General features: G+C 40.6%; 68 protein-coding genes, 1 pseudogene and 1 other annotated feature (2 of these 70 running past the window's edge). Of the genes and pseudogenes, 8 read left to right on the forward strand and 61 right to left on the reverse strand.

Going from position 1 to position 56,219, the window contains the following annotated elements:
* The 23 genes and pseudogenes from NE638_RS00840 to NE638_RS00950 all read right to left on the reverse strand — a co-directional run.
* A protein-coding gene (locus NE638_RS00840) for a TRAP transporter large permease subunit (RefSeq protein ID WP_173745617.1) crosses the window boundary here: on the reverse strand, positions 1-148 show its start. 3,185 nt of this gene lie to the left of the window's left edge; 148 of the gene's 3,333 nt are visible here — the first part of the coding sequence; the start codon lies at positions 146-148; its stop codon lies beyond the left edge, outside the window.
* Positions 149-652: a TRAP transporter small permease gene (locus NE638_RS00845; protein WP_015525504.1), complete on the reverse strand. Its 504-nt coding sequence runs from the start codon at positions 650-652 to the stop codon at positions 149-151.
* Positions 653-737: 85 nt separating this feature from the next.
* Positions 738-984: a binding site (T-box leader), on the reverse strand.
* Between the two features lie 85 nt (positions 985-1,069).
* Positions 1,070-2,467, reverse strand: coding sequence for an alanine/glycine:cation symporter family protein (locus tag NE638_RS00850; RefSeq protein ID WP_015525503.1), 1,398 nt, complete (start codon positions 2,465-2,467; stop codon positions 1,070-1,072).
* 201 nt (positions 2,468-2,668) lie between these two features.
* Positions 2,669-3,697 carry an alpha/beta fold hydrolase gene (locus NE638_RS00855; protein WP_173745618.1) on the reverse strand — a complete coding sequence of 343 codons (1,029 nt, stop codon included), beginning with the start codon at positions 3,695-3,697 and terminating at the stop codon, positions 2,669-2,671.
* Between the two features lie 212 nt (positions 3,698-3,909).
* Positions 3,910-4,446, reverse strand: coding sequence for a nitroreductase family protein (locus NE638_RS00860; RefSeq protein ID WP_015525501.1), 537 nt, complete (start codon positions 4,444-4,446; stop codon positions 3,910-3,912).
* Between the two features lie 232 nt (positions 4,447-4,678).
* Positions 4,679-5,611, reverse strand: coding sequence for a DMT family transporter (locus NE638_RS00865; protein WP_173745619.1), 933 nt, complete (start codon positions 5,609-5,611; stop codon positions 4,679-4,681).
* A 4-nt stretch (positions 5,612-5,615) separates the two neighbouring features.
* Complete coding sequence (locus tag NE638_RS00870; RefSeq protein ID WP_244094776.1) at positions 5,616-6,707, reverse strand: hypothetical protein; 1,092 nt, start codon at positions 6,705-6,707, stop codon at positions 5,616-5,618.
* Entirely contained in the window at positions 6,688-7,422 is a 735-nt protein-coding gene (locus NE638_RS00875) for a class I SAM-dependent methyltransferase (RefSeq protein WP_173745620.1), read from the reverse strand. The genes NE638_RS00870 and NE638_RS00875 overlap by 20 nt, the downstream gene beginning before the upstream one ends.
* 235 nt (positions 7,423-7,657) lie before the next feature.
* Positions 7,658-7,768, reverse strand: a pseudogene (locus NE638_RS18175) (MarR family transcriptional regulator); the annotation flags it as partial.
* Between the two features lie 7 nt (positions 7,769-7,775).
* Positions 7,776-9,749, reverse strand: a complete 1,974-nt coding sequence (locus tag NE638_RS00885) for a bifunctional metallophosphatase/5'-nucleotidase (RefSeq protein ID WP_173745621.1) — start codon at positions 9,747-9,749, stop codon at positions 7,776-7,778.
* A gap of 37 nt (positions 9,750-9,786) precedes the next feature.
* Complete coding sequence (locus tag NE638_RS00890) at positions 9,787-10,200, reverse strand: EamA family transporter (RefSeq protein ID WP_173745622.1); 414 nt, start codon at positions 10,198-10,200, stop codon at positions 9,787-9,789.
* A gap of 58 nt (positions 10,201-10,258) precedes the next feature.
* A complete protein-coding gene (locus NE638_RS00895) occupies positions 10,259-11,473 on the reverse strand; it encodes an AI-2E family transporter (RefSeq protein ID WP_256137096.1) in 1,215 nt (404 codons plus the stop codon).
* Between the two features lie 2 nt (positions 11,474-11,475).
* On the reverse strand, positions 11,476-14,094 hold the full coding sequence (locus NE638_RS00900) for a cation-translocating P-type ATPase (RefSeq protein WP_173745623.1): 2,619 nt from the start codon (positions 14,092-14,094) through the stop codon (positions 11,476-11,478).
* A gap of 373 nt (positions 14,095-14,467) precedes the next feature.
* Complete coding sequence (locus tag NE638_RS00905) at positions 14,468-16,003, reverse strand: APC family permease (protein ID WP_173745624.1); 1,536 nt, start codon at positions 16,001-16,003, stop codon at positions 14,468-14,470.
* Positions 16,004-16,030: 27 nt separating this feature from the next.
* Positions 16,031-16,366, reverse strand: a complete 336-nt coding sequence (locus NE638_RS00910) for a P-II family nitrogen regulator (protein WP_015525489.1) — start codon at positions 16,364-16,366, stop codon at positions 16,031-16,033.
* A 113-nt stretch (positions 16,367-16,479) separates the two neighbouring features.
* Positions 16,480-17,607 (reverse strand): iron-containing alcohol dehydrogenase family protein, encoded by a 1,128-nt coding sequence (locus NE638_RS00915; protein ID WP_173745625.1) that lies wholly within the window; start codon positions 17,605-17,607, stop codon positions 16,480-16,482.
* An 18-nt stretch (positions 17,608-17,625) separates the two neighbouring features.
* On the reverse strand, positions 17,626-18,963 hold the full coding sequence (locus NE638_RS00920) for an aminotransferase class III-fold pyridoxal phosphate-dependent enzyme (protein ID WP_015525486.1): 1,338 nt from the start codon (positions 18,961-18,963) through the stop codon (positions 17,626-17,628).
* A 241-nt stretch (positions 18,964-19,204) separates the two neighbouring features.
* Positions 19,205-20,398, reverse strand: a complete 1,194-nt coding sequence (locus NE638_RS00925; RefSeq protein ID WP_173745626.1) for a PucR family transcriptional regulator — start codon at positions 20,396-20,398, stop codon at positions 19,205-19,207.
* A gap of 44 nt (positions 20,399-20,442) precedes the next feature.
* On the reverse strand, positions 20,443-21,153 hold the full coding sequence (locus tag NE638_RS00930) for a sulfite exporter TauE/SafE family protein (RefSeq protein ID WP_173745627.1): 711 nt from the start codon (positions 21,151-21,153) through the stop codon (positions 20,443-20,445).
* A 208-nt stretch (positions 21,154-21,361) separates the two neighbouring features.
* Positions 21,362-22,135: a NifB/NifX family molybdenum-iron cluster-binding protein gene (locus tag NE638_RS00935; protein ID WP_173745628.1), complete on the reverse strand. Its 774-nt coding sequence runs from the start codon at positions 22,133-22,135 to the stop codon at positions 21,362-21,364.
* A gap of 243 nt (positions 22,136-22,378) precedes the next feature.
* On the reverse strand, positions 22,379-22,606 hold the full coding sequence (locus NE638_RS00940) for a glycoside hydrolase family 113 (RefSeq protein ID WP_173745629.1): 228 nt from the start codon (positions 22,604-22,606) through the stop codon (positions 22,379-22,381).
* A gap of 214 nt (positions 22,607-22,820) precedes the next feature.
* Positions 22,821-25,589, reverse strand: a complete 2,769-nt coding sequence (locus NE638_RS00945; RefSeq protein WP_173745630.1) for a TrlF family AAA-like ATPase — start codon at positions 25,587-25,589, stop codon at positions 22,821-22,823.
* A gap of 74 nt (positions 25,590-25,663) precedes the next feature.
* Positions 25,664-25,960 (reverse strand): helix-turn-helix domain-containing protein, encoded by a 297-nt coding sequence (locus NE638_RS00950; protein WP_173745631.1) that lies wholly within the window; start codon positions 25,958-25,960, stop codon positions 25,664-25,666.
* Between the two features lie 331 nt (positions 25,961-26,291).
* On the opposite strand from NE638_RS00950, the gene NE638_RS00955 reads away from it, so the two are divergent.
* From NE638_RS00955 to NE638_RS00980, 6 genes are read left to right on the forward strand one after another with little or no spacing between them, the layout of a single operon-like run.
* Positions 26,292-26,996 carry a lantibiotic protection ABC transporter ATP-binding protein gene (locus NE638_RS00955; protein ID WP_025580190.1) on the forward strand — a complete coding sequence of 235 codons (705 nt, stop codon included), beginning with the start codon at positions 26,292-26,294 and terminating at the stop codon, positions 26,994-26,996.
* Positions 26,997-27,743, forward strand: coding sequence for a lantibiotic immunity ABC transporter MutE/EpiE family permease subunit (locus NE638_RS00960; RefSeq protein WP_015527239.1), 747 nt, complete (start codon positions 26,997-26,999; stop codon positions 27,741-27,743).
* 2 nt (positions 27,744-27,745) lie between these two features.
* Positions 27,746-28,489: a lantibiotic immunity ABC transporter MutG family permease subunit gene (locus NE638_RS00965; protein ID WP_025580193.1), complete on the forward strand. Its 744-nt coding sequence runs from the start codon at positions 27,746-27,748 to the stop codon at positions 28,487-28,489.
* A complete protein-coding gene (locus NE638_RS00970; protein WP_242872530.1) occupies positions 28,482-28,859 on the forward strand; it encodes a NisI/SpaI family lantibiotic immunity lipoprotein in 378 nt (125 codons plus the stop codon). The genes NE638_RS00965 and NE638_RS00970 overlap by 8 nt, the downstream gene beginning before the upstream one ends.
* 38 nt (positions 28,860-28,897) lie before the next feature.
* Positions 28,898-29,560, forward strand: a complete 663-nt coding sequence (locus tag NE638_RS00975) for a response regulator transcription factor (protein WP_008705326.1) — start codon at positions 28,898-28,900, stop codon at positions 29,558-29,560.
* Positions 29,551-30,915, forward strand: a complete 1,365-nt coding sequence (locus NE638_RS00980) for a sensor histidine kinase (RefSeq protein WP_118608395.1) — start codon at positions 29,551-29,553, stop codon at positions 30,913-30,915. Before NE638_RS00975 ends, NE638_RS00980 begins: the two co-directional genes overlap by 10 nt.
* A gap of 284 nt (positions 30,916-31,199) precedes the next feature.
* Here the strand turns inward: NE638_RS00980 and NE638_RS00985 are convergent, their stop codons facing one another.
* The 5 genes from NE638_RS00985 to NE638_RS01005 form a co-directional block, all read right to left on the reverse strand.
* Positions 31,200-31,418, reverse strand: coding sequence for a hypothetical protein (locus tag NE638_RS00985; RefSeq protein ID WP_008705328.1), 219 nt, complete (start codon positions 31,416-31,418; stop codon positions 31,200-31,202).
* Positions 31,411-31,638 carry a DNA-binding protein gene (locus tag NE638_RS00990; RefSeq protein WP_173745632.1) on the reverse strand — a complete coding sequence of 76 codons (228 nt, stop codon included), beginning with the start codon at positions 31,636-31,638 and terminating at the stop codon, positions 31,411-31,413. The genes NE638_RS00985 and NE638_RS00990 overlap by 8 nt, the downstream gene beginning before the upstream one ends.
* A gap of 562 nt (positions 31,639-32,200) precedes the next feature.
* Entirely contained in the window at positions 32,201-33,313 is a 1,113-nt protein-coding gene (locus NE638_RS00995; protein ID WP_173745633.1) for an LPO_1073/Vpar_1526 family protein, read from the reverse strand.
* On the reverse strand, positions 33,303-33,602 hold the full coding sequence (locus tag NE638_RS01000) for a hypothetical protein (RefSeq protein ID WP_173745634.1): 300 nt from the start codon (positions 33,600-33,602) through the stop codon (positions 33,303-33,305). The genes NE638_RS00995 and NE638_RS01000 overlap by 11 nt, the downstream gene beginning before the upstream one ends.
* Positions 33,603-33,620: 18 nt before the next feature.
* Positions 33,621-34,784, reverse strand: a complete 1,164-nt coding sequence (locus NE638_RS01005; RefSeq protein WP_173745635.1) for a DUF262 domain-containing protein — start codon at positions 34,782-34,784, stop codon at positions 33,621-33,623.
* A 227-nt stretch (positions 34,785-35,011) separates the two neighbouring features.
* On the opposite strand from NE638_RS01005, the gene NE638_RS01010 reads away from it, so the two are divergent.
* The gene (locus NE638_RS01010) at positions 35,012-35,893 is read left to right on the forward strand and encodes a hypothetical protein (RefSeq protein ID WP_173745636.1); all 882 of its coding nucleotides are present in this window, start codon (positions 35,012-35,014) and stop codon (positions 35,891-35,893) included.
* Here NE638_RS01010 and NE638_RS01015 read toward each other — a convergent pair.
* The 11 genes from NE638_RS01015 to NE638_RS01065 all read right to left on the reverse strand — a co-directional run bounded on the left by NE638_RS01015 (position 35,885) and on the right by NE638_RS01065 (position 42,881).
* Positions 35,885-36,862, reverse strand: coding sequence for a DNA methyltransferase (locus NE638_RS01015; RefSeq protein ID WP_173745637.1), 978 nt, complete (start codon positions 36,860-36,862; stop codon positions 35,885-35,887). The two genes, NE638_RS01010 and NE638_RS01015, sit on opposite strands and share 9 nt — an antisense overlap.
* On the reverse strand, positions 36,863-37,078 hold the full coding sequence (locus tag NE638_RS01020; RefSeq protein WP_173745638.1) for a helix-turn-helix domain-containing protein: 216 nt from the start codon (positions 37,076-37,078) through the stop codon (positions 36,863-36,865). It lies immediately after the preceding gene.
* A gap of 89 nt (positions 37,079-37,167) precedes the next feature.
* On the reverse strand, positions 37,168-37,545 hold the full coding sequence (locus NE638_RS01025; protein WP_173745639.1) for a TnpV protein: 378 nt from the start codon (positions 37,543-37,545) through the stop codon (positions 37,168-37,170).
* Between the two features lie 10 nt (positions 37,546-37,555).
* Positions 37,556-38,188 (reverse strand): hypothetical protein, encoded by a 633-nt coding sequence (locus NE638_RS01030; protein ID WP_244094777.1) that lies wholly within the window; start codon positions 38,186-38,188, stop codon positions 37,556-37,558.
* 48 nt (positions 38,189-38,236) lie between these two features.
* A complete protein-coding gene (locus NE638_RS01035) occupies positions 38,237-39,082 on the reverse strand; it encodes a MobA/MobL family protein (protein WP_256137097.1) in 846 nt (281 codons plus the stop codon).
* A 312-nt stretch (positions 39,083-39,394) separates the two neighbouring features.
* Positions 39,395-39,622: a DUF5348 domain-containing protein gene (locus NE638_RS01040; RefSeq protein ID WP_173745640.1), complete on the reverse strand. Its 228-nt coding sequence runs from the start codon at positions 39,620-39,622 to the stop codon at positions 39,395-39,397.
* A gap of 175 nt (positions 39,623-39,797) precedes the next feature.
* Positions 39,798-40,040: a complexin-2 gene (locus NE638_RS01045; protein WP_173745641.1), complete on the reverse strand. Its 243-nt coding sequence runs from the start codon at positions 40,038-40,040 to the stop codon at positions 39,798-39,800.
* 91 nt (positions 40,041-40,131) lie between these two features.
* Positions 40,132-41,286, reverse strand: coding sequence for an AAA family ATPase (locus NE638_RS01050; protein WP_173745642.1), 1,155 nt, complete (start codon positions 41,284-41,286; stop codon positions 40,132-40,134).
* On the reverse strand, positions 41,283-41,606 hold the full coding sequence (locus NE638_RS01055) for a plasmid mobilization protein (protein ID WP_173745643.1): 324 nt from the start codon (positions 41,604-41,606) through the stop codon (positions 41,283-41,285). The genes NE638_RS01050 and NE638_RS01055 overlap by 4 nt, the downstream gene beginning before the upstream one ends.
* Positions 41,584-42,684: a site-specific integrase gene (locus tag NE638_RS01060; RefSeq protein WP_173745644.1), complete on the reverse strand. Its 1,101-nt coding sequence runs from the start codon at positions 42,682-42,684 to the stop codon at positions 41,584-41,586. The genes NE638_RS01055 and NE638_RS01060 overlap by 23 nt, the downstream gene beginning before the upstream one ends.
* Positions 42,685-42,701: 17 nt before the next feature.
* Positions 42,702-42,881, reverse strand: a complete 180-nt coding sequence (locus NE638_RS01065) for a helix-turn-helix domain-containing protein (RefSeq protein ID WP_202031281.1) — start codon at positions 42,879-42,881, stop codon at positions 42,702-42,704.
* A gap of 236 nt (positions 42,882-43,117) precedes the next feature.
* Here NE638_RS01065 and NE638_RS01070 point away from each other — a divergent pair, with 236 nt between their 5' ends.
* A complete protein-coding gene (locus tag NE638_RS01070; protein WP_117598407.1) occupies positions 43,118-43,642 on the forward strand; it encodes a helix-turn-helix domain-containing protein in 525 nt (174 codons plus the stop codon).
* 450 nt (positions 43,643-44,092) lie between these two features.
* Here the strand turns inward: NE638_RS01070 and NE638_RS01075 are convergent, their stop codons facing one another.
* From NE638_RS01075 to NE638_RS01180, 22 genes are all read right to left on the reverse strand, one after another.
* Entirely contained in the window at positions 44,093-44,431 is a 339-nt protein-coding gene (locus NE638_RS01075; protein WP_117960053.1) for a hypothetical protein, read from the reverse strand.
* A gap of 392 nt (positions 44,432-44,823) precedes the next feature.
* Positions 44,824-45,441 (reverse strand): Type 1 glutamine amidotransferase-like domain-containing protein, encoded by a 618-nt coding sequence (locus NE638_RS01080; RefSeq protein WP_173745646.1) that lies wholly within the window; start codon positions 45,439-45,441, stop codon positions 44,824-44,826.
* Positions 45,442-45,574: 133 nt separating this feature from the next.
* Positions 45,575-45,949, reverse strand: a complete 375-nt coding sequence (locus NE638_RS01085; protein WP_118142542.1) for a TnpV protein — start codon at positions 45,947-45,949, stop codon at positions 45,575-45,577.
* Positions 45,950-45,975: 26 nt separating this feature from the next.
* Positions 45,976-46,638, reverse strand: a complete 663-nt coding sequence (locus NE638_RS01090; RefSeq protein ID WP_244094778.1) for a hypothetical protein — start codon at positions 46,636-46,638, stop codon at positions 45,976-45,978.
* Between the two features lie 8 nt (positions 46,639-46,646).
* A complete protein-coding gene (locus NE638_RS01095) occupies positions 46,647-47,006 on the reverse strand; it encodes a hypothetical protein (RefSeq protein ID WP_244094779.1) in 360 nt (119 codons plus the stop codon).
* A 13-nt stretch (positions 47,007-47,019) separates the two neighbouring features.
* A complete protein-coding gene (locus NE638_RS01100) occupies positions 47,020-47,994 on the reverse strand; it encodes an XkdQ/YqbQ family protein (RefSeq protein ID WP_173745647.1) in 975 nt (324 codons plus the stop codon).
* A 14-nt stretch (positions 47,995-48,008) separates the two neighbouring features.
* Positions 48,009-48,383, reverse strand: a complete 375-nt coding sequence (locus NE638_RS01105; RefSeq protein WP_173745648.1) for a DUF7694 domain-containing protein — start codon at positions 48,381-48,383, stop codon at positions 48,009-48,011.
* Positions 48,349-48,873 (reverse strand): hypothetical protein, encoded by a 525-nt coding sequence (locus tag NE638_RS01110; protein ID WP_173745649.1) that lies wholly within the window; start codon positions 48,871-48,873, stop codon positions 48,349-48,351. Before NE638_RS01110 ends, NE638_RS01105 begins: the two co-directional genes overlap by 35 nt.
* Positions 48,874-48,887: 14 nt before the next feature.
* Positions 48,888-49,454 carry a hypothetical protein gene (locus NE638_RS01115; RefSeq protein ID WP_173745650.1) on the reverse strand — a complete coding sequence of 189 codons (567 nt, stop codon included), beginning with the start codon at positions 49,452-49,454 and terminating at the stop codon, positions 48,888-48,890.
* A 3-nt stretch (positions 49,455-49,457) separates the two neighbouring features.
* A complete protein-coding gene (locus NE638_RS01120) occupies positions 49,458-49,772 on the reverse strand; it encodes a hypothetical protein (protein WP_173745651.1) in 315 nt (104 codons plus the stop codon).
* Positions 49,773-50,010: 238 nt separating this feature from the next.
* The gene (locus tag NE638_RS01125) at positions 50,011-50,415 is read right to left on the reverse strand and encodes a hypothetical protein (RefSeq protein ID WP_173745652.1); all 405 of its coding nucleotides are present in this window, start codon (positions 50,413-50,415) and stop codon (positions 50,011-50,013) included.
* The gene (locus tag NE638_RS01130) at positions 50,408-50,806 is read right to left on the reverse strand and encodes a hypothetical protein (RefSeq protein ID WP_173745653.1); all 399 of its coding nucleotides are present in this window, start codon (positions 50,804-50,806) and stop codon (positions 50,408-50,410) included. The genes NE638_RS01125 and NE638_RS01130 overlap by 8 nt, the downstream gene beginning before the upstream one ends.
* Positions 50,793-51,176 carry a hypothetical protein gene (locus NE638_RS01135; protein ID WP_173745654.1) on the reverse strand — a complete coding sequence of 128 codons (384 nt, stop codon included), beginning with the start codon at positions 51,174-51,176 and terminating at the stop codon, positions 50,793-50,795. Before NE638_RS01135 ends, NE638_RS01130 begins: the two co-directional genes overlap by 14 nt.
* A complete protein-coding gene (locus NE638_RS01140; RefSeq protein ID WP_117628343.1) occupies positions 51,173-51,490 on the reverse strand; it encodes a hypothetical protein in 318 nt (105 codons plus the stop codon). Before NE638_RS01140 ends, NE638_RS01135 begins: the two co-directional genes overlap by 4 nt.
* Positions 51,471-51,698, reverse strand: coding sequence for a hypothetical protein (locus NE638_RS01145; RefSeq protein ID WP_173745655.1), 228 nt, complete (start codon positions 51,696-51,698; stop codon positions 51,471-51,473). Before NE638_RS01145 ends, NE638_RS01140 begins: the two co-directional genes overlap by 20 nt.
* Before the next feature lie 253 nt (positions 51,699-51,951).
* On the reverse strand, positions 51,952-52,158 hold the full coding sequence (locus tag NE638_RS01150; RefSeq protein ID WP_046438144.1) for a hypothetical protein: 207 nt from the start codon (positions 52,156-52,158) through the stop codon (positions 51,952-51,954).
* Complete coding sequence (gene sbcD / locus NE638_RS01155; protein ID WP_173745656.1) at positions 52,145-53,734, reverse strand: exonuclease subunit SbcD; 1,590 nt, start codon at positions 53,732-53,734, stop codon at positions 52,145-52,147. Before sbcD ends, NE638_RS01150 begins: the two co-directional genes overlap by 14 nt.
* Positions 53,731-54,174: a hypothetical protein gene (locus NE638_RS01160; protein WP_118510358.1), complete on the reverse strand. Its 444-nt coding sequence runs from the start codon at positions 54,172-54,174 to the stop codon at positions 53,731-53,733. Before NE638_RS01160 ends, sbcD begins: the two co-directional genes overlap by 4 nt.
* Complete coding sequence (locus NE638_RS01165; RefSeq protein WP_173745657.1) at positions 54,171-55,292, reverse strand: hypothetical protein; 1,122 nt, start codon at positions 55,290-55,292, stop codon at positions 54,171-54,173. Before NE638_RS01165 ends, NE638_RS01160 begins: the two co-directional genes overlap by 4 nt.
* 149 nt (positions 55,293-55,441) lie before the next feature.
* Positions 55,442-55,798: a hypothetical protein gene (locus NE638_RS01170; RefSeq protein WP_173745658.1), complete on the reverse strand. Its 357-nt coding sequence runs from the start codon at positions 55,796-55,798 to the stop codon at positions 55,442-55,444.
* A complete protein-coding gene (locus tag NE638_RS01175) occupies positions 55,795-55,962 on the reverse strand; it encodes a hypothetical protein (RefSeq protein ID WP_021652395.1) in 168 nt (55 codons plus the stop codon). Before NE638_RS01175 ends, NE638_RS01170 begins: the two co-directional genes overlap by 4 nt.
* Before the next feature lie 195 nt (positions 55,963-56,157).
* Positions 56,158-56,219, reverse strand: partial view of a helix-turn-helix domain-containing protein gene (locus NE638_RS01180; RefSeq protein ID WP_055055853.1) — the final stretch only. Its footprint extends 160 nt past the window's final position; the window shows 62 of its 222 coding nt (coding positions 161-222); its start codon lies off the right edge, out of view; the stop codon is at positions 56,158-56,160.

Genomic DNA, 56,219 nt, shown 5'->3' on the forward strand with positions numbered 1-56,219 from the left:
TTCCGGAGTACATATTTGTAGCTACGATCGTCAGAGATGTACCGGAATAAAGGATGGCACATACAGATGACAGACCTAAGCAGATCGCAATGGGAAGTCCCAGGATCAGGAAAACAAAGAAGGAGATAAATAAGATTGCACTGATCATTTATTTGTCCTCCTTTTCATCATCTTTTTTCAGGCAGAAGTCCAGGCAGTACTCAATAAAATGAAGGATCATACAGCCTGCTCCGATCGGCACGAAGGACCAGAAGATCCACTCCGGCCAGTTCAATACGAAAGTTCTCTTGCCGTTTGCCAGCTGTGTAAGAACTTTGTCCATTCCATATTTAAATAAAATTGCGGAAAAAACAATGCTCAGGACCGTGATCAGGATCACAGATGGTTTTTCCAGTTTTTTCGGAAGACGGTCCGTAACCAGTGTCAGACTTACCAGTCCTCCTTTTTCACGGCAGGCAAGTGCTGCTGCCAAAAGTGTGATGAGAACAAACACCGCTACAACAAGCTCTTCTGTAAAAGACCATGAGCGATGGATGACCTTACGGGAAAATACATTTCCCACAGTCAGCACAAGGATCAGCAGTGTGGAAATGACCAGTACAATTTTTTCTACTGCTGCAAGTGCGTTCATGAGTTTTTTGTACACTTTCATACTCTTTCCCCTTTTGTATATTTTTCCGGTTTCAGATCCTTACCGCGTGGTTTAAAATGTTTTGGATAAAAAAAATCCGTCCCCTTTCAGGGACGGATATAAAATTCCGCAACCACCCTGTTTCTCCATTGAAACAAGCACGATTCTGCAACGTACCGGCATACGCGACTTCTGTAACGGGAAGCACCCGTGAAAACCTACTTACTTGTCTGAAACTTTCGGCTTTCCTTCTCAGGGATGATATTCAAGGCAGTTCCGACGCTGCATCACACCAGTCACAGCTCTCTGAAGACGGTTCCTCTGTCTTTACTGATTCCCTTCATGGAATTTACTTCTGTTATGTGTTAACTCTTTAATGAGTTAAACCAATTCTAACTCTGTTTGTTTTGATAGTCAAGCTTTTTTTCAAAAACTCCTTCAGGCGTTCTTTCCTTCTCCGGCGAAGTACTCCTTCACAAGCTTTACAACCACACCGGAAAGCAGGAACACTGCGATCAGGTTAGGGATCGCCATCAGACCGTTGAAGGTCTCTGCGATACTCCAGAGAAGTCCAAGGTCAACAGTTGCGCCGATGATCGCTACCAGAGAGTACAGTACCATAAAAGGTCTGATAGCTTTTTCCTTAAAAAGGAACTCCGCACATCTGGCTCCGTAAAGTCCCCATCCAATGATAGTGGAAAATGCGAAGCAGCACATGGCAACTGCTGTAAAGATGGAAACCCAGTTTCCGTATGTACTGGTAAAACCGCTGATGGTAAGCTCCGCTCCTGCTGCTGCGCCATAACCAACCGGCACCCCGCTGCAGAGGATGACAAGCGCTGTCAGCGTACAGATCACGATCGTGTCCGTGAATACCTCAAAGATCCCGAAAAATCCCTGTTTTACAGGTTTTCTGGTGTCTGCACAGGCATGTGCGATGGAACCGGTACCAAGACCTGCCTCGTTGGAAAAAATACCTCTGGAAACACCTTTTTTCATACTCATGAAAAAGCTTCCTACTACGCCGCCTGTCACAGATGCCGGATTAAATGCCCCTCTGATGATAGCGCTGAAAACACCTGGAACATTTTTCCAATTGATGATAACTACACCGACGGCAAGAATAATATAAAACAATGCCATAAACGGTACCAGCTTTTCTGTAACCTGGCCGATCCTTTTGATTCCGCCAAGCAGGATCATTGCCACAAGAATCGCAAGGATGATCCCCATAACAAGGTTTACCGTAGAAGTATTGTCTGCAGCGATCACATTGTAATTGATCAGTGCAGAATCAATAGCTGTTGTAATGGTATTAACCTGGGTTGCATTTCCGGTTCCGAAAACAGTAAGCACACCGAAAGCGGAAAACAGATACGCCAGCCAGTGCCAGTGTTTCTTAAGACCATTCTTAATGTAATACATTGGTCCTCCAACCAGATCTCCGTTGGCATTGGTTTCGCGGAAATGTACAGCGAGTGTAACCTCGGAAAACTTCGTACACATTCCAAGAAGTGCGGAAATCCACATCCAGAATACGGCTCCCGGTCCTCCGATGGCAATAGCACCTGCCACACCTGCAATATTTCCCGTTCCCACGGTAGCAGCTAACGCCGTACAAACAGCCTGAAACGGTGTCAGACTTCCATCGGAAGCTTCTCTTTTCCGAAGCATACGTCCGATAGTAACCCTGATGGCATAGGGAAATTTCCGAATCTGGAGAAAATTCGTGCGGATACTTAAATAAAGACCTACACCAATAATACAGATCATCGCAGGAACGCCCCAGATAAAATTGTTTACAGCAGCATTCACTGATTCAATAACAGATAACATTCTATAATCCTTCCCTTATTTAATTTTGTCTTTTTGGATTGTACGTTTGTCTGTACAAAAAGACGATTCGTTAGATTATATCACATTTTTTGTCGAATGTATAAGAGAAAAGCTTTATAATTTTACTATGATAAAGAAAGAAAGTGAATAAAAGCTGCCAATCCTGTTGTTAAATATGTGATATACCTGTAGTAAAAATACTTATCTGTGATCAATATCATTTTCCGTATCGTCCAGGAATGTAAATATATATCCCCAGTATTTCTCCAGGATCTTACCTCTGCTTCCATAGATCTCATGCTTTGTTCCGATCATATGGATATAATCACAGCTTGTTTTTCCCTGGCGATTGATCTTTCCGGCAAAATTTTTCAGGGCACGGACAGACACCAGATCTTCAGTCTGGGCCTGAATGAGCAGCATTGGTGCCGTATATTTTTTCCATCCGTAGAGACGCAGATACCAGCTCATTTCCGCAGAAGCCCAGAGCCAGCCGTAGGATGGAGACCAGGTCTGGAGCTCCTTATGTTCTGCGCGGAGATTTTTGTATCGCTCGTATCTTGGTTTTGATGTTGCGGAGCTTGTCTCAAAAGAACCGCTGCCATCGTAAGGCTTTCGGCCAGCTACATATTCCTCCTCTTTTCCGAGAATGCATTTCTCCAGTGCTATGCCGGTGGCTGCCGGCCACGGAACATTATCTGTAAGAGGACGGATCATCGGAGAAGAAAGGATCACCTTGTGAAACCAGTCCGGCTCCCAGGCCGCAGCAATACCACCGATGGCACCACCCATGGAATGTGCATACAAGTTAAGTGACAGATCCGGATGTGCTTTCTTTATGTAGCGGCATGCTTTCAGAAAATCGCGGATATATCTTCTCCATGTATCGATGTGGACCAGAGACGGGTCTGCGGTAAGACGATAGCTGCGGCCATGGCCGCAATGCTCCGGAATATATACATGATAGCCTTCCTTAAGAAAATAATAGGCCACTTCATCATATTTTACTGCTGATTCTGTGAATCCGTGGCTGATGACTACCACACCTTTAGGCATATCAATATCAGACAGATACTGCAGCATATGGATCTTACCTGTGATCCGTTTGCTTTCGTTACGAAACGGATAATCCGCACCCGGTACATAAAGTTCCCTTCTGTGAGACAGAAGATATGGCGTTACGATATTTTTCATGGTTTCTTCGTATTCATTTTCATGTATGATCTGCATATTGGTTAAAAACCTCCCTTGCTTTTACTGTATTGCTTTTTTGCTTCTCCCAAACTCTGCTTTTCAAAACCCTTCCATGTTGTCACAGCTGTTTTCTTACAGGATAACAGAATTCACTCCTCCAGGCAATCCTTTTCAGACCATTTTGCTCTTTAATTTTCATTAAAAAATGCCCGAACATTTTGATATGTACCGGACATTTCTTCTATTATTTAATAAAATCTCACAATATCTTCCACATCTTTACGTTTCGGTCTTGCAGGCTCTTCGGCTGCTTTTCCGATGGCGATCACTGCCATTACCGTTTCTGTTTCCGGAATGGAAAGGATCTCACGGAGCTTGTCTCCGGCACGAAGTCCCATGATCAGGGTTCCATATCCAAGCTCCTTTGCCTTCAGAATCAGATTCTCGTTCTGAAGTCCCAGATCATAGCAGCCCCAGCCGTTTCCAAGCTCATTATCCGGTGTTCCGTCTTTCTGAAATCCAGCATGGTTATGTACAAAGGTTGTAACGATCAGGGAGGCATTCTCTGCTTTTGCCTGGTTCATTTCCGGCAGACATTCTCTGCTGACCTTCTCCACCATCTCTTCGGACATTACACAATAATATCTTCCGGTCTGGGAGTTTTTCCAGCTGGGTGCTTCCTGAGCGGCCCGGATCACTGCAAGAAGATCTTCTTTTGTGATCCTGCTCTCCGGGCTGTATTTACGGATGGTCCTTCTCTCTTCGATCAGTTTCTGAAATTCCATATTTTTCCTCCTTATCTGTCCGGTGCAGGATATGCTTCCGGATCCTGCAGTTATTCCGGCATGGATTTTTATGTTCACACTTTTTATGGAGCTATTTTAACACAATGCCGTATTGAAATCAATTTCAAAACTCCGGCATCGTTACTGTTCATTCTGCGACCGTTACTGTTCACTCCGTTCTCAGCAACACGTTTCAAAAAATATTGCCTGGGAACAATAACTGCAATACCACTTATGAAGATTTTTTTTGATTTACCACATAAATTCCCACACAGACAAGAAACAGTGCGATGAGACTTCCCATATTAAATGCCTGATGTACCTCTCCCAGAACCAGTGCAGACAGGATCACACTGAACAAAGGATTTACAAAACCAAAGATCGCTACCCTGGACACATCATTCCAGGCAAGCAGCACTGACCACAGTGTATAGGCCACCGCAGACACCATTGCCAGATAAAAGATAATCCCGATACCGGCGGCATTTACCACTCCGAAATGTCCTCCCATCCCTTTTCCGATCAGGAACAGAATGATCCCGCCCATGGTAAACTGCGTTCCGCTGAGTACCACCGGAGATACCTTTCTGGAAAAAATATTGATCAGCACCGTGGACATTCCGTAAGAAAACTGCGCGATCAGAATAAATCCTTCTCCTGTAAGCCTAAAACCCGCATCCAGAGAATTTCCCATAAGATTGATCACGACCACGCCGGCAAAACCGAGGATACAGCCGAGCATCTTTCGCCCGGTCATTTTTTCCTTGTGAAAAACAAGGCAGGACAGCAGGATCGCAATAAAATTCCCAAGGCCTGTGATAATAGCGCCTTTTACACCGGAGGTATGTGCCACACCTATATAAAAGAAGAAATACTGACATACCGTCTGAGCCATACATACCGGCGCCGCATATTTCAGAACAGTTCGATCCGGAAGCAGAACCTTGCGCTCACGCAAAGATGCAAAGATCAGTACAAGGATTCCTGCCAGTGCAAAACGCACACCTGCAAAAACGATCTGACTTGCCGTATCTGCAGAATCCATCTGCATCAGACGGTATCCTGTCTTGATCAGCGGGATCGCACTCCCCCAGAGAAGACAGCAGACGCAGGCAAGCGCTGCCACCACCCAGGTTTTTTTTAATATTGTTTTTGTTTGTTCCATTTGTTTATTCTCTCTTTCTCAAAACTTCTTCCATCTGACTGATCACAGCTTTTATTTCATTTATTGCACTGATACTTACGTCCCGGAAATCAAGCTTTTTCACCTTTCCGTATAATTCCGCCTCATAAGCGCTGGCTTTCTCTTCATCTTTATCCTTGTATCGGGCTTTTCCGATCAGCCAGGCACTGGAATCCGCACAGTCCGGATATTCCGTATTTCCCCGGATCAGAAAATCCTCTGAAGCTTCCGTCAATGCTGTTTTCAGTTTTTCTGCTTTATCCAGAAATTCTTCCGTTGTCTGCGGATAATGTTCTTTTATATAGAGGAGATTTTTATGAATACAGGTGGCACTTTTTTCCATTAGTTTCCGTTCTTCCGGATCTTTGAAATTATCATATTCCCCAGGCCGGACTTCCCATCCGCGGATGGATTTGCTTAATTCCATCAGCCAGTATACATGACGGGAAATATCGTCCGGAAACATAAAATACGTAGAAAATTCATGATCGATCATAGGTGCAAGACTTATGATCCCGCCATCTTTATCACAGAGAAATGCTACATTTTCATAATGATAATTCTGGTCTCCCTTCAGGACAGAGATCAGTACCTGCATGGCAAGCTGTTCCGCCATTTCCCGATGCTCCTGCAAAAAATCAGCTTCAAAAATGTCTCTATAATCATAAAACATCTGGCAATAGTTTACATAATTATCTATATCTACCTTTTCATCCGGATATTTCCTGAAAAACTCCAGAAGATTCAAAAGGGATTCCCCTTCTTTATAGGCCATGGGTACTGCCGTTCCGTAGTCAAGATATTTTTCATTTACTGCCTCATACCCTTCACAGATGGCCAGTTCATACCTGGGCGCAGGCATAAAATATTCATTAATGATCGTTGACCAGAACACCTCTGCATAAGCATATAGTGGCGTGGAAAATGGTTTGGATTTCGTCAGTGGCTTGAAAATCATATTTCCAGGAAATATGGGGAAATGTTTTTCCCCGCTTACCACGCCTACAGCTTCGGACTTAAGATTTCCGATTCGATTTTTGTATTGATAGTGTCTGACTTTATAATACATAGCAGTCATATCGTATTGCCTTCCCCTTCAATGTATAAGACGGCTCCCGGCCGGCAAGACATTCACTTTTCAGCGGACGCTTGACGATGATCTTATCCGGATTTGCTCTGATAGCTGCATCAAAAAGATCCTTTTCCCCGGAACACGGTGGTTCCAGCTTCTGGATCAATTGAAGTTTCTTGTTGATCAGGCTGGATTTCTGTCTTGCCGGAAACATGGGATCCAGATAGATCACGTCTACAGGATCAAGAAGCTTTGACATACCTTCTACACTGTTTCCCTCAATCACCTTCATACGACCGGCAATATCTTTCAGATCCATATTTTTCTTGGCACGGCGAATGGCATCTTTAAGAAGGGCTGCGATCACCGGATTCTGCTCATACAGCGTCACCTCATAGCCCTGGGCTGCCAGAAGAAAGGCATCCTCACCCATTCCTGCCGTAGCATCGATGGCCTTCCTTCCCTCCTTATCTGACTTCACCGCCTTCACCAGCATCTCATGCTGAAGTCTGCCTCTGGTAACTCTGTGAAGCATCGTCTCCACAAAATCCCCCTGATAGGTCAGCCCGAAACCGAACAGCGAAACGCCCCTGGAATCAAACCGCACCGTCAGAAAATCTCCCGGCTTATCCTGAAGCTGCGCTCCGGTCCTCCTGCAAAAGGCTTCCGCCATATCTCTCTGTCCGCCCTTTCCAAGACAGACTGCGATTTTATCATTCATTTCCCGATTCTCTCTTTCATGACTCTTTTTCATAAGCTCTTTCATTCTACAATTTTACAAAAAAAATTGCAATTCATCTCAAAAAAAGATGTCCGCAGACGTACCAAAATACGCTACGGACATCCAATGTCTGATCCATAGTCAGGCGGTTACTTAATGCTTGCTGTCCTAAAACAGAAGCTGAAGTCCCATTGCAATGATCCACATATATGCACAGGTCTTTGGGATCATCAGGCTTCTTATTGTCCGCACTCTGGATCCTTTCGATCAGACCTCTGCTCTCCAGATTTTTCAGAGAAGAGGACACGTGGGATTTCGTCGACTTACGGACTTTAACGATCTCAGCCGTATATTTATTTTGAATTTCTCTTTCCTTTTCTGACTTTGATCCTGCGGATCATCCTTCGGATCAGAAATACCACAAGCACAATGATCACGATAAAGATCAGACAAATACCTGCGATCATTGCCGAAAACTTATTCGGCTGCTTCACCAGATCAATGATATTTCTGCTGTCCTCCACAACCTTACGTCCATGTGTCGTCTCATAATATTCCGGCACATTGGCAATTCCGTCGCCGTCTGTATCCGCAAAGGACTGCATATATCTTGCAATCGCATCCCAGGCCTTTAATTCCCTGTCATCCTCCATGATCGCCTGATCTTCCAGATTTTCAATGGGATTCCCATCCCTGTCCTTCGGTTCAAGAGACAACAGTCCATAGGACATTTTCATCACAGAACCAAGCATCTGGCCGGTATACAGATCTGTCACAACATGATACAGCTTGTCATCCTGGATCTCGATCCGCTCTCCGTCTGCCCTGGTGAGATAACAATCTGTCACCTTATTCAGGATCATCCGATGTGGATTGTATGCAAAATTCAATCCACTGCAATATAACCTTGCCGTTGTCATAAAATCCGATACAGAAGCGTCCACCTCCGCTACCAGCTTCAGCTCTTTTCCGGTCAGGTATGCACTGATCAGCGGATATCCGGCAACACCGTCCTTTCCGATCCCCAGTGAAAAGGAATTAAAAACATCCTCTACTGTGATATCGCCCTTTGTGTATGTGTCCCGCACGGTTCCGCTTGGAACAACGGCTACATCAACCGGATCACCATCATAATACTCGGAATTTTCCACTGCATATATGTATGCATCGGACATGATATCACCAAGATTCAACTCTTCGTGCTTCGTGCCCATTTCTTCCAGACTGTTGAATTCAACATCATTTTCAGCAAGAACCTCTTCCCTTGTATAGCCGAAATCGGCAAGATAATTCTTATCCACCGTATCCATCAGGGCATCGATCTGTTCCTGTGTCGCCTGGTCCGGTTTTACATCCTCAGAAACAGGGATCAGCTCATAGGATGTCAGCTCCCACCGTCCGTCCTGTTTCTGTGTCATGGAAAGTGATCCCAGATTTCTTCCGTATTCGCCGCAGGATACGATATATGTGTTCCCATGCTGAATTGCCTCTTTCAGCTCTGTGTGCGTATGTCCGCTGATGATCAAGTCGATATCCGGCACCTCTTTTGCAAGGATCTCATCCTCCGATTTGTTCTCATCCTCCCAGGTTCCTCCATGGGACACACAAGCGATCATATCCACTTTTTCATTTTTTCGGATCTCTTCTACCGTCTGTTTTACGGCCTCAACCGGATCCTTGAACTTTAATTCACAGGTCGGTGCACATTCCAGGGCATCCTTACCGAACACACCGACTACCGCAGCCTTTACATCTCCTTTTTGAACTACTACATAATCCTTCACACCGTAGGCTTCAAATGCCGACCGGATCTGCTTCTGACCATCGCTTAATCCATCCTGCTCCATGCTGTCCCAGTCCACGTTGCACACTACCAATGCCGGCACTGTCTCACCAGAAGTCTTCGCAGCCTCCAGCATATTTGCCAGTCCCTTTGAACGATAATCATATTCATGATTTCCCAGAGTCGTCACATCATACCCCAGATATCCCAGCATCCGAAGCTCTGCCGCCTCCGTTTCGTATACGGTCTGGATCAGGGTTCCCATGGAAAAATCGCCGCCATCCAGCACCAGGGTGTCCGGATTTTCCTGCTTCTTTTCATCGATCAGGGTTTTGATCCTTGCAAATCCGCCAACTTCTTTTTGCTCTCCATCTACGATGGTTGAAAAGCTGTTCAAATGCGAATGTGTATCATGGCTGAACAAAACATCGATCTGTTTTGCCTCGGCTGCTTCCACCGGAACATTCCATGCAAGAGGAAGCAGCAATGCCGCAATAATCATGATCGCCAGCAGCTTTGCTGAAACTTTCTTTCGTGTTTTCATAACACTCTCCTTTTGTATATAGTTTTCTTATGCATTTTTACAAAACCATCAATAATGTTCCCACACCGATCAAAATACATCCCATCATCGATTTTGCTGTGAATTTCTCATGCAAAAAAATAAATGCCAGTACCAGTGTGATCACAACACTCAGCTTGTCTATCGGCACAACCTTGGATGCATCGCCTATCTGCAGGGCACGATAATAGCATAACCACGAAGCACCCGTTGCCAGACCTGAAAGGATCAGAAACAGCCAGCTTTTTTTGCTGATCGCTGCGATCCCGCCCTGGGTATTTGTGAGGAAAACCATTCCCCACGCCATAACCAGCACCACCATCGTTCGAATCGCTGTTGCAAGATTCGAATTAACACCGACAATACCTATCTTGGCCAGTATGGAGGTCAGCGCCGCAAATACAGCAGACAGCAAGGCAAACACAAACCACATAGTAACTCCCCCCTTAAATATAAGATTTTCTTAACTATCCCAATACAACTCCATCATATCATTTCCCCTCTGATATGTCACTATTTACAATTTCCTCCGCCGTATATTCCTCTATTTCTGTCTTTGTCACCTGTTTGATATGCTTTTTTTTCAGGCGCAGATATACGAATTCCCGAAAGATAGTATAGAACACGGAAAGCAGCGGAATGAAAACGAGCATACCTACAATTCCCATAAGGTTTCCGCCGATCGTAACTGCTGCAAGAACCCAGATCGACGGAAGCCCTACGGATTCACCCACAACATGAGGATAGATCAGATTTCCCTCGATCTGCTGCAGCACCAGAAATACTATAATAAATAAAATTGCCTGTTTCGGATTTACCATAAAAATCAAAAAGCTTCCCACCGCACACCCGATGAAGGCCCCGAAAATCGGAATCAATGCGGTAAACGCAATCAAAACTCCGATCAAAAGTGCATATGGCATCCTCAAAATACTCAGTATCACAACAAACATACAGCCGAGGATCACAGCTTCCAGACACTGACCTGCAAGAAAATTTGCAAATGTCCGATAAGTCAGAGAACAGACTTTAAGAAAAGCATCTGCCTTTTTCTTTGGGAGAAAGGCAAAAAATACTTTTCGGATCTGCACATGCAGCTTCTCCTTCTGAAAAAGAACATAGCAGGCAAATGAAAAAGCAATAAAAAAGGTTGCCAATCCACTGACTATGGAACCCACTGCTGACATTGTGGTATTCATCATATTTCCTGCACCGTTTCCAAGAAGGCTTATCCCCCACTTGATCGCCTGATCCGGATTAAACTGTACCTGATCTACCAGCTTCATGATTTCCTGGTTATTATGGGAGAATTCCCGGATCCAGCTTTGCATCTGCGGAATAAAATCAGCGATGCTCATCATCAGAGTTCCCATTGTCCGCGTAAGCTGCGGGATCACCCCGAACATTACCAGGGCGATCACCCCTACTGCCAATATGATCGTAAGAAGCAAACTTATCGGTCTTGCCAGTTTTTCAACTGCCTTATTTTCTTTTTTTACCCTTCCAAAGATTTTCTTTTCCAAAAAGCTCATTGGCACATTAATCATAAAAGCGAGCGCCCCGCCAAGTACAAAAGGAAATGCGATCCCCCATATTGCTTTCAGCACATCGAGCACCACATCAAACTTCCACAGAGCGACCACAAGAAATGCTGTAAACACAATAAGCTCCCTGATTTTTTTTACAGATATTTTACTTATATCCACTATCATTCTCCTCTTTTTCCTAATTTCATGCGTATCCATTTAAGCAGCTGAATGATCGGAAGACTTGCAAACGCATACAGATATACACAGCCAAGCTGCATCAGATCCAGCGTCTCTACTTTAAACAGGAGATGAAATCCCGGAACCGTCAGTACAACGGTAATGAGTACTGCCCCAAGTACAAATGCTCCCTGAAGCCATTTATTATTAAAGAAACGTTTTGTAAAGATAACCGGATGATCCGATTTGCAGTTGAATCCATGGAACAGACGTGCCAAACAAAGTGTTCCGAAGGCATAAGTACTGCCAAGCAGTGCACCATTCTGATGATATCCTGTCAAAAATCCGATCATCGTCATCATACCGATCACCAGTCCTTCCAGACCGATTTTACCAAGAAAATCCTTTGTCAGTATTGACTCGTCTGCTGATCTTGGTTTCTCATTCATCACCTCACTGCTGTGCGGCTCCACGCCTAATGCAATCGCCGGAAGGCTGTCTGTCAAAAGATTGATAAACAGCAGATGTACCGGTGCAAAGGGAACCGGAAGTCCTGCAAGGGATGCACAAAGAACTGCCAGGATCGCACCAAAGTTTCCTGACAGAAGAAACTGGATCGCATACTTGATATTCTGATATAAATTTCGTCCGTTTTCCACTGCTTTTACAATTGTTGCAAAATTATCATCTGTAAGCACCATTGCTGCGGCATCCTTTGCGACCTCGGTTCCGGTCACTCCCATTGCAACACCAATATCTGCCTGCTTCAATGCCGGAGCATCATTCACACCGTCTCCGGTCATTGCCACGATCATCCCCTTCTCCTGCCATGCACGGACAATACGGATCTTGTGCTCCGGTGACACTCTTGCATACACAGAAATATTCGGGACAAACTTCTTCAGCTGCTCATCACTCATATTTTCAATATCAGCACCTTCGCAGGCCTCTGACAGATCATGTAGGATCCCGATCCTTTTTGCGATTGCCGCTGCTGTGATCTTATGATCTCCCGTGATCATGACCGGCCGAATCCCCGCTTTTATACATTCTGCAACTGCAGCCTTTGATTCTTCCCTCGGCGGATCCATCATAGCGATCAGGCCAAGAAATACCAGATGATTCTCATCTTCTGTCGTCAATACATGGTTCTCCGGAATTTCACGATAGGTAAATGCCAGTACCCGTAACCCTTCCATTGAAAATTCCTGATTCTGGCGCCGGATCTTTTCTTTATCTGCTTCTGTGATTTCCCGAACTCCGTCCTTTGTCCAAATCCTGTCTGTCAGCTCCAGAAGCCGGTCAACCGCACCTTTTACGATCATCCGGTTTTCATCATCAATTCTGTGAAGTGTTGACATCATCTTACGGTCACTGTCAAAGGGAAGCTCTCCTTCCCTTGGATAAAGCTTTCTTACACCAGCAGCCTCGATTCCGTACCGGCTGCCCAGATTGATCAATGCCGTTTCCGTCGGATCTCCGATCTCCACTCCATTTTCATTTGTTGAATCATTACATAAAATGCTGTAGTCTAAAAGACATCTCTGCGCCGGATCTGCTACATCAATTGCATCTGCTGTGATTCTTTTTCCATCAATATAATAATCTTCTACTGTCATTTTATTCTGTGTAAGTGTTCCGGTCTTATCCGAACAGATAACAGAAACGCTTCCAAGACCTTCCACAGCCTGGAGCTTACGAATGATCGCGTGCTCCTTTGCCATCTTCTGTGTTCCGAAAGAAAGGACGATCGTCACGATGGAGCTTAAAGCTTCCGGAATCGCTGCGACTGCAAGTGCTACTGCAAACATAAATGCACTGCTGATCTTCTCACCGCGGAATACACTGATCGCAAACAGAATTCCGCAAAATATCAGGATCAGAATGGAAAGCTTCTTTCCAAAATCATCCAGATTCGCCTGAAGTGGCGTCTGTTTTTCCGAAGTCGATTTCAGAAGTCCCGCAATCTTTCCAACCTCTGTCTGCATTCCTACATTCGTTACAACCGCTCTGCCACGCCCATATGTGACAAAGCTTCCGGAAAACAGCATATTTGTCCGATCACCAAGCGATGCTTCCTCCAAAATAATGTCCCTACTCTTTTCAACCGCAAGACTTTCTCCGGTAAGGGCACTTTCATCGACCTTAAGGCTTGCATTTTCAATCAATCTTCCATCGGCCGGGATCATATCACCTGCTTCAAGAAGGATCACATCTCCTACAACCAGTTCTCTTGCCAGGAGCTGTACCGCCACACCATCACGTAATACCTTTGCCTCCGGTCCGGAAAGCTTCTTTAAGCTCTGCAGGGACTGCTCAGCCTTTACTGTCTGCACAGTTCCCAAAATCGCATTGATCGTAATAACGATCACGATAACTGCTGCACTTTCCACATCTCCAAGCATACCGGATATCACTGCCGATGCGATCAGAATTAGCACTAGAAAATCCTTATACTGTTCAAAGAAGATCTGCAAAATACTTTTTTTCTTTCCTTCTGCAAGCTCATTCCATCCGCACTTCTCTCTGGACCGTCTGACCTGTTCATCGGTAAGCCCTGATTCCCTGCTTTCCACACGCTCGAGAACTTCTTCTGCTGTCTGCTGATAAATTTCTTTCATTACCTTTGCCTCCTTTTTTGCAAATATTCACCAACTGTAATTTTTTTATGCAATAAAGGATTTTTTTGATAAAAGGATATAAAAAAAGAAACCCTTATTGCACAACAAAAAATGCAATAAAAGTCTCACCATTTCCCTGCAGCGCCGGATGTTTCCACCGTACTGACGACACTGCAAACGCAGATTTCCAAACGTAGGTTACTCCCCTTTATCAGTTTTAATAGTATAACAGGATCGGTACCTCTGTCAAGATACTTTATAAATCACACCTTGCAAATATGATACTCCGGTAACAGAAAAAATCCCATTTTTTGAATGGAAGTTTTTCTGTTACCCTGAAAGTATTATAGGCCTGCAGCCGTTTTATTATCTTTTAAGATTTATTACTTTGATCAGCTACAATATTACCCTGCACAACTCTTCCCTGGTCTTTTCCTTTTCTCAGTCCTCGAACCACCTGTACATTTCCAAGAATCAGATAATCCATTTCTCTCTTAGTGATTTTCGCAAAATTTTTCTTTGAAACAAAATAGAAGGTAACTCCCATCAACACCCACACGATCAGTGCTGCAAAGGACTGTGGAGCCATGAATGCAGGAGAACCGGGCACGATCAGGAGCAGCAATATTACAACAGAGATCACACAGCCGCCCATGGCTACTGCCGGATGGATTTTATTTGTATCTGTATCATCGCCATATTTTTTCAGAAGAATATAAGCACCTGCACAGGTAAAGAAATATCCGAACGCAGTACCTACGGAACACATATCTACAACCCAGCCGATCACTTCTCTGCCGAAAAATGGGCAGATACAGCAGATGATCATGGTAAACCCAACACATATGGACGGAGTTTTATGCTCCGGATGAACCTTTTCAAAAGCTGACGGAAGCATTTTTGCTCTTGCCATACCAAATAAAAGACGGCTGGATGTCATAAAGAATCCGTTCATACCGGTAAAAATTCCCATGCACACTGCCAGTGCCACAAAGCACACACCAACTTTTCCCATTGCAAGATCAAGAACTGCACCTGTATGCCATTTTACAAGAGTTCCATTCGCATCTGTCATAGTCAGAACCTGCTGCCAGGGAACAACACAATCTGTCACCAGTGCCATTGCACCATAGATCAAAGCACCTACGATCAATGCTGAAATGATCAGCATTTTGCACTTCTGTGGTGGAAAATCATATTCTTCTGCCGCCTGTGGAATACAGTCAAATCCTACGTAAAGGAACGGAGCCAATGCCAGGATAGATACAAAACCGCTTCCAAGAGACTTGCCTTCGGCTCCGTATGCCGGCTGCAAGTTTGAAGCATCAAAATGTCCTGTTGCGATCACACCAATGACTGATACAACAACCGCTGCACACATGATAAGGACCATCGCAAGCTGAAGATTTCCTACAGATTTCGCACCTTTGTAATTCATGATCCCGAAAAGTATGATAAAGAACAGGGATAATCCGACTTCACCCATATATACATCATATCCTGCAATTGTATACAGGTAACCTCTGTTAAAGACTCCAGGAAAAATATAGGATGCCAATACCGGAAGTGCCGTTGCATTCAAAGCTACAATAGACAGATATCCAAGCGACAGCATCCATCCGCATATGTACGAAGCAGTTCTTCCAAAGCCTTTATATGCATAGGCAAATTCACCACCCGCTACCGGGAATTTTGCGATCATATAAGAATAGCTGTAGCCTACCACGATCATTAAAAGACCGCCTGCCAGAAATCCCAGAAACAGCGGGAGCGGTCCACCTGCACGTTCTGTCCAGAGACCACCCTGTATAAAACATCCCCATCCAATGATGGAACCGACTGCAACTGCCCAGATCGAACCAGGTCCCATGGATTTTTTTAATTTTGTTCTTTTATTTCTTTCACCCATATATATCCTCCTGCTTCATCAATCATATCATTCATCATCATCTTCTCTGGTTTCTTCACTGATCGTATATGCCTCACTGATATCGGAAACAAAAATTTTTCCATCACCATAATGTCCATACTGCCCACTCTTTGCACTGTTAATGATAATATCTACAACCTCATCTTTTTCTTTGTCCCCAACAGTAATATACAGCATGTTTTTTGCCATTTCCTGATAAAGGACATCCCCTACCTGAATTCCTTTTTCCTTACCTCTTCCTGAAATTGCCCATTTTGAAAAAGCAAAATATCCTTCCTGCTCCAGTGCTTTGATGACGTCCATCACTTTCTCAGGTCTTACGATTGCTGTGATCAGTTTCATAATCCTTCATCTCCCATCCATAAATACAAAAAGAGCCCAGATACCAAAGTATCCGGACTCCATCGTCTCTCTCTATATTATCATTATTTTTTTCAATATTCAATCAAAATCTTTCACTTTCCGGCCAGATATCGATACATCTCATCCAGCATCTCATCTGTAATCTCCACCGGATTGTTATAAAGGTTCGGGTGTCTGCTGATGCGAACCAGCTCCGCAATCTGATCATCATCAAGCTCCAGATCCTTCAGATCACACCGCAATCCCATTTTTTTCTTTAATTCAAGAACTGCATCCGCCATCTCTTCTGCATCTTTGAATCCAATCCTTCTGGCAAATTCCTCTACACGTTCACCACCTTCGCCTTTTGCATTGATTCTTATAAAATAATCCAGGGTCAGGCCACACGCCTCGCCATGCGGGATGTGATAAATATTGGTCAATGGAAATGAACACGCATGGGACGAAGTGGTTTTCGGTAAAGTAAACGCCAATCCTGCGATCAAAGATGCTTCGCACATTTTCTCCCTTGCTTCCTCATCATCGGGCTTCCTGTATGCTCTGTAAACATATTTAAATACCAGTTCTGCTGCATGCATCGCAAGTACATCACAGATCGGCTGATGACCTTTGCTCCAATAGCCTTCGATCGCATGGGAAAGAACATCAATTCCTGTTCCTGCCGTAACCTGCGGTGGCATTGTATAAGTAAGTTCCGGATCAATGATAGCTGCTGCCGGATAAAATCCCTCTGATACGATCGGCGCTTTTTTTCCATTTGCATGATCCGAAAGAACTGATACACAGGTCACTTCACTTCCTGTTCCTGCAGTCGTAGGAACTGCGATCAGTGGAAGATGTTTCTCCGGCATTGCTACTCCGGTTCCATGATACTTACGGATGGAATCCGAAGTCAGAGCTACACTGGCAGCTGCTTTGGCACAATCCATGGGACTGCCTCCACCCAGTGCTACCACAAATCCGATATTTTTCTGCCGGATCACTTCCGCACAGGCATCTACCTCTACAATGTCCGGGTTTGGAGAAACATCTCCAAAAGAAGCAACGATCATTCCTTCTGACTCTTTTATGACCTTTTCGGCAAAACCGCTTTTAAAGAAAAACGGTCCTGCCACCAGAAGGCCTCTTTCGCAGCCAAGCTCTCTGGCTATTTCTTTGATTTCTTTTACTCTGCCTTTGCCGAAATGAATTTTTACCGGCTGTAGATAATCCCAGTTCATAGGCTACCTCCTGCTTTATCAGTCACAAAATTTTTCATCGACCATTGTAAGCACTTCATCAAGGATCGGGAGATACTCTTCCAGCTCCTCTTTCGTGATGATCAGTGGCGGACAGATTTCAATAAAGTTCTCACGTCCAAAGGTTGCAAAGCCACGTTTTTTTAATTCTGCAAATATCCACGGCATTACCGGTCCGGGTACGCCGTATTCCTGCATCGGTTCTCTGGTTTCTTTATTCTTGACTACTTCAAGTGCACCGAACAAACCGATACATCTTGCTTCACCAATACATTTATGCTTCTTTACCATCTCATCCATAAACGGAGCAACGATCTCGTGCATCTCAGCTACATGGCCCTCGATGTCGTGTTCTTTATAATATTTCATTGCTGCCACACCAGCCGCACATGCAAGTGTATGTCCACTGTAAGTAAGTCCGCACTGAAGAACATTTTCCTCAAAATACTCCGCAACCTTTTTACTTACAATACATCCGCCCAGCTGTACATAACCACAGGTAACACCTTTTGCAAATGTAATGATATCCGGTTTCATGTCGAAATTCATAAATGCAAACATTTTTCCTGTACGGTAAAATCCTGCCATAACCTCATCACAGATCAGAAGGATTCCATATTTGTCACAAAGTGCACGAACACCTTCCATATATCCGTCTGGAGGAAGAATGACACCGTTTGCACCTACTATAGACTCCATCAGGATCGCTGCCACATTTCCGGGGCCTTCATATCTGAGCTGCAGATCCAGCGCATCCAGATATTTTTTCGTTACCTCTGCATCATCAACTCCTTTTGTATATCCGTCACGATACATCTGAGGGTTCATAAAGTGTACGAACCCATTTGCACCACCGATCTCTGCTGCATATCTTCTCCAGTCACCAGAAGCATTGGATGCTCCAAGTGTAGCTCCATGATAGCTTCTGTAGCAGGAAAAGATCTTGGTTCTTCCGGTTACCATACGTGCCATTTTTATAGCATTCTCATTGGATTCTGCTCCACCATTTGTGAAGAAAACTCTCTTGTATGTATCTGCTCCTGCTGCTTCTACAAGCATTTTTGCCAGCATGCTCTTAGGCTCGGATGCATATGCCGGTGCCATGAAGCACATCTTATCAGCCTGTTCCTTGATCGCTTCAACGATCTCCGGAAGCTCATGTCCGAGGTTGGAACACACCAGAAGTGAAGCCATATCTGCATATTTTTTTCCATCATAATCGTAAAAATAAATTCCCTCGGCTCTTTCTACCGGTAAAGTATCTGCTCCTGATCTTGCCCATGACTGCATCACATAATCTTTGTGCATCTGTGCTACTTCTTTTCCTGTTAAACTCATAATAACTTCCTCCTCTTTATCTGTAATTCAGTTTTAAATATTGTTCATTTTTGCGGTAAACAAACTTATTATTTGTTGTAGAATAAGAAAAGCGCCCGGCCCACATTCATTTGTGAACCAGACGCCTTTGTCTTATCTGAGTCATATATTACTCTCGACACTGGCTGTCTGCAATAGACATCTATCCAATTATTTTTGTGCTGCAGCACAATCGTTATTATTCTGCTGCCGCATTTTCCTTTTACATTTCATTCATCTGATATAACAGGAAACCCAGCCTCAGCTGAAAACGCACATCAAAATCAGAAAGATTTTTTCCAAGTATCTCAGCGGCCTTTCCAATCTTATAATTAATTGTATTTCGATGTACGATCAATTCCTGTGACGCACTTTTGACACTGCAGTCGTTAGCCAGGTAGCACTGAAGTACTCTGACCAGATCTGAGTGGTTCATCTCATCATATTCATACAATGGAGCTACTGTATCTGCCAGATATTCTTTTATTGCTTCCTTATCTGTAAGTGTGAGCAATACCCTGTAAATCCCAAGATCTTTGTAAAAAATAATCTTTCCGCCATCTGTGCTTTGCTCGCCCGGAACCTGACAGACACATAATAGATCAGACATTTTTTCCGCAAACTGATAGCTCTTATAAATCTGCCTGATCCCGGAAATCTGCTTACTTACACTTACAAAAATCTGTTCCTTCTGACATACCATCCTGCATAGTATCTGAAAAATCCTCTCTGTAGTTTTTCTGCATGCTTCATCAGAATAATCACACAAAACCAGAAGAATCTGCTTATCCTGGGCACAACACAAAATCCCATTATAATTACAGCGGATATGACTGCTCAGTTTAGATAAAATCTGCTCTAGCCTTGTTCCTGTTACACGATCATTGTCTTCCAGAACACACACATTCACAACCGTATATGCACTGTCTGTAAAATACCCTTTTCTCATCAGTGCCGAAACATACAATTCTTCCTGGGACGGACATAAAAAGGCATTGTTCAGTGCCGTCGCAACCTCAATTGCGTTCTGCTGCTCTTTTGTTATTGCAAAACATATGATCCGCATGATTTCAGCCATTCGAACCTTCCACGGTACTTCAAATACCGGGAATCCCTTTTCATTTGCAAAATCAATAACATCCTGTCCGATCTCACTGATATAAGGCCCTGTATTGATCACGATCCCACTGGCTTTGTTTCGCCATACTTCCTTTACCAAACGAAGAAGAGTCAGATTTTCATTCAGTCCCAACCCTGTTGTAAAGGTAAGTTCCTGTCCCTGCAGAAATGCAGAAATCGTGTCGCTGTCTACCATATGCGTCCATGACACTTCATGATCCAGTCCTGTCTCACCTGCTACCAGCTTCATCTCCAGATGCTGTACCTGTTTTATGATCTCACGCAATGTTACTGCCATATTTATACACCTTTCTCCACCGCAGCTTCCTGTGATCAACTGCATCAGACGATCAAAGATACTCCAGATATCAGAAGCAGTATATAAGTCAGATTCAGAAATACCTTCTGAGATACTTTACATACCAGCTTTTTACCTAACCATGTAGCTATAAGTAATGGCAGGATACTGATACAGATCAGTCGAATATCTGCCGTTCCAACCAGGCCGCTCCTGAACTGGGTAACCATCAGAAAAAAATTCAGCACCACCCATACAGGGGCCACTGTCGCACGAAATTCTTCTTTTTCTTTCAGTACCTGTGTTGCATAGATCACAAGTAAAGCCCCTCCTGATACAAACATACCATGAATTATCCCTGCCAGGATCAGAACTATCCACAAAATGAGATCCGGAAGTTTTTTCTCTGTATGGATGCACAGATTCTTTAATGCAACTACGACGATTATGATTCCATATATTGTCAGAAGAATATTTTCAGATTTCACGATCCGGCAGATCTGTATCCCTGCAAACATTCCAACCAACATGACCGCAGACATCTTAAGCAATTCTTTCCAGTTTATATGTCGATATCCGGTCACTGCGATCATCAGTCCGGACAGCCAGGCCATAACATTCAGGACCACCTTTGCATGATCCAGCCCAAGCAAATAAACGGAAGGCGGCATCGCCAATACCGTACCGGCAAACCCTGTGATAGCCTGAATAACATTAGAACCAAACAATACAAGCAAAAATAACAATTCTTTCATAGAGCATTCTTCCTTTTCTGTATTATCTGTTTACCGCACACTCTTTATCACTGCTGATAAAATAAAAAGACGCTTTGCAATAATGACTGCAAAACGTCTTTGTTTTTCTACACTCTCGATTTTAGCACGCTAAAAAGCAAAAGTCAACAGTTGCCTTTCTCCATTACCTTGACACATTCTTTTGTATTATTATTTTTTGCTATTTTTCTTAATGACAGCTATGGCTTCCACATCCATGCTCGCCACATGTATGTCCTTCCCCGTGGCTGTGCTCGTGATGAGAACATTTCACATCCGGATTATACTCCAGTGTTTCATTGATAAAAGCTTCTACTGCTTCATCCGCATCTCCGGAAACTCCTCCGAAAAGCTTAATGCCGGCTGCCGCTAACGCTGTCTGTGCGCCGCCTCCGATTCCGCCACAGATCAAAACATCTGCATTCAATGCTTTAAGAACTCCTGCCAATGCACCATGTCCGCTTCCATTCGTATCTACTACTTCTGAATGTACTACTTTTCCTTCCTCTACATCGTAAATCTTAAATGTCTCTGTGTGTCCAAAGTGCTGGAAAATCTGTCCATTTTCATACGTTACTGCTATTCTCATGATACCTTCTCCTTTTTCCGCTGCATATTTTTGGTAAATTTCCTGTTTGTAACATCCTCCAAGTCCACAATTACCGCTCTGACCATCACAGATTTTGAAATCTCCACCTTCAATTTTAAGCGGATATCCATCAATGAGTGCATCTGCTATTTTCTTCCTGGCAATCTCATAAATTCGTTGAACGGTTGTTCTTGCGACTTGCATAGATGCTGCGCACTGCTCCTGACTATAACCTTTCTTGTCCAAAAGACGGATGGTTTCATACTCATCTACCGTCAGAATAATAGGTGTTTTTTTCTCAGTATCATCTGCCGGAAAGAATTCTAAAACATTGGGGAAATGGCAAACTTTTCTGCATTTTACTGGTCTCGGCATAAACTGCTCCTTTCTTGCTTTTCTTATATAATAATTCTATAAAAGGCATATGTCAATAATGTTTTTGACATATGCCCATATAACTCAGCTAATAGTATTATATACAGCATAAACTTCTCCTCACGACACATATATTTCGATGTTTTTCCGCAAATCAACTATTGATAATGGAATAGAAAAAACAGTCTGTCATAACAGAAATTAATCCCATCAAAACAGACTGTTCTTTTTCCTTTACAAATATTACATTAATGAGGTTCCTGCCTCATGCTCATAGAATCTCTTTATTATCTCCTGCACCGGTTTCTCACATATTTCATAACTGTCGTCCTTCCATGCCTCGGAAGCAGAAGGCAGCTTTGGTGCCCACCCCCATAAAGCAAAGCCACGAAGCCATGGTCGTTTCTTACAGGCCTCAAACATTGCACGATACCATTCACACTGTTCTTCCAGGCGAAGTTCTCCCTGCAATTAAATGTCAAAAGGCAGTGCGAAAAAATAATTGCAATTATTCAAACTCATTATATCCCAGGTTGCACTTAACTTATTTTAGTTAAGTTTTAATTGAGTATGGGGCATATTAATATATCAATTACACTATTTATTTTGACCTACTGAATGGTTGTTGCCAAACTGTTGCCACAAGGATATTATAATATTAAACTTGCGTATATGCAATATTCAATTATTCCTTGATATTGAAATGATATTTTTTTGCTCTCATTTCAAATGCATCTTTTGTACCTTCCATAACATCACAAATCTCTTGTCTCATACTTTCATCATCCATTGTTCCTGTTTGATTAACTTGAATAATATCTGTTTCAGAGTCCATCGAAATAATATATTCAGAGTCTCCATTCACTGGTATATTAGCATTATGTGTAACAACAATAATTTGTCTCTTCGATTTTGCAACCTTAAGTCTAGCAACTATTAAGTCATATACTAATCTATTATCCAAATCATCCTCTGGCTGATCCAACAATAACGGTTGATTTCCATAAGCAAGCAAAAAGGTCAAAATCGTAGTTGTTTTTTGTCCCGCTGATGCATTTGATAAAGGAATAAATTTTTTTGCCTTTTCTGGTCTATAAGATACAATCAAATCGTCATCTGGTATAAACGCAATCATTCTTGCAAACGAGTCTTCTGCTATACTTGTTATAATATCTCTTGTCTTTTTACTTAATGATTTCTGATCTTCTTTATTTCTAATAGATATGAGCATTTTTTTATACTTTTCAATTCCATCTTCTTTTTTAAAATATAAATCCGCTAGTTCATTAATATCATCATCTACAGATGTGATTTCCTTTTGCATAATAGCTTTCAAATTGTTAATAAATGAATTTCTGTTCCTATTCTTAGCCAACTGGAACTTAACATTCTTATCATTACCAATAACTTCTTGAATAAAATTATTTCTTAGTTTATATATTATATCAACTTTATTTCTATACACACTTTCTAATGATTCATATTCCTCTTCTAGTTTACATAATTGCTTTTCCTTGATTAGAATCCTATCAATTTCTTCTTTCTTATTATTTCTCTGCTCCATAAGAGTATCGAGCTTAACAGTATCCAATCCATTATCTTGTAGATTTTGCATAACAGATACATACTTATTTTGAATTGCTATTCTTTTCTTTTTCCATTCAGTATTATCAAGTTTTTCAAATAACTTGTCATTTTTCGATAACATTTCATTGCAAAATTGATTCAAACGATTAATATCTAACTTAAACTCGTTCAAATCTTCTTCCAATAGCGACTTTATTTCAGAATCTGTCACATCATCATATGCTATAACTACTTCATCCAAATATTTCTTTATTTCATCTATTTTATTCTTTTTTCTGTCAATATAAGATAAAAGAGCTTTTTCTTGATCATCAAATAATTGTTTTTCCTTAAGTGTGTCAGAAATACCACTTTTTTCATATTTAGAAATTTGGCTCTCAATATCTAATAATTCTGTTTCCAATCTTGGCTTATCAAGAATTATTCGTTTACTATTGCTAATCTCCAATGCCTTTGATACTAAATTATTTAATGCAGCATCCTTCTCAGATAAACATTGTGGTAATTCTTTTATATCTGCATCAATAATTGCCATTAAAGAATTTGAATCCATTGCAAGTTCATAAATCTGCTTTTGCGTAAATATTTGTGCTTTAAATAAATCCAGAAAATGCTCATCCTCTATGACATTCCACTCTCCATCAATATACTTAAATAATTTTCTAGTCTGATTCTCCATTCCCTTAATATCGGTGACTTCTATTTTATATAAATCACTCAAGCGTTCAATAAATACTGAAACTTGAGATGTTCTTTTGAATATTCCCTTTCTTGTTCCACTACTCTTTGACTTACCATTTTCTTTATAAAAATTTTTCTGTTCTTCTGATATAACGTTTAAATTTTCGCCAGAGAATGAATTCATCGCTCCAGCAATAGTTCTAATTATTGAAGATTTTCCACTTCCTCTACCTCCAATAATTGTATTCATTTGCGGATTAAAGGAAATTTTTATATCTTCTTTTTCATTCAAAATACAATCAGAAATTTGTATTTTTCTGATAATCATATCTGGCTGCTTATCCGGTATATTAGAACACTCTACATCTTTCCTAACTCTCATATCATATGAAATTAAGGCTTGTCTTACACTTTCCAAGTTAGGAGTCTGGGACATTTTTAACCATGTATACGATTTTCCTATTCCCCACAATCCATGTTTTGACGATTTATCCGAAAATGGATTATCTGAAAATCTTAACATAGGGACATCTATATTTTTTGCCATTTCATATACTTTACGCCATTTCTTTGCTTGTTCCTCTGATATTGGTTTTCCATACTTTTCAGTTAATTTTTTTGAAATCATAGCAATTCCTTCTTTAGCGTAATTATCCCAAATATCATTATTGACCACTTGAACAGCATTAATATATTTTCTATCTAAAAGCTTACATATATTATCATGACTCATATCTGAGAGTCCACTAAATTCATCTATATGTGCAGGAATTACTAATGCGCCCATTGATTGAGCAGTTTCACATGCATGAAAAATATCTCCGTCTGCTGTATGTCCACTGTCCCCAAGATTTGATTTAAATATCTTTAACTGATTTAAAAATTCTTGTACAGTATTACCATCACAGTCTATATCAAATAATACCAAAATGTGAATTTTACTTGTGTCACAAGATAATTCAACACCAGGAAATACAACTATATTATTTTCCTCTCCAAGCTTTTTTATTTCATCAATTTCTCTATAATCATTATGGTCTGTAACTGCAATGCAATTTAATCCTTTATTTTTTACTTCCGTAATCCAATCATTAACTGTGTCATTATCTTTATTCTGATAGCAACTGCTAGTCATTGTATGTAAATGAAAATCGCATTTATACCATCTTAACCCTACATTTTCCATAATGCCTCCTCCTTTTCACTTTTATAATACCTAATTTACTACTTGCAGTACCTTTCTGACTGTTTCCGACTGCATCAACATCCGCATCTTCTCACTTCCACCTTCAACTTCTGGCTTTCCACACCTAAGACTATCCGGATGTTCAGATACGCAGCAATCTTTATACCAACATTCACCCATAAGGAAATGTGCTGCCGCATATCCTCGTCAATGACTTTTTTCACTTTGCCGCCCGGCTGCCTGATCTCCACCGTGGAAAGCTCGTCGATGTAGTCCGCATAGTGGGCCAGCACCTTTTCTGTGGCCCACTTCTCACCGGCAACGGCGGCTTTGATTGTTTCATAGTCCAGCAGCTTTTCTTGTCCGTCCATCCTGATACCCCCGTCAGATTGATTTTTTCCATGATACCATATCTGGGAGTATGGAGCCAGAGAAACCGGCGATTTTCTGCTGGTAAATTCTACGCATTTAGAGCAGCACTATGGCGGGGATAGGATAAAACACTCACATACCCCGCCGACTATGCGGGAAAAACCTTGAAATATAGGGCTTTTTAAGGCCCTAAATGCGTAGGTTGGTGCTTTGTTGCGATATGCTCCACGGTTACGGTATATTGTTCATATTCTGTTTTCGGGAATCTTTATGAAATCTTCAAAATTGCCCGGTATGCTATCCGTAGAATCAAAGAAAGGACTTGATTATATGGATATGATTTTGAAAACGACTGACCTCTGCAAAAATTTCAAGGGGCAAATGGCGGTAAACAATGTGTCACTGAACATCCGGCGCAACTCGGTTTATGGTCTGCTGGGGCCGAATGGGGCTGGCAAATCCACGATCTTAAAAATGCTCACCGGCATTTTGCGCCCCACATCGGGAAGCATCGAGTTTGACGGCCACCCGTGGAAGCGGAATGATCTGGAGCATATCGGTGCTTTGATTGAGATGCCCCCGCTTTACGAAAATCTGACTGCATACGAAAATCTCAAAGTCAGAACTACATTGCTCGGCCTGGACGATGCACGAATTAACGAGGTATTGCAAATTGTCCAGCTCACGAATACCGGCAAGAAACGGGCCGGGCAGTTTTCTCTTGGTATGAAGCAGCGGCTTGGTATTGCTATTGCATTGCTGAACAGTCCCCAGCTTTTGATTCTGGATGAACCGACTAACGGCCTTGACCCTTTAGGGATTGAGGAACTTCGAGAGTTAATTCGCTCTTTTCCCTGCAAAGGGATTACAGTTATTTTGTCCAGCCATATTCTGTCAGAAGTCCAGCAGATTGCAGATCATGTGGGTATCATTGCTGGCGGCGTCCTTGGATATGAGGGAGAGCTTCGCGCCGGTGAAGATTTGGAACAACTCTTTATGGATGTTATTCGCAGAAATGGTAAGGAGGGATATTAAATGGAGATGGCATATATTCAGGCAGAGAACCTAAAGCATAAGAGAACTTTCACAAAAACACTGATCGTTCTGGCCCCGTTTGTAACTGCGCTTATGAACTTTTTTGCCCCTCTTTGGTTCCAGCTCAATTCTTATAATTGGTGGTATAACCTGCTTTATCCTGGATTCCTTACGCTCACCTGTGCCTTGATTGAACAGCGGGATAATGGCAAACTAAAATATCGTGCCGTTGCTTCATTGCCTGTTTCGCAGAACAAAGTCTGGAAAGCAAAAATTGGAGTGGCCGGTATTTACTCCTGTGTGGGGAATTTCATTTTCCTGGCGCTAAATCTGTTGGGCGGTTTTGCAATATTAGTTATCAACGAAATTCCCCTGACAATCGGAATTTGCCAGGCTGCGGCCGGAACAGCTTGTATTGTCATTGCAAGCCTATGGGAAGTTCCGCTGTGCTTATGGTTATCAAAAAAAGTTGGTATCTTTGTCACGGTTATTCTTAATGCCGGACTTGGAAGCGTTTTAGGGATTTTCACGGCTACAACCTCTTTGTGGATGATCTGCCCGTATAGCTGGGTGCCGCATCTTATGATTTCCGTGTTAGGTATTTTGCCTAATGGTGAGCCGGTTGCAGATCAGAGTACGGCAATGGCATTTTGGATGATTATACTTGTATTGGTCATTTCGCTGGCCTGGTTTGCGGCGCTGTCATTTTTAACTGCAAGATGGTTTGAGAAAAAGGAGGTGGGGTAACTATGGTATCTGTGGTTCGCTGCTGGAAAGCAGAATATCAGAAGTGTAAACATAGCATTTTGCTCTATATGCACAGCATGATTCCGATTATATGTGCGGCGATTTTTGCGGGTTACTATCATATATCCAGATGGGAACTGGCAACCAAAATCAGTGCCTATCTGGAAGTGCTGGCCGTTGCGTTCCCGTTTCTGATCGGCATTATTGTGGGCCTGGTTGTTCAGATCGAAAATCAGGCCGGGCATTATCAGCTTTTGTTGGGAACAATCCCATCTCGCATGGCAACGTATATTGGTAAACTTGGTTTTCTGATGATCTGTGCTTTTGGCGCAACATTTTTAGCGTTAGGAACATTCGCTGCACTATATAGGGATGCTCCGGCAAGCCTTTACCTGAAAGCAGGGATTCTATTGTTGATTACCATGCTTCCCATTTACCTGATTCATTTGTTTGTGGGAATGAGCTTCGGAAAAGGTGCATCTATGGGATTGGGAATTGCAGGGAGTTTAATAGCTGCCCTTATGATAACAGGGCTTGGTGACGCTACATGGAAATATATTCCCTGGGCCTGGGGCGTTCGTGCTATGGATTACACTGTGCTTGCATGGGATAGCCCCCAACTGTATGCACAGGTAAAAACCGATTTTTTCAGCGGTATGATTATTTCTGTATGCTGCACTGTTTGTCTGCTGATTGCCAGTTTGGTTTGGTTTCATGGTTGGGAGGGAGGTAAAAACAGTGAATAAAAAGTGCCTGTTTGCCGTGGTAATTATGCTTGTAAGTCTTATATGCTTATCGGCCTGCGGTGCGCTCCGCGATACCGCCGATAAAAATAAGGCGTTAAATGAATCTCTGCCGTATTATGAGCTGAACGCCGCAAACTATGATGAAATTTCATATAACGGCCTGACATATACCATAACGGATGAATGTCTTGAAATGTCAGAACTGCAAGAAGAAATCGGGCAGGTATCGAAACGCTTCAAAAATGTGGCGGGGGAAGATTTCAGTTTCGGCTACGTTTACAGTATTGTGAATGTGGATATAAGCAATGCCGTAGCTGTAAATATCAACAATGAATATCGGAAAGCTGACATTAAAAATAATGATGAGTAACCTCGACAATGTGGTATAATGGGGCGGGAGGTGATTTTTTGACCCACTTACTTGTAGTTGACGATGAAGTTTCTATCTTGGAATTGATTAAGAACAGTTTGGGGAAAGATGGATATTTGATAACAGTCTGTCAAAATGCGGATGATGTAGACATCAAAAAGCTGCATTTCTATGACCTCATTCTTTTGGATGTGATGATGCCTGGCACAGACGGGTTTGAGTTTTGCAAACAGATCAGGAATATGGTAGACTGCCCGATTCTCTTTCTGACCGCAAAGACATTAGAGGAAGATATATTGTTTGGATTGGGCATCGGTGCGGATGATTATATTACGAAACCTTTTCGTATTCAGGAGCTTCGCGCCCGTGTCGCGGCACATTTACGCAGAGAAAAAAGGGAGCATCACAGCACACTTTCATTTGAGCCTGATATAAGATTTGACCTTTCCGCAAAGGTACTGTATGTTTCAGAACAGCCGGTTCCCCTTACCAAAAGCGAGTATTCAATCTGTGAATACCTTGCGAAAAACCGGGGACAGGTTTTTACAAAAGAACAAATCTATGAAGCCGTTTTCGGGTTTGATGGAATAGGCGATAACTCTACGATCTCAACGCATATAAAAAATATTCGTGCGAAATTGGAGCATTTCAAAATAAGTCCGGTCAGCACCGTATGGGGGATAGGATATAAATGGGAGTGAAAAAGAAACCTACATTGAAAATATTGTTTCGCCAGTTTGCTATCTCCCTCATTGTCATGCTGGTAGCGGCAATTATTGTCCCTTCTGGTTTGGAGGGACTTGCTGTAAATGCTGGATTAGCTACAAGAGCAAATCTAAGTGAATTGCAGGTAAAAGAGATCATTCCAACGCTGACGATTGCCCCGGATATTACAAAGGTTGTGATTCCACAGGGATGCGGCTACTTAATTCTGGACAAGAACTTTAATGAGCTTTACAGCAATATGGACGATGATGAAAAAGAAATTGCCCTGCTGTACGCAAAGGGAGAATATATTGAATATGCTACGGGGAGGCAGTTTGCACTTGTTGTCCGGGAAAACGAATTTTGCGTTTTAAGGTATTATATTGGTTCTCAATTTACAGTGTCATGGCTACCGGAATATTTTCCATCTCCTGACACGCTTGCGTTTATCCTGATGGCTGTAAATTCGCTGCTGGTCATTATCATACTGACCGCCAGATTTGCTAAGAACCTGCGTACACAACTGACCCCGCTTTTTGAAGCAACTGCGGAGGTTTCAAAGCAAAACCTTGATTTTGAAGTAGGACACGCCAAAATCAAAGAGTTTGAAGATGTCCTTGCATCTTTTTCAGATATGAAAGATAATCTGAAAATTTCGTTAGAACGGCAATGGAAAACCGAACAGACACAGAAAGAGCAAATCGCCGCGCTTGCCCATGATTTGAAAACGCCTCTGACGGTTATTCAAGGAAATGCTGATTTACTCACAGAAACAAATCTTGATGATGAGCAACGATTATACGCTGGTTACGTCGTGGAAAGCTCCGGCCAGATGCAGTCATATATTCAAACCCTGATTGATATATCACGGGCGGCGGTTGGTTATCAGCTCCATATTAAAAGTATAGACTTGCCAGCGTTCATGCAGCACTTGTTCGGTTATATGGAATCACTATGCCGGACAAAAGAAATCCGGCTGCAAATGAATACTGTTTCACTCCCTCAAATGCTGAAATTTGATAGGGTGCTGATAGAACGTGCTATTATGAATGTTATCAGTAATGGGCTGGACTACTCCCCGCAAGGCGGAACGCTTTATGTGGATATTCAGAGTAACAACGGTTTCGTGGAAATTTCAGTCACAGACGAGGGAACGGGGTTTTCTAAAGAGGCATTATGCCACGCACAGGAACGGTTCTATATGGGCGATCAAAGCCGCAATTCAAAGTTACACTTTGGTATGGGTCTATATATTACAAATTCGATTATGGAACAACATAATGGTCAGCTTATTTTAGAAAATTCAAAAGAAACCGGCGGCGCAAAGGTTACTATGAAACTTCCTTGCTGATTTTCCGATAGTGTAATGGACGTCTTTTATGTCCGTCCATTTTTCAAATCTTTATGGAATCTTCAAAAATTCCTCTTATCATGTATCTAAAGAAAAAACATCTGCCCAGCGGCAGAAAAGAAAAAAACCGCTGCTGGGCAGACCCATTTTCACGCTTAATTTATATTCACTGGTGGCGGTTTTGAGAAATCAAGGCCGCTGCTTTCTTTCTGTCATTCCCAGCAGTTAAAGGCATGGCGGCCCACGGGAGGACGCCGCCATATACATTTTTTCCTGCACTATACTCATATCGCTTTATCCTCCTTCAAATATTGCTCAACATGTTCCAGACCATAGATCTTGTCCTCTACATAGCGGGTTGGCACCCGTCCGAGAATAACATAATAGTTCTTGCTTTCCAGATCGGCATTCATTCTTTCCACCACCCGGTAAGCAAACGAAACTGATAATCCAAAGAGTTCTGCAATGTCTTCTACTGATAAATACATTTTTCTCTTACGCATGAAACCATTCCTTTCCCTCTTCCTGTGGAATCTCACAAGTATCTTCTACTCCGTAGAAACGCTTCACAAAATACTTTGTCGGAGCTTTTCCTCTAAGCGTCAAATATCCCTGTTCTTCCAGCTCCTTATTCAGATTGCCAATGATCTCATAAGCCGATGTCTGTTTTACCTCCAGAAGTTCACATATATCGGCTGCCTTTAAAAATAATTTGTTCTGCATAATAAGTACCTCCTGTATTTTGAATATTTATCTCTTCATATACTCTGTACTGGCAAATGTAAAATCGGACATCATTTTCCGAAATTTAGCAAATTATTTTAATTTTACAGTTTCCATATGTGTTATCGCTGAACCATGGAGTTAATATCATTGAAAAAGTGTATAAAAAAACAGTCTGCCCTGACGGAAAATATTTCCATCAAAACAAACTGTTCTTCATATTCACACTAATTATATTTTCTGAGCATAGTTACTTTTGCGAAAATCTCAGATAACTCCGGAAAGAAAAAAAAGAAAAAAAAGATTTTTTAACTCCATTTGCACTCCACCGGAACATCCAGACAGCCCGCAAAACCTTTATTTATGGGCTTTTTCGCAATTTAGTCCGCTACTCAAACTCGGCAAATCCAAAGATATTCTTAAATATATTTGTTTAAGTTTTATGTCTTTTTTGCCGTTATTTTATTTCTGTTACATATATTATTTTGGCTCGCTGATTTTCTGTTGCCAATTTGTTGCCATTTCATTATAACTGTTAGGGAAATACTTGACAACCTTTATTTTATTCTAACGGAGGTATGCTGCTATCACATCTTTGTGCATTTGCATGGGCTAATACAGTTCCAACAGTAGTTATGTCAAATGCCATTGGAATATCATTCCACCATTTTAGTAATGAACTGAGTGTTTCTCTTTTTTTCCATTCTAAAGAAAAGTTCTCTGTTACCATTTTCTTCTGTTCTTCATTCTTATCATATAAGTCATATATTTGCTCAAGAATACTTCGTTGTTCATTTGAAATTTCACTAGGTAGTTCTACTAACTTTCCAGAAGATATTTGTTTGTTCACTAATTTCAAGGAACCTATTTGTTTCTTATTAATAACAGGCAGTCTAACATACCCTTCTAATAATTCATGATCACATAACAATTCTCTTGGCAAATTGCCACTACTCAATAAAGATAACGCTTTCTGATAATCCTCAGATTCTTTTTTTATTCCTACGCATACATAACCATCTAATTGTTCCGCATAAAATAAATCTAAATCTTTCAATGAACTAATATGATCTAATCTCACTGCATCTAAAATTTCTAAGTGATCTAACCACTCTTTTCCTTGGCACAAATTTGTATAGCACAATTTTGAAAATACATTCTCTAAAATATTTAATCCTCGTATGATTGATCCCGTCGCTGGAAATAATCGTTCTATCGTATACGCAACAGTCAAAGCACATAAAGCATCATCATCTACTTGATCAACAATTTCTATTGCTTTTTTTATGCCCACACGTACTTTTCTATCCTTATCCTTTTTTACTCTATGTAACAGTAATTCCGAAAGTAAGTCATAATCTGCTTCCCTTTCTGTTGATGCTGCTGTTTTATGTGCCTCTGTTATAAGAAATTGAAATGAAGGATCAGAAAATTTTTGTAATGCCCCTTCTACTTTTAACATTTTAGGCATAAGTGCTTCTTCAAATTTTGCAACTCTTTCGTTTGCACATTGATAGGCATCTTGCGTAAAGTCCTTTCTTGCTATAGCATACATTTCATTAAAAATCTCGCGTGCTCTCTTTTCATCTATACCAGAAACATTCGTTATATTAATTATTTCAGCCTGCATCTGCTGTGCATTGTTTCCAGCCTTTTGTACTTGTTTATCGCTCATTGACATTAACTCTCCCTATTTGTGTTTGAGAAGCCTCATCCTTTGCTTTTTGTTCTTGCTTAATTTTAATATTATTAACATTGAGATTTTTTTCATCTAATACAATTGTTTTATCACTTTCGCCTATTTGTTTCTGTTTAGAAGCAGTCCCAGCTTTCTGTTTTTGTTTCATACTTTGCTTATTTACCCCTATTTTATAACCAATTGTTCCTCCTGTCACCGCCCCCAAAATTACACCTATAATTATACTAATCAACTCAGTACCCAAACCATCAAAAAACCATTCCATTTATTTTGTCCCTCTTCCTTATATCTTTAACAGCTCCGTGTAAATCTTTCTCCTAGCAGTATTTGATTTATTAGTAAATTCAACGCCATTATACCAATTTATCAGCTCCTCCTTTTGTTTATCTGAAATATCTTCTCTATGGAACACAAAATATCCAATAAGATAATTCACATAATCAGAACGATTATATTTTTCCAAATCATTATTTTCTATAAACTTCAAAGCCCTTTCCAAAGCCTCTAATGTCATTTCAAAACATTCTTTTAATTTATCTGGCTCTAAGTTACAAAGCTGATTTTCTTTTGTGTCAGATGAAATAGGTGCAAAATTATTCGAATGCTTACCAGAAACAAGCACTTCATACGCTGGATTTAATGCTGCAATTGAATATGAGACATTTGTCTTCTGCGGTGTAAAGAAATCATATCCATATTCCTGTACCTTATTACGATATACATGCGTATATTGTGTATACACATCAATACCATGTGCTTTCAATTTAGAAAATCTCATTTGAATAATACTTACACGACTTCCCGCATTATTCAAGACTTCAAACCAGTTAATCTGCTCATCCTCAGTAAGATCCGTTGCAAAATTAATTGTATATTGATAAGTCTTTATTTTATTTCTAATCTGTAATAACGCATTTACTACCATCGGCGCTGCTAAAGCTTTATTTTTCTCTGTGTAAGTAATTAGTTCATTATCATCTTTATTCAAAAGCACACCAACCGGAACCTGATTTTTCCGATATGCTTCCGCATTTATAACAAATTCTCCCTTTCCTAAATCTAACACTACACTTTTTAAATCTGGATGATTGCAATATGCTTTATAATTTGTCGTTAACCTCTGTTGCCCATCTACAACGGACATCTGCCCTCTTACAGTTTCAGAAAGCAATTCCCTTTCTATAAAGGAAACTTGTGGTACTGCAAATTCTTTTTCTGTATTATTTATTATATTAATAGAGATAGCAGATATAGGAGATTTACTTAAAAGCTGATAATTTAACAATTCAACACATTTAGCTAATGTCCAACTAACATCTCTTTGATATAAAGGCAATGTTAATTCATTTTTTTCTATATACTCACATAATGTAAAAATATATTCTTGTCTACTATTTTTTGTTGGATTAAGATTCGCAGCCTCCAGCAATTGTTTATTAATATTCATCTCGTCTCCTTTCTAGCTGCTTTTTTTAGCAGCTACTTAATTTTTTTAAATTTTATCAATTTATTTTCTATTTGTCAAGTGCTGCTACTTTTGTTCTATTTGTTTGAGCTAATTACATATATTATTAAAACCATCACATGTAGTCAAATTAAAATTATATGTACTATCTTTTATTCCGCTCATTATGATATACTAAAACCAATAAATTATCGAAAGGAGCCACAGAAATGAACACCCGTGATATTCTAAATGCTGCAAAAGAAGAATTAACTTCTTTGGACAGCCATTTAATTGATGTGCTAGATATTAAACGTCCCACATCACTAGCCTACGCAAAACAGCTTGCTAAAGTTATTTCAAAACTCTCCCCTCTCCTCGGAAATATGATTGAATTTTCCACTGTGGACTTATTAAACAAGCATGATTGGAACAACATGGGAGAATGGATAAGACAAGACCCTGGTTTTCCAGATGCTCTTTTTAAAAGCAACACTATCTCTCCCAATCCTGGCATTGAAATCAAAGCCTGGTTCCCATTTGCAACAGAAATTACTGCTCGTTTTAAAGATAGTATAACTATTTTCTCACAGGACAATATAGATATGGCATTAATCGCATGGCTACCTGAAAATGTTATTTGGGGCAAGCCCAAAATCATTGATGTCCTAGTAGTTAGCGGAAAAAGTGTAGCAGAGGCACGAGATGCTCACTATCATAGACCACCTGATTATCTTGTTTTTGAACCCGAAGATACTTCCAATCGTACTTCTAATTTACAACAAACCAATACCAATGGTTATAAATTACAAACCGATAAATGTGATGTTAAATCAGCCATCGAATTTGTCGAAAAATGGGGAGAAAGCGCGTTAGAATATAGTCCAACACCTGAATATCAGCAACGTTTAAGATCTCTATACGGACAATTTGTATATAGGCTTGATACTAATTACGCTAAAATTGACCGTATAGAGCATAAAGAAATAGAAAAATTCAAAACTCATGTATTAAATACAGATTTTCATGGTATGACAATCAAACAATGGAGTAATATATTTTCATCAAAAGATGAAGCGAAATTAGAATATGCACTAAAAACACTACTGTAAACTACTTTTAATTCGTTTTATGCCAATACTATATACATCTGGATTTATTTCAGCACCAAAACAGGTGCGTCCTAATTCAGCTGAGGCAACTGCTGTTGTACATAAACCAGCAAATGGATCCCAAATCACATCATTGATATCAGAAACCATTTCTATTGTACGTTTAATCAATTCTAATGGTTTCTGATTCAAGTGTACAGCTTTTTGATTAATTTTCAAACGTTCGCTTCCTCTCAGTTGTGGAACTTGCCATACATTTGTCACTCCAATAGGACAATAAAACTTTGATCTCATTTGTGCCCACTCATTTTTAGTTATAGGGGTTTTTCCGTTTATAGAAAAATAGGGTTTTTCTTTTTCATCACCAAATTCATTCGCATACAATGCAATTTTTTCAAACGCCTCCGCTGGTGGCATGTACCACAAATGACATTTTGTAAAATATTTCCTTGTTGCTGCGTTTTTAACTCCACAAGCTTCATTAGTTCTCGATAATGGTAATCCTGTACGTAACCATTCATAACGAAGCCACTCTTTCATACTCATTTTCTTTTCACCTACTGTAAAAATTGGACGTTTTACATATTGAACACAAACTTCTGTCACAACAGGTAAATGCCTAATAGTTTTTGTATTTGTATTTCCTGCGACATGACTCATTCCTTTATCCCATACGCAACACGAAACATATTCCCATCCGTATTTTTCTAATACCGGATGAACAGTTGCCCAGCCCACTTCCGTACACCAAAACCATAACGTAGTAAGTGGTGTTGAAAATTCACTCCACTTTTTTATGTGTGGTTCATACCATTCAGCTAAACCATTATATGAAACTAAATCTCCTGGAAATCCATTCACACCATAGGGGCCATCACAAATTATAGCCACTGGGCTTTTCCATTTATCATACACTTTCATTGCATCGCTACAATATAAATGAATATTATTAATATCCGTTTGTTCCACTTATCTATCCTCCTTATCGCAACAATGCTGAATAACATTTTCAACTTTACATTCAAAATAATTGCAAAGTCGATCTATGATTTCCATTGACACTTGTTCTCCTCTTCCCATTTTATCCATAGTAGATTTTGATATATCGGTCGCTTTCATTAAATCTTTCTTGCTCATATCATAATCAATTAACAATTTCCACAAAGGCTTATATGAAAAAGACATTTCTTTTCCCCCTCTCTAATTCTCTCTAAATTTTAATATAAAAGTATTGCATTTGCAATACTTTTATATCGATTTTAGCATATTTTATCTTATACAAATACCATTGTATATTGAACAATCTCCTCCACACAAGCCCGGATATTATTCATTCTCCCAACCCATGCCATCTGATCCTGCATCTTCAATTCTTCCGTCACGCCTTGCTTTTCTTTCATCTGCTCCACTAATCTGTCCATCATCTGATTACATTCCTCGTCAGTCTGATGCAGATGCTCATTTAACTTCCCAGCAAGTACCAACTCCAGATATAATCCCTTCCGATGCTCCTGCAAATATAACTTTCTCAGCATTCCATACTTTCCAATCGGATACTCTGACCCTTCCGGGAGGTACAGGTCTGGATAGTACAGACCGTCCTCTCCTAAAGTGTAACTGATTCCGTTTTCTCCCATAATGTGTTTCTCCATGATTGTCCTCCTATCTTGCTCCCCGGTCTTTATTCTGACTATGGGTATGCTGTTTATTTTTCTGTTCATTCTGTATTTCTTGTTTCTTTTCTGCCAGCTTCGCCCTAATACCATGCGCTACTGGCTCTTTTCCTGTTTCTTTCTTCCATTTTTCTATTGCAGTTCGATACTGACTATACTCAGTTTGAGAAGCCTTAAAATCCTTTAAAAATTCCTGTACACTTCTATATCCGGTTTTCTGCACAATCCTTGGAAGATAATCTTTCATATCTCTAATCTGGCTTTTCAGTTCATCAATTTCTTTCTGCAATTCTTTTTTCTTTCTTCCTTTAAACCATCCCGTGACTTCTGACAGTTCTTTCTTCTTTGCAGAAAGCTGTTTTTGTTTCTGTTGAATTGCACCGTTTTGATCTTCCAGTTCTTTATTCACTTTAAATAGTTTCGGATACTTTGATGCAAGCCTCGTCATTTTAGGTTGTTCCGGTTCTGCCTTTTCTTCTTTTGTTGTCTTGACTGCTGCTGTGCTATTTTCAGCAACATGCTCTGGGTGTTCTGTTTCCGTTTGCTCTGTCTGTTTTGGCACTTCCCTGGGTTTCTTAAACAGCACACTTGCTATCAAAAACTCCAATGTCTCAACAGCCACTGTTACAACTCTGGAAAATAATTGTGGTCTGTTTCCACGCCGAGCAATTCATTTCCTGATTGGCTCCGTGATTTCTTTCCGCTTCACTTCCATTATCTTCGGTTCCGGCACTCCACTAATCAATGCCATATCAACAGCTCTGTTCCATTCCCAGCGTTTTTGGTTATCCTCTTCTATTTCCTGTGCTTTCGAATTATTTTTTCCAATTTTCTTTGTTGCAAGATACACACTGCCACGCTCAAATACCTGCACCTTCTGGCTCTCGTCCTGCACATAAATATTGATTAAATCTGTATAAGAATGCTTTACCTCATCCAGAAATGAATTGCTCTTGAAGCGTTCCTCTTTCACTGTAAACAATTTTTTCTCATATACTTCACCTTTTTTTATGATACTGCAGCCTTTCCGGATCTCACCATCTTCTCCTAATATCTCTTTTTTGGTTCGGACATGTTTTCCATTTTCATCATAAAACATATTTCTGCTGGCAATCTTAATGATTGGTTCATCCAGTAGTTTCCGTTCTGCAAATATCAAATGAATGTGATAATTGGTCTTTCTTTTATTGTGGTGCAAAGCAGCGATACACTCCATTCCATAATTCTGCTTAAAATGATTTGTAAAAAGCTGTAGCAATCTATCCGGCTGAAATTCTGTAAAACTCTCTGGCAAAGCAATGATCAGTTCTCTTGCCTCAATACATTTTCCTTCTGTTCCACTTTTTGTAAATTCTTCCTGATTACATTTTGCAAGTTCCCGCCAGAATTTCCGTTCTGTAGTTTCATAAACTGCATAGAGATTTTCCTGTTTTGCATGACTGGATATATAAGTGATTCTGCCTTTTACATTGCTTAGTTTTGTCATTTGAATAAATGAATTTCTTCCGATCGGCACTCCCTCCTTGTCTTCGGCAAAATAAATTCCGCCATTTCATTTGTGAGTGGATGCATCGGCATCCGTTTACGAACTAACTGCCGTTTCCGGCTATATTAGCTCCCGGCAGGGCGAAATACACAGAGCATAAACGAAGTTTGTGCGATGGGTGTATTTCGCTCTCAAACGCCGAGGGCTTTGTGAGATGCTTCTTACATCTACCACAACTTGGCTTTCACTTTTCATTTTGGGCGTATCCGTCCTCTTTTTCTTCCCGTATCCGGGCTTATTTTTTCACTAACAACAAACCGACTATTACTCTTCCTGTCTGCTTTATTCCGGTATCCTTGCCCGTACATACTCCAGATCTCCACAATATGGTGTTCCAACCAAATACCATTCTCTCGCCAGATTCATTTCCATTCGTGTCTTTACCCACTGATTATCAACTAGAACTTCCAGACATTCTCCGCAGTGAAATCCTGGATCAATCCATAAGTCTGAGGACAATAATCCATATCTTTTGTTATAACTGTTGTAACCTAATCTTCCTTCTCTCATGGTGTCATTCTCCCTTCATTTATCGTTCCTGCAAGGGCGCCCTGAATCAGGGCCCCCTTTTGAAAATCTCTTTGCCTCGCCAGCCAACTCCCGACTGCACCTTACCGGCTTTCTCTCTGTTTGCTATCTACAGGTGCGTGCCACGCTCCTGTCATTAGGTAATCAAGCAGAACCTTTACCATCGAAAATCTTTATGCATTCCGCACTTATCCAAATATTCTTGTCTTGCCTTTTCCCGTTCTTCCTCGGTTGGTGCTGTTTTGAATGTTGTATATAACTGACGTTTTACCATACTGTCTAATTTTTCCATCAATGCTTTTTCTATCTCCGGCAGATATTCCTCGTTCCCGGCAAGATGGTACTGGAACAATGCCAGTAATAAATCTTTGGATATCTGTACCTGTGATTTTCTTTCCATGTTTCTCCTTTCCGTGACAGTCGTGACGATAGTGACGATATTTTCACTACCGACACGCTATATAAAATACCGTCACAACCGTCACATATCGTCACGCTTGTTTTCCAACAAAGGCTAATCTGATCTTTCTTCCATCATGTCCCCGCTCCGCTTTATACTGGATTCCATATTCCAGAATCAATCGTTCCAGGCTGACATTTAATTTTCGTGATAATGCGTTCGGCTGCATTTCCACCTGCAATACTTCCACAAGCTCTGTTGCTGTTCCTACCCACTCTGGCATAGTTTCTGTTACAAGTTCTTTGATTTTTTCCAACACTGGATCTTCTGATTCTTTCCAAAGTTCTGTTTCTGTCTTGGTAAGTTCCCAGACACATCTCTCCCGATTAAAATTCAACCACAGTTTCTGATCCTGCTGGTCACGCCCTGCCACTTCCAGAACTGCCTTATTATCTGTCCGTTTTTCTTTCTGCATGACGAATGCTCCATCCGCAGCTCCAAGCAATCCATTCGTGCCAGAAATCATATCAAAACTATCGGAAGATTCCATTTTCCTTGTATGATGCACAACCAGAAAACAGATGCCATATTTATCACTGAATGCTTTCAGCTTTGTTACAATCTCGTAATCGCTGGCATAACTGAATTTATCTCCACCGACCTCTCGAACCTTCTGAAGAGTATCAATGATAATCAGTCTTGCATCTTTATGCTCCGTCACAAATGTTACAAGCTGTCTTTCCAGTCCGTCATTGAGCGATTTTGATTTTGTAGCGAAATAAAAATTCTCACTGCCTTCCATTCCAAACATCTGTGATAATCGCTTTTGTAATCTTGCATAATCATCTTCCAGTGCCAGATAGAGAACCGTTCCCTGTCTGACTGAAAATCCCCACAATGGAAATCCTTTACTGATGTGATACCCAATCTGTGCCATAAAGAATGATTTCCCAATTTTCGGCGAACCAACAAACAGGTAAGTTCCGTTATACAGAAGCCCATCTATAATCGGCAGTTTTGGTGGATATGCGGTGTCGTATAATTCCATCATGGAAACGGTTTCCAGATTATCTGGGTTATTTTTATTTGCTGATTTTGCTGTATTTTCCGCATTATTTGTGGCTTGCAGATTGCCCTTGCCGGGCAAATCTGCTATACTTTGGTTGGTTAATTTATTACTTGATGGCTGTTCCACATCTGCGCTAACAGATGCAATCGGAGCAGTCATTTTTTCTTTTGCTGTCATTCATTTTCCCCTTTCAATCCATACAATGTCTCTGCAACCAATCTCAGGGTACTCAGCAACTCTTCGTTTTCCTCACTGCATTTTTCCAGATGTTTCAATTCTTCATAAATCTCTGCCATCTGATTTCGCAATGCTTTATACACTCTTGGATTTCCCTGTACCACAATTTCCCGATCAGTTAATCGTTTTGTGATATAGTCCTGCTTGCTAAGTCCTGACACTCGGACACATGCATCAATTTGCTCTGCTTCTTCCGGTGATACCCGGAATGCTACGATTTTGTTTCTCCATCTTCCTTTACTGTCCAGATTCTTCTCCATTTGATTTTTCCATCCTTTTAATATCCAACTGTTCTGCCATCTGTGCTTGCTCACTTGGAAACAAATGTGCATATCGGTAAGTGATATCAATGCTCTCATGTCCCATTCGGTCTGCGATTGCCAATACCGTAAATCCCATATTGATCAATAACGATACATGGGAATGTCGCAAATCATGCACACGAATTCGCTTTACCCCAGACACTTTTGATCCTCTGCTCATTTCATGATGCAGATAAGATTTGGAAATCGTGAAAATTCTTTCGTCTTCCTTCAGACCGTAAAGCATTCCCATATAATCCTGCATCTCATCACATATAAATTGTGGCATCTTGATAAATCTGTTACTTTTAAATGTCTTTGGTGGGGTAATCACATCTTCCCGGTTTAATCTTTGATATGATTTGTTAATTCGCAGTGTATGCGTTGTAAAGTCAAAATCCGCTGGTGTCAGGGCAAGCAACTCTCCTTCACGGATACCACACCAGTAAAGCATTTCAAAAGCGTAGTAAGAAACTGGTTTATCCATCATCACATCTGCAAATTTCAAATACTCTTCTTTCGTCCAGAACAACATTTCCTTATATTCCTCTATTGCTATATTTCCAACTTTCTGTGCCGGATTAGAAAGCAAATGATAAAAATCAACTGCATGATTGAAAATGGCACTTAACTGGCTGTGGATTTTCCGCAGATATGAAGCAGAATACCCTTTTCCATTCGCTCTCTTAAATGCAAGCAAATGATTCTGCCATGCAATCACATCTTTTGGTTCAATTTCTGCAATCTTTCTCTCCCCAAAGTATGGAAGAATTTTTGTTCTGGCAATATTATTCTTAGTTCCCCATGTGTTATCCCGGATTCGTTCCTTTTTATCTTCTACATAAATTTCATAAAAACTTGCGAAAGTCATATCCAGTTTTGCATCATGCTTTAACATTTGTTCGTGTTCCCACATCTGCGCTTCTCGCTTCGTAGGAAATCCTCGTTTTGAAGTCTGTTTCGTTTTCCCTGTCCCGTCGGTATACCGATAAACCACTCGCCACTTCCCAGTGACATTATCTTTGTAAATACTCATACAAATTCTCCTCTCTCTTACACTTCGCTGTAACATACTTTTTTACGGAAATAATTGGTGTTTACTCTGCCAGCTACCGTAAGATAACCCAGCTTCTGTAATTCTTCATTTAGCTGTTTGACAATCTTATAAGCATAAGACTTGGAAACTCCCAGTTCCGCTGCAACTTCTTCTACGGTCATAAAAGTTCTGTTCATCACATCGCATCTCTCCTTTCTATCTTAACGCAATTTGTTTAAGTTGTTACATTTGCATGATACTAAACATTTTAATTTAAGTCAAGTGATTCTATGCGAATATTAAATTCTTTTGTTTAAGTTCTTCTTGCTATCCGAAATTGCTCATGCTATACTGAACCTAAACAGAATTGTTTTATTTTCTATCACAATTAATTACGGCAACACGAATGACCACTATAAGGAGGCAAACAAGAATGGCAATCGGACAACGTATCAAATTTTTTCGCAACCGCAAAGGCATGACACAAAAGCAACTCGGAGAACAACTGGGATTCATGGGAAAAACCTCAGATGTCCGCATGGCTCAGTATGAATCTGAAGCCAGAGTTCCTAAGATTGATCTTGTAAAACAAATGTCTCAGATCTTTGATATCAATACTCATGCCTTAACAGTTCCAGATATTGATACTCACATAGGTCTGATGCATACACTATTTGCACTGGAAGATATGTATGGTCTAAAGGTAAAAAATGTAGATGGGCAGCCTAATCTCTGCCTTGACTCTTCCATATCTACTCCCGGCTCATCTGTCGATGAAATGCTTCGTTCATGGATGGAACAGGCTGACAAACTGAAAAACGGTGAAATCAGCAAGGAAGAATATGATGAATGGAGATATAAGTACCCGGAACTGGATACTTACCAGAAACGTGCCAAGGTACCATCTCAGGAACTGAGTGATTACCTCGTAAAAGAATTGACTAAAAAAGAAAAATAAAAGAAGAAAATAGAAAAACCTTACCGATATTCAGTTTTTTACTTCTGAAAATCAGTAAGGTTTCTTTATATACGTTATGAAATAAAATTTATATCTCTTGAATAATCACAAAATGTTGCCATTTTGTTGCCAATCACTAAACAAATTTGTTTGTAACCCGCATGAATACTGGGTTTCTATGATTGCGTGGATTATTCAAACTCTACAAAGACTAACACATTTTGTTTAAGAATCATTCTCCGTAGTGTTTCTCGTTCTTTTGATTATTTGATATATCCATATTATCCTGCCTATACAAACTAATGTTATCATTTTGTTATCGGTGTTGATAACACTTGCTCGGTAACTGTGGATAATACCTATATGTTCTTTCGTAAATTATAAGCTGTTTTGTTTAAAAATTCAACACTAGTCTGAAATTCATCTCTCAGTATTACTGAATATTTCCATCTATTTCTTTTTGCGGTATTTTGGTTCAATACCTACTACATATACTACTATAGCCGCAATACTAATAAGCATTGCACACAATATAGATAAAATAATCAAACCCGAATTCTGTTCATCTAATAAGGGCAATCCAATTAACGTAAACAAAACGCCATACACGCACCACAATATACCCAAAGCACGATTATAACCTTTCGCATCTTCTATCGGCGCCACCTCAGCATTTGCCCAGAATCCGAAAGGTTTTGCTTTCTTGGAATTCAAATCATAAATGCCCATTGCAATAAATAATACGCCCATTATTGCCCAAATAACAAATGCAATTAATCTTTCTTCCATAATATGTATCCTTCTTTCTTTGTTATTCTGCAAATTCTCCTATCACTTTCTGTTTCCGTTCTTATCAAAATTCTTTTTCAATGCTCGCTCAGTAGGAATAATTATACCTATCAAGGTAATTAACTGCACAAAACATACAAAACCTTAAAAATATAGGATTCAGCAACGCAAGAAACAACTGCAGTACAGCCTTAAATAATTGGACAAACAATTCTAACATTGTAATATACCTCATAATTTTTTCTTTTTATTATACATCCATTGCGAAATTCAATCTTTCACATATTTTGCAGGTAACAGCATTCCTACAAATGCAGGAGTACCGCACCTCTAAATGCTTATGTGCATTTGATTTTCTGTTCCTACAAGTCGTAATTCGTAAAACTATTTGGCTAAATCAAACTAATACAATCATCTTCTACATAAACAGCTTGTCCATCAACAATCTTTATTGCTTCTCCGAAATCTGGTAATTCAATTATTTTGGTTCCATTCCAATGGGGAATTATAGGGTTGTTAATAATATTTAATCCATCATCTAAATTACCTGCCGCATACATACTACCAGCACTAATTCCAACGTATACAAGACCATTATTAATTGCTTTCTCAATCGTTCTATCAAATCCTGTTCTAATCATTTCACGGCACAATACCGCAGCATCACCACCACTAACAACAACTGCATCAAAAGATTGCAGTTCCTCAATCGTTAACAGTCTGGTAAGCATATAAGGATCTGTAACACACGTCGAATATGTTCTCTGATAGTCTTTTGAGAGAATCAATTCCAGATTATATACTAATATATTTTCATACCGAATACCCATAGATGAAAGCTCCTGAAAACAAACTGCAAAGCCTTCTCTCGCTCCATCTGTTTCAATTCCAGCAGTTGGAATGTATAGCACCTTCACATCTTCTGGACATTTTTCTATAATATCGAAAAATTTCTTTTTCATATCAGCCGATAATCCACTAGATGTAAGAAATAATTTTTTACTGTTCATATCTACCTCTCATCATCAAATTTTAATTTTTACTTTTCAATTATACATCTACCCGTTGCGAAATTCTATCTTCCACACCATATTGACGGGTACAGCGCTCCTGCAAACGCGGGAGCACCGTACCTCAAAACGCTTATATGTAGATAAGCTCCTTTCCAACAACTTCCCTCACACATGCCTGAATGTTATTCATTCTTCCGATCCATTCGTGGGGATTTTCTGCCTTTAACTGTTCCGTCACTCCCTGCCTGTCCGCATATTCCTTTACCAGTCGAAGAAACATATCCCCTGCTTGCCTATCAACATCTACAAGATATCTATACAGCTTTCCGCTTGTCAGCAGGTTCATATACAAGACCTTATGATATTCTTTTAAGTGCCTTGCGTGCCGCTGTCCCCATAAGCCAATACACTCTGTTTCTTTGGTTTGTACTGTAATGTTTGGCAACAAATAATCGCCCACTTGTCTATAAGTTCCACCCATTTCTTCAAAAATTGTCTTTGTCATTTTCCTTTTCCTCCTGTGATTTTGATTTATCGTGAGCGTGAATTATCACGCTTGCGACCTTTAATTGTTCTTGCCTGTTCCAGTAAATCATCTATCTGTTTGCGACCAAATACCTTGCATAGCAGGCTATAATCTTTATTTTCTGCTTTCAGCCTCGCGTTTTCTTCAGTCAGTCTTTCATTGACTTTTTCTAAACGCTGATTCGTACGGTATAACTGTGCATTCGCTGTGTTCAGCCTGTGATAGTTATCCCAACCCTCAAAGCAACGAGCAAGCACCGTTTTGACAAGTTCCTTCAATTTCCTTACCACTGGTTCTGCCATTTTTACTTTATATGCCTTTGCATTCATAAATTTCTCTGGTTCGGGCAACTGATATTTTGGTGCAGTATCAAGTTCAAATTCAAGATTTGACAGCTCATCTTTTGCCTTATCATAGTTCAGCACCCTATTGGACAAGGACTCCAATTCAACCTGTTTCTGCTCGATTTTCGCACCTAAAACAGCAACTTCTTTTTCATATCCATCGTTCATTGGCACATTATTTGCGGCGGTGCGAACGAAATCTCCTTTTTCAAGATCCCACATTGGCGATGGTTTATAGTCAACGTCATATTCTTCGTCTTCCTCCTCATCCACAAAATCTGGAACATCCACAGTCGGCAGTAAATTTTTTGATTCTTCTTCCATATTGCCTCCTATAATCCACTTGCCTTGACTACTACATCTACGACTACAGGTTCTCCCTCAACCCATACGATAAGCACACGATCTCCCGGTTTTAACTTAGGCATAACCACCTTATGGCTATGTGATCCCGTTCCGCTGTTATGCCCTCCGTGCGTTCCTCCAGATACGTTGGTTGATAGATTGGCCAAAAGTCTGCAGACGGAATAATCCTTTTTAGGAATAGGCAAAGGAAAAGTATTGGAAACAAGGGAATAATCTTTCTTAATCACTCCAAAGTCGAACGAAAATCCTCCTCCTGAGTGTTCTTCCATTCTCGAATCCAATACCTTTGCAAGCTTTTCCATTCCATTTTTTTCCATTTTTGACATAATGTTCCTCCTGTCAGTCAAATGATCCATCGTCAACCCAGCCCCAGACATGAGTCTGATTCCAGTTTTGTGTAACCAGATGCCATGGGTGTGCTTTTCCGGAACCACCTTTGATCGTGATTTTTGCTTTTCCGGCTCCTACACTGTATCCTCTGGCATCTGGATAACTGCTGACATAATGCTTACCGCCATGGAAATTAACAATGTCCCCAACATCATATGATTTTGCTTTTGTTTTTTTATTCCCACTGCTCTTTTTTGCTGCCGGTGCTTTTTTCAATCCCAGTGTCATAAGCATTTTATCTACATCATGCGTAGCGGATATTACGATATAATACCCAGCACTTATTGAAGCTGTTTTTAGATGAATCTTGTCACCCTTCCGAATGATAGGAATATCCGGAAGTTTTATCGTGATTTCTTCCTTTGGTTTGCCATCATCTGCAAGAATCTCTCTCGCTTCTTTTTTTGCCTCATCTAATGTGTCATTGGTTCCTCTGGAAACAATCTTCTGGCGGATTCCGTAGCTTGTCTTTCCATCAACTGTAGCCTCAACAGGTGAGCATCCATCATCATTTGCTTTTCCGATGATTTTTACCCTTGTAACCATCCCGGTAGTGCTGATCTTATGGTTTACTTCTGTAAGATGCTGTGTTTCTTCAAAATGATATACTGTTTTATTTGTTCCAAAACCAACTACGGTCACATTCATTTTCACAGCCCGCAGACATGCCTCAATGCCGCCTTTCTTTTTGGCTTCCTTGAGGATTTTCACAACCACTGTTCCAAGCTTTTCAGACTTATAAGCCAGTTTCCCATGCTTCACATTTGGTCCGCTGTAAGATGTGACCTTTATGCCCCAGCGTTTCAGCACTTGGACTATGGCTGACTTTGTCTTTACGCCGGCTGAAAAATATACATGATCTTGTGATTCCTGCAGATCATATAGAACATCGTATGCCTTTGGTTTTTTATCTCTGTAATCCATATGCTACGCCTTTCTTATTTCGTTACCAATTCATCAATTTCATGCCCTATTGGCTTCCAGAGATGCAGGCAATTTTCGACACCATTTACATATTGGCTTTTCTTCGGGTGGATCTGGTACGCCTCTTCTTCATCATCAAAGAAAATGTCCTTCAATGTGCACATATCGTTCCACGTTGGAACATTGTATCTCTTTTGTGGAGAAACCGATACATGCTCATAGCCGTCCGCGCAGTCCCAAATGACACTGCATGTCCCGCAATCTGGTAATTTAATCGCTGCTACATGTACAGGAAACATCACCTTGTGGTTCCAAATGCGATGATTTTCCAATATTTGTTCTAAACTTCTCGTATCACTCACCTCCTGCAATCTTATCAAGGCAATCATTCCATCCGTCTTCGTAACCAATTTCATACCCCGTCGCAGTTTTCGGAGCTGTGTGTCTTTTCGGTAATGGGATCAGCGGACACCAATCTGGTCTGTTGCGAGTATCTTTATTCATTGTTTTGGCTATCCCGCATGCATATCCATAAACTGTCAGTCCTTTCTGGAAACAACATTCACCGCAAGATTTCGGTGCATTAATCAACGCTATTGCTTTTTTATCCAAGTACATATTGGTAACCTCACTCCCTATTCTCCACCCTCTGTTTCGTAGTGTTATCGAGCATGTTTTTTTCAATGCCTCATATGTTCTTTCATTCATGTATATTTTCTGGCCCATTACAATCATTTGTCCGTTTTTAAACAGCTGATTTTCATATGTTTTAAAACCGTATCTTTTTGCCCATTTTTTGTTTATTTTCTTTTTCTTATGGGTACGCGCCTGTACCTTTTTGTCCCTTAAAACAATAATTTCATGTACATTTACATCCATTATAATTCCTCCTATCAACGTCCGCTTCTTACCATGCAAAAAAGTAGTTCTGTCATGGATCTTTTTCTTGATCCATTGTGATTACACTTTATGGCAACTGATAATTTCCATTTTTCCACATCTCCATCTAGTGGTGTTGAGTTTTCGAATTCTTCGGCAACCTCTCTCTGATACGGAACTGCAACCATTACTCCCATGTTACCTATTTCCGCGTAACATTCCGGAAAATTCTCACGTATATGTTTGGCAAATTTTCCATTTTTTAAATCAGGTAAAATCTCTTTGTAGCACTCCATTGTTGTCACAAGGTAGTTTTTTTCGCCAATAAAATTTAATCCATTTCCGCTGTAAATATCCTCTTTGCAACTTTTTATTTCATAACAGGTAAATATTCCTTTTTCGATTGCTGAAATAGAGCACTGATTTTCCGGAATAAACTGCATGTAATCTACTCTTCTTGGCTTTCCTGCTGCGTAGCCATAATCAAGGCTTACTTCTCTAGCCCAGTATTTGCCTGAGCCAGAAAAAACAGCTTTTTCCAACAATCTGCTAAGAAATTTTGTTGTTTCAGATCTTGTCATTTTCTACCTCATATTGGGTTTCTTAACTTTAATTGTTTCTTGCAATTCAGGTTTTGTGGTGTTGTTTTCTGCCCACATGCGAAGTTCTTTTGCTCCTGGATTATTCTTCTCGATACCATCTGCCAAGTTGTGCAGGACCATAGAAATAATTCCGGCGTCTGCAGTTGCATACGGTGTAAGAGCTTTGATAATATTGTTACTGTAATAACTCATGCCCTCACTAAGCATTTCTGCCCCTTCTTTGTTTTTTCCTTCTTGAACCATTTTTCTGGCTCTAAGGACATAACTCTGCATACGTTTCTCCTTAATCTTCCTCATTTCTTTACCACCTTTATCTTTTTTCTCAAACGTTCAGCATGTTCATTTGTTACGATATAATTTTCGCACTGCTTGCATCTCATATCTTTATTTTTTAAGTCCCCATCATAGTAGCGACATTCCTCGCAAATATAGCAAAATATCTTTGCTTCTCCTGCCATTTGGTCTGAACTGTACAAATTGTTCGCACAATGGTCGCAAAGACAGCCGGCACAAGGAAAAGCGTAATCATCCCGGCTCATAAATTTCTTTCAAGCATTTTTATGCTTTTAAAATAGAAAATCCATTTGTCCGGTTCTGGCATCTGTTTCGGAAAATCCTTCCAGTATTCGTATGCTCTCGACAGTAGACAATCAATGGCATGATTTTCTATATCATTCTCTGTCTTTAGCCACGCACAGTGTTCTCTGCAGTAATCTTTAACCGTCTTCAATAATTCCGATTTTCCGGCAATTTCAATAAACTCTTTCATCAATGGATAGTAGTTAATATCTTCGATACTCCCAAATTGCGTTTTCTTGAAGCTTATTCCCCGGTATTGCTTGCGACCGCTTTGATCTTTTCCGATAAATTCAGATCTAAAATTATTACTTGCGGGCTTAAAATCTTCAACCTTACATACAAGACCACATGCTTTATACATTTTTGTCCTCCTTGTACGGTTCTGGCATTTCTTTCCACGCTATGACTTCTGCATTCAGAATCCGAATTTCCAGTTTCCACCTTCCATCTACTGTGTGAGCAACATTAGTGCGACATTCTCCATTATCATATTTGACGGTAACAATCACATTTCGGGAAACCTTCTCAAACATTCCCTTTTTCCATTTGCTCGTTCCTTTGAACTTCGCAAACATAGAATCTCTTTCCTTCGGTAATCTTTCTCTGACCGGAATCCAATCATTTATCGTCGGCTCTCTCGCAATAAATGTCAGCAATTCGCCTATTGGTACCAAATCAACACTTTTCCCATTTTGCTTTTTTATTACTTCTTCAAGATGGTTTACCAGAGCATCTGCATCAATTAGCCTCATCTTTTACCTCCAATTTTCTCAAATCGTCAATAAACCAGCTTTCGCCTTCTGCTTCAACAAAATCAAACTTTGCATTTGTTATGCCCTCTAAATACAAATATTTGTAGTTACTTCCGTACATAGACTCAACTTTTCTGGCAAGATATAGTTGCCCTTTTCCATTTCTCAGCATGTAACTCCACGAAGGATCCAGTGCCTCAAGAAAACTCTTTTCGGTTTTCGTGAGTTTAGGCTTTTCATACCACTCCAAATCATCTTGCAATTGTTCAATCATACTTAAAACATCGTTCGCAAGAATCATCTGGTCATCATCTGCGAATTTCTTCACTTGTATATGATAATTTAATAATCTGTCTTTTAACCGGCTCATACTTCTTCCTCCGATTCGCTCAGTTCCGCCTGCAACAGATCATCAATTACCGGAAGAATCAGTTTAGGTGCCATCATCATATGAATCTGTGTCGGAGCATTAACAATTTTGAAACACATATCAATATATACCTGCTTTGCTGTCATTCCATCTTTGTACGTATTTACTTTTTCTTTGTTTTGCTGGTAAATAGGGAGTATTCGGCATTTCTCAGCTACTTCATGAATTAACTTCTTTGATTCCTCCGAGAATTCAACAGTACCATCGTCTTTCGTCTGAACCAATTCTAATATCTTAATAATTTTTTCTTCCATAACGCCATTTCCTCCTTGCTTCTACTCTTTTCATGCGATGAACTTCATTTTCCAAGGTATTCACCTGTTTCTGCAGGTCATCCACATCGACCAACAGGTAAAAAACCGGCTGGACCAGTCTGGTCGGGCCTACATTCATATTCATCTCTTTGTGCAATTCCTTGCACTTGTTTTCTCTCTCATGCACCGCTTTATATACTTTCATCATCCACACCTCTCAAGAATTTCTCTACAAACCCGGTCATATTCCAAAAGTAATGTAAGATCTTTCGTTCGGCTCAGTGGCCGGTCTACAACTTCAACGTAAAATTCTTTCCGGATCATCTGACCGTAGCTCGCAGAATTATAAACATCCTGCTTTTTGCAGCTAATCAATTCAGCTACTTCGGATCCAGTGATGGAGTACTCCATCACTGTCCCATTCCTTTTGCATAAGTTATATAACGCCTTCGCCATATTAATCACCCGTAATAAATTTCGCTGCATCCATCATCGGAAAACTCAACTTCTTCCAGCTTCCAACCATCGCGCTGGAATTCTCCTCGATATGCTTTTTCGTAATGGTTTTTTACGATTTTTTCAGCCTCTTGCATGTCTTTTGCTTTAACAATTCCGACTATAGTTTCGCATCGGAATCCATCATGCTGATAATATCTATACAAATTCATTTATTTCATCCCCTTTCATCCAGTCAGCACTTTCTTCCTGATACTGCGACAAGTTCAGTGTTGGTTTTCCGGATTTTGTTCTGGTGCGGACTACCCGGAATCGTTTCTCTCCGATGTCGAAAATAAATTCTATGGAACCGCTTCTTGCATCCTCTGTACCTCGGATCCACGCCTTGCAGTCGCCCTCACGGGTTTCTTCAAACAGGCAATCCACAATAGCATCCATGAAAAGACTGCTCTTTCCTGCACCGTTTACTCCATTGATCGTGCAAAATGAAATGTCTGAAAAATCAAAACTTTCTTCCTTGTAGTTTCTGTAATTCCTTACCGAAATAGATACCGGCTTAAACACACCGTGAATCTCTGCAGTGGTACTCTGTTTCATGGCTTCTGCTATGATTGGCTCGGCAAGCTCCACGATTTTGTCTGGATTCTTAAATGTCTTTTCCTCCAACCATTTTTTCAGATTCAACCTTGGGTCGCTTTCCTCCGAGAGAAGCCCGCGGTTCGTGATGTCAATGGTGCTTTCTGCTTCAATATCTGCCACATAGAATGCACCAAGCTCATACAGGTTCTTTTGCAGTAGCGGAATGTTGAGCGCCTTTTTCTGCTCAGATGTGCAGGAATACCGCACCCGGACTATCTTATCCGTCACATCTTCTGAAATGCCTGTTCTGTGAAGATACATAGCTCCTTCACGGATATAGTCGCCAGTTTCATCAGGATCCCAGGTGATAGTGTGGAACTGTCTGTATGGAGTAGTGCATTTATATCCTTTTACCAGAGTACCTTTCTCATTAAATTCATGAATCCAGAATCCACGATCCTGTCCTTCATCATTAAAATTCATTGCATTGATCGCTCCGGAATAGAATACTTTGTCAAGTCCTTCAATGATTTGTGGGCGATGGATATGGCCAAGAAGCACCGCCTCATATCTTGCGGCCATTAAAGCTTCTCTTGGAATGACCGGCTCAAAGTTTGTGAAGAAGGAGGTCTGCCCTGATTCCATGTTGCAACCAGGAACCGTATAATGTGCCATGAGAATCGGTGTCTTTTCACACTCTGCTCTCAATGCAAAAACCATATCTGAAATATATTTCGTCCATGCAAGATTTTCTTCGTCTGCAGATAAACCAGGGAATTTTGCTCTGAACTCCTGTTTGTCAAATCCCGGCAGGCAGGCAATGTCTGCCCATGGAGTCTTTATTACTCCTGGTTCTGTAACAACATCTACATTTCTAATATTAAGCAGCATCCGTTCAAGAACTCTAAACTGAGCAGCTCCATCGTGATTTGGAGTGCCTCGCATCACGATCACATACTTCGAAAAATGTGCTAATGATGTAATGATGTTCGTTGCCGTAATCATTTCGTCTGAATACCTCACGGGGCCAACCTGTTCCTGGTGAAAGATATCTCCTGATACGCAAACGATATCCGGTTTCTCTTCTATAGCTACCTGTACCATATATTCCAAACATTTTACTGTATCCTGCGAACGGAGATTTACTCCGTCCACTACAGGTCCTTTAAACTGGCCAATATGCCAGTCAGCAGTATGAAGTATTTTCATTTGCTCATCTCCTTTACTGTTGCCTTCATTGCTGTGATCATGTTCTTTAATTCTGTTTCCAAAAGTGAAAAGTTCTCCTCGCTAATTCCGCAGAATTCAACGCCATCATCTCCCATCTTTTCTCCGATAAAGAGAATATTTCCAACAATGGGGCATCCATGTTTATCAAACTCGTAAAGATAACTTCCGATCAGATTTGCTTTGTTCGGCTTCAGTCTTCCCTCTTCATCGATCAGCATACTCACACACTTCCCTGGTTCTTTAACAGGGCTGGATGGCATTTTCAGTTCTGTGTATAATCTCTTTGGCATTACATGTTCTACAAGGTCACAGCCATTCCCGATCAAGCCATACAAGACTTTATTCTGTTCTCTCATGGTTCCTTCTGGAAATTCATGTACGGACATTTCCAGTTCTGTTGATACCTTTATTATTTTCATCTGCGCCCGCCTCCTCTCTGGCATTTAATGCAAAGTGGCTCTCCGAATTTATTGATTGAATATTCGTAAACCCTTTCATTTATGACCTCACCGCATCTGGAACACTGGAAATCTGCCGATCTATCCGGCTCTGGTTCTGGCTCCGGTTCAGGAACAACATCCGGCTCCTGCATTGGTGGATAGTCATCTTCGGTTTCTGTATCCGAAGCATATGCCGGATTATCCAGATCGTCCTGAGTAAATACTGTGCTTTCAGATTCGAAATCCACACTCTTAACTGCTATCTGTGGTGTACCAAACATATTATTTACAGAGTTCATGCCTTGTGTCAGCATTGCCTGTCTGACCTGTGGATCCGAGAAATCAGGTGAAAAGATAACTGTTGGGATAGCGAAATTCTTCTGCAATTCCGCCTTTGTGTATGTGCCTTTTACACCAAGCAGAGCTCTTATAACGCGAAGCTTCGCACCGGTCATAGCTTTTTCAGCCCAGGTCTTTTTCAGCAGTGCCATGTTTACCATGACGGAGCGATCAATGTATCTGTCTCTATCTTCTTTCGCAACCACAAAGGCCTGACATTTCTTCCCCCATTTATTCTTGGATTCCACCCATTGTCCAGAAAAGATTTCCGCAGCTGCCTGTGCCTGTTTTTCATCAGTAATGCCTTTTGCGGCTTTGTCAGCAAACTCAATGCGGTATTTCTCTTCTTCATCTTCCAGACAGATCACCTTCTGGTCAGTTTCTGTTCTGGCTGTTCCGTCAGCCTTGCGCATAGCTCCCTGAGCCTGTGCTCGATATGTAACCCGGTCGATACGCTCACCATATGTTTCCTTTGGATTGAACTGGATACCGGCTGCCATAGCCATTTTGTTGAGCAAAGGCTTAGATAAAGAAAACACATCTTCCCAGATGTCTTTTCCTCTCTCATCCTGCTTACCTGTCTTAACTGAACCAACCTTGAAAATATCTCCGCTGTTCTCACCCAGATCGACTGGAACCTCTTCTACATGGAATTTGTAGAATGGATTGAGCTGCACGTCCGTTGCTGTAGGAACCAGCAGATTGTAATTTTTGTATGCCGTGATAACTTCCGGCAAGCTTCCTAAAACCTCTTTCATCTACTTGATAACCTCCTATTTTTGTGATAAAATGACGATGACTTTAAAAACAAAGGGTCGATAACCTGTTTTTAAAAGTTCTGACTGGTCTTGGATAGGATCGTGGGTGCCGTCTACACTCCGCTTTCCCCTTATTATCCAAGACCTTTTTAATGTTCATCACCTCCTATAAACCAATTCAGAAACCCAAACAGTGCGATGCCGAATATTCCAACAAAAACTATTTCTGAGCCAATTTCATGGCTTCCTCTTTCGAGATAAAGCTTATTTGAAAGCATATTGTAAAGAATCGTGCTTGCCAGGACTGGAAGTGCATACTTCAAAGCTCTTGCAATAAAAAGAATTCTCTTTCTCACTTTCTCTTTCTTTTTGCGGATGTAGTATTTCTCATATTCTGCCTCATTGAATTTTCGCACCACGGACAGATATACCCTTGTTTTGGAATCTTCTGTGATATACTTATATTCCATGTCTTTGCACATATCTGGCACCTTGCATACATTCATTTCCTTGCCTCCTTGTCAATGAGAATCAATTCCTTTGCGATAACGCTCTGCAATGCCATTCTGTCCATTTCGTGCCAGCTGATCGGCACCGGGCTGTTGTCCATTGCATTCAGGATCCGCTCTGCGGCCTGATGATATTTTTCAAGATCTTTTGCTGTCAGCATCTTTCCCTCCTATACTGCCAGGCGAAGCTGGCCATTTTTTTTCTTCTTTCATCATCTTTTCAACAAATGCAGTTGCTTTTTCTTTTCTTTCCATTTCGATCAGACATTCTTCATGGCAACTGCACTGTTCTCCCGGATCCAGATACGCTCCGCAATCCGGACAGATTCTGTAAAAAGCCATCGTATCCACCCCTTTCATTCAATCATATATAATTTGTTAAATGCCTTTTTGGGGATTTTCCCTGACGGATACCCCT

The sequence above is a fragment of the Blautia sp. MSK.18.38 genome (assembly GCF_024460535.1).
Lineage (GTDB): Bacteria > Bacillota > Clostridia > Lachnospirales > Lachnospiraceae > Blautia_A > Blautia_A fusiformis.

Excerpts from the sequence above, each read along its gene's own strand:
- NE638_RS01175 (WP_021652395.1), bottom strand. The coding sequence starts at position 55,962 with ATGCTGACAGCAAAAGATCTTGAAAAATATCATCAGGCCGCAGAGCGG.
- NE638_RS01115 (WP_173745650.1), bottom strand. The coding sequence starts at position 49,454 with ATGACAAGATCTGAAACAACAAAATTTCTTAGCAGATTGTTGGAAAAA.
- NE638_RS00965 (WP_025580193.1), top strand. The coding sequence starts at position 27,746 with ATGGTATCTGTGGTTCGCTGCTGGAAAGCAGAATATCAGAAGTGTAAA.
- NE638_RS00850 (WP_015525503.1), bottom strand. The coding sequence starts at position 2,467 with ATGTTATCTGTTATTGAATCAGTGAATGCTGCTGTAAACAATTTTATC.
- NE638_RS01140 (WP_117628343.1), bottom strand. The coding sequence starts at position 51,490 with ATGGAAGAAAAAATTATTAAGATATTAGAATTGGTTCAGACGAAAGAC.
- NE638_RS00915 (WP_173745625.1), bottom strand. The coding sequence starts at position 17,607 with ATGAACTGGGATTATCTACAGCCGGTAAAAATTCATTTCGGCAAAGGC.
- NE638_RS00905 (WP_173745624.1), bottom strand. The coding sequence starts at position 16,003 with ATGGGTGAAAGAAATAAAAGAACAAAATTAAAAAAATCCATGGGACCT.
- NE638_RS00910 (WP_015525489.1), bottom strand. The coding sequence starts at position 16,366 with ATGAAACTGATCACAGCAATCGTAAGACCTGAGAAAGTGATGGACGTC.
- NE638_RS01065 (WP_202031281.1), bottom strand. The coding sequence starts at position 42,881 with ATGAACAGAACTTTTATGACCGTAGAAGAAGTTGCAGCGGAACTGGGA.
- NE638_RS01130 (WP_173745653.1), bottom strand. The coding sequence starts at position 50,806 with ATGAGGCTAATTGATGCAGATGCTCTGGTAAACCATCTTGAAGAAGTA.
- NE638_RS01060 (WP_173745644.1), bottom strand. The coding sequence starts at position 42,684 with ATGAGTATTTACAAAGATAATGTCACTGGGAAGTGGCGAGTGGTTTAT.
- NE638_RS01100 (WP_173745647.1), bottom strand. The coding sequence starts at position 47,994 with ATGGATTACAGAGATAAAAAACCAAAGGCATACGATGTTCTATATGAT.
- NE638_RS00960 (WP_015527239.1), top strand. The coding sequence starts at position 26,997 with ATGGAGATGGCATATATTCAGGCAGAGAACCTAAAGCATAAGAGAACT.
- NE638_RS01025 (WP_173745639.1), bottom strand. The coding sequence starts at position 37,545 with ATGGAGAAACACATTATGGGAGAAAACGGAATCAGTTACACTTTAGGA.
- NE638_RS00950 (WP_173745631.1), bottom strand. The coding sequence starts at position 25,960 with ATGGACGGACAAGAAAAGCTGCTGGACTATGAAACAATCAAAGCCGCC.
- NE638_RS01150 (WP_046438144.1), bottom strand. The coding sequence starts at position 52,158 with ATGAATTTGTATAGATATTATCAGCATGATGGATTCCGATGCGAAACT.
- NE638_RS00955 (WP_025580190.1), top strand. The coding sequence starts at position 26,292 with ATGGATATGATTTTGAAAACGACTGACCTCTGCAAAAATTTCAAGGGG.
- NE638_RS01000 (WP_173745634.1), bottom strand. The coding sequence starts at position 33,602 with ATGGAATGGTTTTTTGATGGTTTGGGTACTGAGTTGATTAGTATAATT.
- NE638_RS01170 (WP_173745658.1), bottom strand. The coding sequence starts at position 55,798 with ATGAATGTATGCAAGGTGCCAGATATGTGCAAAGACATGGAATATAAG.
- NE638_RS00845 (WP_015525504.1), bottom strand. The coding sequence starts at position 652 with ATGAAAGTGTACAAAAAACTCATGAACGCACTTGCAGCAGTAGAAAAA.
- NE638_RS01135 (WP_173745654.1), bottom strand. The coding sequence starts at position 51,176 with ATGAGCCGGTTAAAAGACAGATTATTAAATTATCATATACAAGTGAAG.
- NE638_RS00935 (WP_173745628.1), bottom strand. The coding sequence starts at position 22,135 with ATGCCGAGACCAGTAAAATGCAGAAAAGTTTGCCATTTCCCCAATGTT.
- NE638_RS00995 (WP_173745633.1), bottom strand. The coding sequence starts at position 33,313 with ATGAGCGATAAACAAGTACAAAAGGCTGGAAACAATGCACAGCAGATG.
- NE638_RS01005 (WP_173745635.1), bottom strand. The coding sequence starts at position 34,784 with ATGAATATTAATAAACAATTGCTGGAGGCTGCGAATCTTAATCCAACA.
- NE638_RS00885 (WP_173745621.1), bottom strand. The coding sequence starts at position 9,749 with ATGAAAACACGAAAGAAAGTTTCAGCAAAGCTGCTGGCGATCATGATT.
- NE638_RS00875 (WP_173745620.1), bottom strand. The coding sequence starts at position 7,422 with ATGAATGATAAAATCGCAGTCTGTCTTGGAAAGGGCGGACAGAGAGAT.
- NE638_RS01160 (WP_118510358.1), bottom strand. The coding sequence starts at position 54,174 with ATGAAAATAATAAAGGTATCAACAGAACTGGAAATGTCCGTACATGAA.
- NE638_RS00945 (WP_173745630.1), bottom strand. The coding sequence starts at position 25,589 with ATGGAAAATGTAGGGTTAAGATGGTATAAATGCGATTTTCATTTACAT.
- NE638_RS00855 (WP_173745618.1), bottom strand. The coding sequence starts at position 3,697 with ATGCAGATCATACATGAAAATGAATACGAAGAAACCATGAAAAATATC.
- NE638_RS01020 (WP_173745638.1), bottom strand. The coding sequence starts at position 37,078 with ATGTCTTTTTCATATAAGCCTTTGTGGAAATTGTTAATTGATTATGAT.
- NE638_RS00985 (WP_008705328.1), bottom strand. The coding sequence starts at position 31,418 with ATGCGTAAGAGAAAAATGTATTTATCAGTAGAAGACATTGCAGAACTC.
- NE638_RS01085 (WP_118142542.1), bottom strand. The coding sequence starts at position 45,949 with ATGACAAAGACAATTTTTGAAGAAATGGGTGGAACTTATAGACAAGTG.
- NE638_RS01090 (WP_244094778.1), bottom strand. The coding sequence starts at position 46,638 with ATGGAAGAAGAATCAAAAAATTTACTGCCGACTGTGGATGTTCCAGAT.
- NE638_RS01080 (WP_173745646.1), bottom strand. The coding sequence starts at position 45,441 with ATGAACAGTAAAAAATTATTTCTTACATCTAGTGGATTATCGGCTGAT.
- NE638_RS00930 (WP_173745627.1), bottom strand. The coding sequence starts at position 21,153 with ATGAAAGAATTGTTATTTTTGCTTGTATTGTTTGGTTCTAATGTTATT.
- NE638_RS01050 (WP_173745642.1), bottom strand. The coding sequence starts at position 41,286 with ATGACAGCAAAAGAAAAAATGACTGCTCCGATTGCATCTGTTAGCGCA.
- NE638_RS01040 (WP_173745640.1), bottom strand. The coding sequence starts at position 39,622 with ATGAGAGAAGGAAGATTAGGTTACAACAGTTATAACAAAAGATATGGA.
- NE638_RS00920 (WP_015525486.1), bottom strand. The coding sequence starts at position 18,963 with ATGAGTTTAACAGGAAAAGAAGTAGCACAGATGCACAAAGATTATGTG.
- NE638_RS01055 (WP_173745643.1), bottom strand. The coding sequence starts at position 41,606 with ATGGAGAAGAATCTGGACAGTAAAGGAAGATGGAGAAACAAAATCGTA.
- NE638_RS00900 (WP_173745623.1), bottom strand. The coding sequence starts at position 14,094 with ATGAAAGAAATTTATCAGCAGACAGCAGAAGAAGTTCTCGAGCGTGTG.
- NE638_RS01145 (WP_173745655.1), bottom strand. The coding sequence starts at position 51,698 with ATGATGAAAGTATATAAAGCGGTGCATGAGAGAGAAAACAAGTGCAAG.
- NE638_RS00990 (WP_173745632.1), bottom strand. The coding sequence starts at position 31,638 with ATGCAGAACAAATTATTTTTAAAGGCAGCCGATATATGTGAACTTCTG.
- NE638_RS00925 (WP_173745626.1), bottom strand. The coding sequence starts at position 20,398 with ATGGCAGTAACATTGCGTGAGATCATAAAACAGGTACAGCATCTGGAG.
- NE638_RS01120 (WP_173745651.1), bottom strand. The coding sequence starts at position 49,772 with ATGAGGAAGATTAAGGAGAAACGTATGCAGAGTTATGTCCTTAGAGCC.
- NE638_RS01165 (WP_173745657.1), bottom strand. The coding sequence starts at position 55,292 with ATGAAAGAGGTTTTAGGAAGCTTGCCGGAAGTTATCACGGCATACAAA.
- NE638_RS00865 (WP_173745619.1), bottom strand. The coding sequence starts at position 5,611 with ATGGAACAAACAAAAACAATATTAAAAAAAACCTGGGTGGTGGCAGCG.
- NE638_RS01110 (WP_173745649.1), bottom strand. The coding sequence starts at position 48,873 with ATGGATGTAAATGTACATGAAATTATTGTTTTAAGGGACAAAAAGGTA.
- NE638_RS01045 (WP_173745641.1), bottom strand. The coding sequence starts at position 40,040 with ATGGAAAGAAAATCACAGGTACAGATATCCAAAGATTTATTACTGGCA.
- NE638_RS01070 (WP_117598407.1), top strand. The coding sequence starts at position 43,118 with ATGGCAATCGGACAACGTATCAAATTTTTTCGCAACCGCAAAGGCATG.
- sbcD (WP_173745656.1), bottom strand. The coding sequence starts at position 53,734 with ATGAAAATACTTCATACTGCTGACTGGCATATTGGCCAGTTTAAAGGA.
- NE638_RS00980 (WP_118608395.1), top strand. The coding sequence starts at position 29,551 with ATGGGAGTGAAAAAGAAACCTACATTGAAAATATTGTTTCGCCAGTTT.
- NE638_RS01010 (WP_173745636.1), top strand. The coding sequence starts at position 35,012 with ATGAACACCCGTGATATTCTAAATGCTGCAAAAGAAGAATTAACTTCT.
- NE638_RS00890 (WP_173745622.1), bottom strand. The coding sequence starts at position 10,200 with ATGTGGTTTGTGTTTGCCTTGCTGTCTGCTGTATTTGCGGCGCTGACC.
- NE638_RS01095 (WP_244094779.1), bottom strand. The coding sequence starts at position 47,006 with ATGTCAAAAATGGAAAAAAATGGAATGGAAAAGCTTGCAAAGGTATTG.
- NE638_RS00870 (WP_244094776.1), bottom strand. The coding sequence starts at position 6,707 with ATGACTGCTATGTATTATAAAGTCAGACACTATCAATACAAAAATCGA.
- NE638_RS01075 (WP_117960053.1), bottom strand. The coding sequence starts at position 44,431 with ATGGAAGAAAGATTAATTGCATTTGTTATTTGGGCAATAATGGGCGTA.
- NE638_RS01105 (WP_173745648.1), bottom strand. The coding sequence starts at position 48,383 with ATGATTGCCTTGATAAGATTGCAGGAGGTGAGTGATACGAGAAGTTTA.
- NE638_RS00860 (WP_015525501.1), bottom strand. The coding sequence starts at position 4,446 with ATGGAATTTCAGAAACTGATCGAAGAGAGAAGGACCATCCGTAAATAC.
- NE638_RS01125 (WP_173745652.1), bottom strand. The coding sequence starts at position 50,415 with ATGTATAAAGCATGTGGTCTTGTATGTAAGGTTGAAGATTTTAAGCCC.